Genomic DNA, 55,311 nt, shown 5'->3' on the forward strand with positions numbered 1-55,311 from the left:
TAGCTGTCGCCGAGGTTGCCGGTGAGCAGGCCGCCGATCCAGTGCCAGTAGCGCGTCCAGGCGGGCTGGTCGAGGCCGAGCTTGGTGGCCAGGGCGGCCACGGCCTCGGGCGAGGCGTCGGGGCCCATGAGCATCTGCGCGGCGTTGCCGGGCAGGATCTCCAGCACGAGGAAGACGATGACCGAGGCGCCGATCAGGGTGCCGATCAGCGTGGCGAAGCGCTTGACTAGAAACAGACTCATGGGGCGGGGCGCAGCATAACTGACTCCTGCAACAAGTGTGCCCCGAATGTGGCCTTTGTCATTCACCGACGGCTCGTCCGTTGGGAGCCGCGATAATCGGGGGTATGGCCCTCATGATCACCGACGAATGCATCAACTGCGATGTCTGCGAGCCCGAGTGCCCGAACGATGCGATCTACATGGGCGAGGCGTTCTACGAGATCGATCCGCACAAATGCACCGAGTGCGTAGGCCATTTCGATGAGCCGCAGTGCGTGCAGATCTGCCCGGTGGCCTGCATTCCCGTGAACCCCGAGCACGTGGAAAGCCGCGAGACGCTGATGCAGAAGTACCAGCGTCTCACGGCGATCAAGGTGACTGCCGCTGCGGCGGCATCTGCTTCGTCCGGCGCCTAGTCGGCCGACTTCCGCTTCTTTTTCTTGCGCTCCGGCGCGTCGCCGGCTGCCTTCGCGCTCTGGCCGCTGGTGAAACTCATGCTCGACTTGCGCGGCTCGCCGGCCTCCTTGCGTGCGCGGTCCCGCTCTTTCTGCTCGGCGATGGCGAGGCGCTTTTCCGCGAGCGCGGCGCTTCTCGCTTCCCGCGCGGCCCGCTGGTCGCGGTCATGGGCAGCCTTTTCCAGCGACAGGCGGTTGCGCTCCATGCGGTCGGCCTGGGTTTGCGCGTTGCGGGTGCCTGCATCGGCGGCGCGGCGGTCTTCGTTGCTGCGGCGATCGTCCACCTTCACCGTGCTGCCGCCCTCGCAGGGGCGGTCGGAATAGACGTTGCCGCATCGCCAGGTGCTCGCTCCCTGGGCGTAGGCGCCCGCGGAGCAAATGCCGAGTGCTATTGAAAACATAGCAGCTGCGGCCTTCGAAGCCGTCTTCCTGCTTTCCTCTTTCTCTTTCTTCTTTTCGCTCATCATTTTTTATTTCTCTCCCTCCCTGCACTTCAATGGCCGGCTAGGTGGCGGCAGGCGTTGTGCCCCCTTCGCCGGGCTCCCTCCGCGGCGGCTTGGGCCGGGGCGGTTTGCTCGTGTGAATGACCAGGGTCGCCTTCTCCATCTCGCCCGCCACCAGCGCGGGGATCGCGTGCAGGGTGCGGGTGATGGCGTCCTCGATCGCTTCGCGTTGTTCCTTGAGCGGCTTCTTGAGCACCCAGTTGACGACCTCCGACTTCACGCCGGGGTGCCCAATGCCGAGGCGCAGCCGCCAGTAGTCGCCGGTGCCCAGCTGGGCGTGGATGTCGCGCAGCCCGTTGTGGCCGGCATGGCTGCCGCCGAACTTGAGCTTGACCTGGCCCGGGACCACGTCGAGTTCGTCGTGCACCACGAGGATTTCCTCGGGCGCGATCTTGAAGAAGCGCGCCAAGGCGGCCACCGACTTGCCCGACAGGTTCATGAAGGTCTGCGGCTCCAGCAGCCAGATGCTCTGGCCGCCGATGCTCGTGCGCGCGGCGAGGCCGTGGTAGCTGCGCTCGGGCACGAGATTGAGCTTCCATTCGCGCGCGAGGGCGTCGATCCACCAGAAGCCGGCGTTGTGCCGCGTGGCTTCGTACTCGGGGCCCGGGTTTCCGAGGCCGACAAACAGCTTGATCATGGTCGTGGATTATCCGGTCGCCGGAAAAGCAGAAGGCCCGCACGAGGCGGGCCTTCGAGAAGCAACGAATGCGAAGAAGCGGATTACTTCTTGGCAGGTGCCTTGGCAGCGGGCGTCTTGGCCGCGGCCTTGCCACCCTTGCCGGCCGGAGCGGCGGCTGCGTCGGCAGCAGCTGCGCCTTCGGCGGGAGCTTCTTCTTCAGCAGCCGGCGTCACGGCCGAAGCCAGCACCGGGTTTGCCTTGCCGTGGCTGACCCACTTCACGCCGCGGGGCAGCTTGATGTCCTTCAGCGTGACGGTGCCGTTCTTCTTCAGACCCGACAGGTCGACTTCGATGAACTCGGGCAGGTCGGTCGGCAGGCAGTTCACTTCCAGTTCGGTCGTGACGTGGTTGACCAGGTTGTGGTCGAGCTTGACGGCTTCGGACTCTTCCTCGCCCTTGAAGTGCACGGGCACCTTCAGGGTCATGCGGGTCTTGGCGTCCACGCGCTGGAAGTCGATGTGCTGAACCAGCTGGCGGAAGGGGTGGTATTGCACGTCGCGCAGCAGAACCTTGCTGACGTTGCCGCCCAGTTCCATCTCGAGAACGCTCGAGTGGAAGGCTTCCTTCTTCAGGGCGTGCCACAGCGCGTTGTGATCGATCTCGATCAGTTGCGGCTGGGTGTCGCCACCGTAGACGATGCCGGGGGTCTTGCCCGAGATGCGGAGACGGCGGCTCGCACCCGTGCCCTGCTTTGCGCGCTCAAAAGCGACGAATTTCATAACTAGCTCCTGTGAGAGTCCACCGCGACCAGTGCGACTCCGGTTCAAAAAGGCCTCCAGCAAAGGAGGCCCGCTTCATGCCCCGGTCAGAACAGGTTGTCCTGATCCGAGAACAAACTCATCACCGACTCGCCCTTGGCAATGCGCTGGATCGTTTCGGCGATCAGCGGCGCCACGGAGAGCTGGCGGATCTTTCCGCAGGCGTTGGCGCCGTCGGAAAGGGGAATGGTGTTGGTCACGACCACTTCGTCGAGGGCCGAGCCCTGCGTGATGCGCTCGATGGCCGGGCCCGAGAAGATCGGGTGCGTGCAGTAGGCGTACACGCTCTTGGCGCCGCGTTCCTTCAGCACTTCGGCTGCTTTGACCAGCGTGCCGGCGGTGTCGATCATGTCGTCCATGATCACGCAGTTGCGGCCGTCGATCTCGCCGATCACGTTCATGACTTCGCTGACATTGGCCTTCGGGCGGCGCTTGTCGATGATGGCGAGGTCGCAGTTCAGCTGCTTGGCCAGCGCGCGGGCACGAACCACGCCGCCGACGTCGGGCGAGACCACGATCAGGTCTTCGTAGTTCTTGGCGCGCAGGTCGCCGAGCAGCACCGGCGAGGCGTAGATGTTGTCGACGGGAATGTCGAAGAAGCCCTGGATCTGGTCGGCGTGCAGGTCCATCGTGAGCACGCGCTCGACGCCGACGGTTTCCAGCAGGTTGGCCACGACCTTGGCCGAGATCGGCACGCGGCTGGAGCGCGGACGGCGGTCCTGGCGGGCGTAGCCGAAGTAGGGGATCACGGCGCTGATGCGTTCGGCCGATGCGCGCTTGAGCGCGTCGACCATGATCAGCAGTTCCATCAGGTTTTCGTTGGTCGGCGCGCAGGTCGACTGAACGACGAACACGTCGCGCGCTCGGACGTTCTGGTTGATCTCGACGGTGACTTCTCCGTCGGAGAAGCGACCGACGCGGGCAGCGCCCAGCGAAGTGCCGAGGTTGTGCGCGATTTCTGCGGCAAGGCCCGGATTGGCGTTGCCGGTGAAAACCATGAAATCAGGGTGATTAGCCTGCATGAGCGCGTCCCGGCAGTGCAAGTGGGCTTAGGAAGCCGCCAAAAGGTTCGTATGCGTGGCGGCCGGTGAGCCGCCGATTATTGCAGCGGGTGGGCTGCAAATGAAGACTGCGGCCATCGGGCCGCAGTCGTGAAGATTTGGCAGGGGAGAAAGGATTCGAACCTTTGCATGCTGGAATCAAAATCCAGTGCCTTAACCAGCTTGGCGACTCCCCTACACGGGTCGATGGTTTTCACCACCAACCGATATATGTCGCATCGAACCGAATGAACGATCCGATCTTCTTCAGGTTGCCCATCCCAAGAGCGGATGGACTTCCAAGTTGCTGCATCGGCGAACCTGCCAGCCTTCGGGGGCTTCGAGCAGTTCCGCTTCCTGCGGCGATTGCGGCAGCTTCGCGAACACCGAGCTTCCGGAGCCGGTCATCCGGGCCTTCAATCCCTGGGTGCCGAGCCATTCGATGGCTTCGGTGACCGCGGGGCAAAGTCGCTGGGCAACCGGCTGCAGGTCGTTGTGACCGAAGTCGAAAACCTGGTTTTCCAAGTTTGTCGCTTCAGACGATTCGCTGTCTGCAGCAAAGCCTGAGATTATAGCAACAGGCGTAGCGCGTTGGAGATCTGAAGCCGAAAAAATTAATCGGGTATCGAGTCCCTCGGGTGGTTTGACCACCGCGAAACGCGCGGGTGGGAGTGTAACCGGTGTGATTTGCTCCCCGATGCCTTCGACCCACGCATTGCGGCCACCGAGGAAGAAGGGCACGTCGGCGCCCAGCTTCAGGCCGATGTGGGCCAGCCGCGACAGCGGCAGGTTCAGCCCCCAAAGGCGGTTCAGCGCAAGCAGGCAGGTGGCGGCATCCGACGAGCCTCCGCCCATGCCCGCCTGTGCCGGCACATGCTTGGCGACGCCGATGTGCGCGCCCTGCCCGGGCGCCGCGAATGGCTGCAGGGCGCGTGCGGCGCGCAGGATCAGGTCGTCCGCGGGCAGTTCAGTCGTCAGGTCTTCGCGGCTCAGCTGGCCGTCGCGCCGCAGTTCGACGTGCAGCGTGTCGCACCAGTCGATCAGCATGAAGACCGACTGCAACAGGTGGTAGCCGTCGTCGCGCCGGCCGGTGATGTGAAGGAAGAGATTGAGCTTGGCCGGCGCGGGAAGGTCGTAGATCGCCTTCATGACCGCTCGAACACGATGCGCAGGTCGGCCCGCGGGCTCGGCGATTCGCGCACGGCATTCAGCCGCCCGGAGCCGAGTTGCGCAAGATCGGGCTTCCAGCCGGGCACGGGCTCGTTGCGGCCGGCCAGCCAGCCGAACAGGGCGCCGACCGGAATGGCCGCGCCGGTGGCCGCCTCGATCAGCTCGTCGACGGAGTCGAAGCGCCGGGTCTTGCTGCCGTCCTTCAAGAGAGCCTCGCCCGGCGCCCAGTGCAACTGGGCGAGGGTGCTGCCGATGGGCGTCGTGAGCGTGAGGTCGCCGGCCTCGGCAGACCCGCGCAGTTCGAACAGCGCGGCGAAGGTCTGGACCGGCTCGCTCTCGATGCGCAGCGACATGCGGCCGCTCCAGCTCTCCGAGGGCTTCGGCACGGCAGAGCCGCCGGACAGCTGTGCGCATCCGGCGGCCAGCAGTGCCGCCGCACCGCCCGCCGCCAGAAATGCGCGACGGCCATGGCGGCCGGCCTGCATCGGCGCGAGTGCTCCTGCCTGCGCCATGTCAGGGCTTCACTCGCAGGCGCTTCAGTGTTTCCTGCAGCGTTTCGTTCTCGGCGTCGCTCAGCAGGGCTTCCTTCCAGATCGTGACCGCGCGGTCCTTCTGGCCGGAGGTCCACAGGACTTCGCCGAAGTGCGCGCCGATCTCGGGATCGGGCCGGGTCTTGTAGGCCGCCTCGAGGATGCGGATGGCCTCGGCCGTGTTGCCGAGCCGGAACTCGACCCAGCCCAGGCTGTCGGCGATGAACGGATCTTCCGGCGCCAGCTGCACCGCCTTCTGGATCAGCGTGCGTGCCTCCTCGAGCCGGATCTTGCGATCGGCCAGCGAGTAGCCCAGCGCGTTGTATGCGTTCTGGTTGTCGGGCTTGAGCTCGATGAGGCGGCGCAGCAGGCGCTCCATGTCGTCGAGGCGATTGAGCTTCTCGGCGATCATGGCCTGGTCGTACACCAGGTCGCCATCGTCCGGCGACGCTGCCGAGGCCTGAGCGAGCATGTCGTAGGCCGCCTGGTACTGCTTCGCGTCGCGCAGCAGTTGCACTTCGGCAAGGAACTTCTGCTTCTTGTCGTCGGCCGTGCGCTCGGGCAGGCCGCGGATGATCTCGCGGGCCTGGGGCAGCTTGCCCTGGCGCGCCAGCAGGGTCGCGCGGCGGGTCTGCGCGGCCACCACCTCGTCGGCGCCGTCGACGCGCGAGAGCCAGCGTTCGGCCGCCGCATAGTCCTTGCGCCGCTCGGCCAGTTGCGACAGCGCGAAGTACGCCTGCGACACGCCGCGCTTGCGGTCGGCCGCATCGTCGGCATCCTTGCTGTTGCCGCTCTTCGAACCGGCCGACAGCTCGATGAAGCGCTTGATCGAAGCCTCGGCCGCGGCGTCCTGCCGGGCCTGCATCTGCAGGCTGCCCAGCAGCAGCCACGGTTCCGCGAGCTCGGGGCGCGAAGTGGTCAGCGCCTGGAGCTGCGCGGAGGCGTCGCTGTAGCGGCGGTTCTCGACCAGCACGCGCGCATAGGCGACCCGCAGGTCGGGCGAGGCCTTCGGGTTGTTGTTCAGGAAGCGCGTGACGATCGGTTCGGCCAGCGGCTGGCCGGGGTCGATCATCTCGAGTGCCAGAGCGGCGGGTGCGTCGGAGGCCGGGTCGATCTCCTGGCCCTTGCGCGCGGCTTCCAGCGCACCGGAAGCATCGCCCGCGTTGAGACGCAGCCTGCCGACGGTGGCCCAGGCCAGCCCGCCGGTGGTGGGGCTCTTCAGCTCGTCGACCAGCGCCTGTTCGACCACCGAGGCGGCCAGCTTCTTGTCGGATGCGCGCGAGTAGTTGCGCGCGATCACGGCCATCAGCAGCGGACGCTCGATCTGTGAGGTGGCCGCCACCTCGGCGCGCAGCGGCTCGACGGTTTCGCTGATGCGGTTCAGCGCGATCAGGATCTGCAGCTCGATGCGTCGCGCGTCGCGCGAATTCGGCAGGGTTTCCTGCCAGGCCCGTGCCGCGGCAAGCGCCGCGTCGCCGGAGCGCGACTGAAGCGCGATCTCGACCGCGCGCTGGAACAGCTTGCCGTCGCGCAGCCGCCGTGCGGCGTCGAGCACCAACGCATAGCCGGAGCCGGGATCGCCCGAACGGGCCGTCATCTCGCCCATCAGGATCTCGTAGAACAGGTCGGCCGTCAGCGCTGACTGCAGCGGCGCGGGTTCGGCGGCCGCCTTGGCCGGAGCCGGTCGAGGCCTGACCACGGGCTTCGACGGAGCCGGCCGTTCAATGACGGGAGCGGGGCTGGTGGGGGCTGCGGGATCGGGGGATTGCGCCTGGACGGCGCAGGCCAGCAAGGCGAGAGACGCGGCCGCCGCAAGGCGGTGTCGGCGGGGCGAAAGATTCATCTGACCATAATAATCCAGCCTTTTGTACGAGCATCGCGTGGGGCTTCGTTGCCGCTGGCGTTTGCCGAAGATTTACTTTTTCATGCCCGAGCTACCCGAAGTCGAAGTCACCCGCCGTGGGTTTGCCGACCGCATCGCAGGCGGGCGCATCGAAGCGGTGCGCATCGGCAAGCCCCTGCGCTGGGCACTGATGGTGCTGCCCGAGGCGCTGGTCGGACGGCAGGTGCGCGAGGTGCGCCGGCGCGGCAAGTACCTGCTGATCGATCTCGACCGCGGCATCCTTCTGCTGCACCTGGGCATGTCGGGCAGCCTGCGCTTCGATGCAACGCTGCCGCCGCCTGGCCCGCACGATCACTTCGATCTTGTTACCAACCGCGGCACCCTCAGGCTCAACGACCCGCGCCGCTTCGGTGCAGTTGTTTACGTGGAAGACGAGTCCGCGCCTTGGGCGATAAAGCTGCTGGGCGGCCTTGGCATGGAGCCGCTGGACGAGGGTTTCGACCTCGACGCCTTCCATGCCGGCCTCCGGAAGCGCAAGACCGCCGTCAAGCAGGTGCTGCTGGCGGGCGACGTGGTGGTGGGCGTGGGCAACATCTACGCGTCGGAAGCGTTGTTCCAGGCGGGTATCCGGCCGACGCTGTCGGCGGCGCGCATCAGCCGTCCACGAGCCGCCAAGCTTCATGCGGCGGTGCGCGAGATCCTGGCGCGGGCGGTGGAGAAGGGCGGCAGCACGCTGCGCGATTTCTCCAATGTGGACGGACAGAATGGCTATTTCCAGCTCGAAGCGACTGTCTACGGCCGGGCCGGCGAGCCCTGTCGGGTTTGCGCAACGCCGATCCGGCTGCTGCGCCAGGGGCAGCGCTCCACCTATTACTGCCCCAACTGCCAGAAGTAGGCGCAGGCTCGCAAGATGGAAACAGCAAAATAGAAACAATCTAGAAACGGTGGCGGCACGCCCGCCGATGTATATTTGTAAATTGTTTCTTACATATTCCCCTTGAGCCGCTCTTTCAACCAACAACTCGATCAGCACGGTGCGTGGCGAAGCAATTTCGCCCACCGGCTGCAGTGGCTGTCCCGCTGGCTGACCGAGAACGAGCTGCTCGACCAGGCAGTGGCTGAGCGCCTGCGCGGGCTCGAGACGCAGATCCGCACCAGCAAGGTCATGGTCGCCTTCGTGGCCGAGTTCTCGCGTGGCAAGTCGGAGCTGATCAACGCCATCTTCTTCGCCGGCTACGGGCGGCGCATCATGCCCGCGAGCGCCGGCCGCACCACGATGTGCCCGACCGAGCTGGGCTACGACGCCGCGCATGCGCCCAAGCTGCGGCTGCTGCCCATCGAGACCCGGCTGGAGCCTCATTCGCTGGCCCATTGGCGCGACAAGCCCACGCGCTGGACCGAGATCGCCATCGACGTCGGCAACGCCGAGCAGTTGGCGCAGGCGATGGGCAAGGTGGCCGAGGTGCGCTGGGTGAGCAAGGACGAGGCCCGCACGCTGGGCTTCTGGAACGACGACACGCCCGACGACAACCCGGTGCAGGACGCCGAAGGCCGCGTGGAAATTCCGCGCTGGCGCCACGCGGTGCTGAACATGCCGCACCCGCTGCTGGAGCAGGGGCTGGTGATCCTCGACACGCCGGGTCTGAACGCGATCGGCGCCGAACCCGAACTCACCGTGAGCCTGATCCCGCAGGCGCACGCGGTGGTCTTCATCCTGGGCGCCGAAACCGGCGTGACGCGCTCCGACCTCTCCATCTGGCGCGAGCACCTGATCACCGAGGACGAAGGCAACGACACGCGCTTCGTGGTGCTCAACAAGATCGACACCATGTGGGACACGCTCAGCACGCCCGCGCAGATCGAGCAGCAGATCGAGCGCCAGCGCGAAGGCGCGGCCCGCCTGCTCGAAGTGCCGCTGGCGCAGGTGCTGCCCGTGTCCGCGCAGAAGGGCCTGCAGGCCAAGATCCAGCACGACGGCCAGCTGCTGCAGGCCAGCCGCCTGCCGGCGCTCGAATCGCTGCTCGCCGAAGGCGTGCTCGGCAAGCGCGAGACCATGCTGCGGCTCGCGGTGGATGCGGGCATGACCGCGCTGCGCGCCGAGGCCGAGCGCATTCTGAAAGTGCGCCAGCGCGACCTGGCCGAGCAGGCGCTCGAGCTGCAGGGGCTGCGCGGCAAGAACGTCTCGGTGATCCGCCACATGCGCGCGCGCATCGACCAGGAGCATGCCGAGTTCGAGGGCAGCAACACGCGCATCCTGGCGCTGCGCTCGGTGCAGGGCAAGCTGCTGCGCGAGGTGTATGCCGTGCTCGGCCGCACCGCGCTGAAAGCCGACATGGTGAAGCTTTCGGCCGCGCTCAAGCGCCCCGGCGTCAAGTTCAACGTGCGCAAGGTGTACGCCGAGACATTCGACTCGCTGCGCAACAACCTGCGCGAGGTGCAGGCGACCACGGCAGAGATCCAGTCGATGCTGCATGCCACCTTCCGCCAGCTCAACGCCGAGCAGGGCTTCACTTTGCAGGCGCCGGCCGAGCCCGACCTCACGGGCTTCGAGCAGGAGCTGGCGCAGATCGAACGCAGTCACATCCACTACCTGGGCGTGGGCAACCTGCTGAAGCTCGCGCAGGCCGACTTCTGCGACAAGCTGGTCCGCGCGCTCGCCAGCCGGCTGCGGCTGGTCAACGAGGCCGCCATGACCGAGGTCGAGCGCTGGAGCAAGGGCGCGAGCGCGCAGATCGATGCGCAACTCAAGGAACGCCGTCGCAACTTCAGCAAGCGCATCGAGGCGATCGAGCGCATCCAGAGCGCGGCGGGCAACCTCGACGAGCGACTGGTCGAGCTCGCCGCGCAGGAAAGCAATCTCTCCGAGCTTCATGTGCAGCTGCGCGAGTTCACTTCGCTGATCGCGCAGCACGGAAGGCCGCAGCCCGCGGCCACCATCGGCGAACTGCGTGCGGCCTGAAGATTCCGCCTCCAAGGCGGCGACTGCAACCCTGTCATTGCCCCCGGATTTCGCAGCTCGGATCGTGAGCTGGCAGCGCAGCCACGGGCGCAGCCAGCTGCCGTGGCAGAACACGCGCGACCCGTATCGCGTGTGGCTGTCGGAAGTGATGCTGCAGCAGACGCAGGTGTCGACCGTGCTGGGCTACTTCGCGCGCTTTCTCGAACGCTTTCCCGACGTGAAGGCACTGGCCGCCGGCACCGAGGACGAGGTGTTCGGGCTCTGGAGCGGGCTGGGCTACTACAGCCGGGCGCGCAACATGCATCGCTGCGCGCAGGAAGTTGTCGCGCGATTCGGCGGCGAGTTTCCGCGTACCGCGGCTGAACTCGTCACCCTGCCGGGCATCGGTCGATCGACCTCGGCTGCCATCGCAGCCTTTTGCTTCGGCGAGCGCGTGGCGATCCTCGACGGCAACGTGAAGCGTGTGCTGACGCGCGTGCTCGGCTTCGCTGGCGACATGTCTTCCGCGGCGCAGGAGCGCGCGCTGTGGGACCTGGCGACGCAACTGCTTCCGCCCGCGAAGGAAAAGGAGGCCATCGCGTCCTACACACAGGGCGTGATGGACATGGGCGCCACGGTGTGCCTGCCGCGCAAGCCGAGCTGCATGATCTGCCCGGTGCAGAAGAGCTGCGCGGCCCTGCGTGAAGGCGCGCCGGAGCGCTACCCGGTCAAGACGCGCAAGCTCAAGCGCAGTGCGCAGTCGCTCTGGGTGCTGCTGGCGCGCGACGCACAAGGCCGCGTGTGGCTGGAGAAGCGGCCGTCGAAGGGCATCTGGGCCGGGCTCTACTGCCTGCCGGTGTTCGACAGCCGCGAGGAGCTTCTTGCGGCGCTGCCCTCGGCCGCGCGGCGCGGCGTTCATGAGCTGCCGGCCTTCGTGCACGTGCTGACCCACAAGGACCTGCACCTGCATCCGATACAGGTCGACGGCGGCCAGCCGCAGGGCGAGGGCGCGCGCTGGGTCGGAGCGGAAGAATGGAGCCGGCTGGGTCTGCCGGCGCCGATGCGCAAGCTGCTGGAGGGCGGCGAGGCCTAGCCAGCTCGCGCCCAGTCGATCAAATCGCGTCGAGTTCGCGGTGGCGCTTGAGCGCACCCCAGCGGGCGCCGAACGAGCGCGCCAGTTGCTCGACCAGGAACACCGAGCGGTGCTGTCCGCCCGTGCACCCGATGGCCACCGTCACGTAGCTGCGATGGTCGCGCGCCAGCGCGTCGAGCCAGTGCGTCAGGAACTGCTCGATGTCGTCGTACATGCGCGCCACGTCGTCGTGCTCGCGCAGCCATTCGATCACCGGCTCGTCGCGGCCCGTGAGCGGGCGCAGCGCGGGCACGTAGTGCGGGTTGGGCAGCATGCGCACGTCGAACACGTAGTCGGCGTCCAGCGGCACGCCGCGCTTGAAGGCGAAGGACTCGAACACCAGCGTCAGCGCGCTCTGCGGCGCCGAGATCAGCGACTTGATGTAGCTCTGCAGCTGCGCCGGGCGGATCAGGCTGGTGTCGATCACGTCGGCGCCGTCGCGCAGGTCGGCCAGCAGCTCGCGCTCGAGCTCGATGGCCTGGGTCAGCACGCGGTGCTGCTCGGGCGCGTCGGTGCGGCCTTCCTGGCGCGAGAGCGGATGGCGGCGGCGGGTTTCGGAGTAGCGGCGCAGCAAGGCGTCGGTGGTCGCGTCTAGGAACAGCGAGCGCAGCGAGATCCCGCCGTCACGGCGCAGCGCCTCGAGCTGCTGCGGAACGATGGGCAGCGAGACGCCGCTGCGCACGTCCATGGCAATGGCGACCCGCGTGGCCTGCTGCTCGTGCTGCAGCGCGATGAACGAGGTCAGCAGCTCGGGCGGCAGGTTGTCGACGCAGTAGTAGCCCGCGTCTTCCAGCGCATGCAAGGCCACCGACTTGCCGGAACCCGACATGCCCGTGATGAGCACGAGATCGAGGGTCATTGCAGGGCTGCCGAAGTCTTGTGGCCGAGCATTTCGCGCGCGTGGGCGAGCGAGGTCTGCGAGACCTTCTCGCCGCCAAGCATGCGAGCGATTTCCCTGGCGCGGCTGTCGTCGTCGAGGCGCGACACGCCGCTCTCGGTGCGCGGGCCGTCGCTGCCGGTTGCGGCTGTCTGGCGCTTGGCCACCACGAGGTGGTGGTCGGCACAGGCGGCCACCTGGGGCAGGTGGGTCACGGCGAGCACCTGGCGGTCGCGGCCGAGCTGCTTCATCAGGCGGCCGACGGTCTCCGCGACCGCCCCGCCAACGCCGGAGTCGACCTCGTCGAAGATCAGCGTCTGCGCTGCTCCGAGCTGGCTGGTAGTGACGGCGATGGCCAGTGCGATGCGCGACAGTTCGCCGCCCGAAGCCACCTTGCCGATGGCCCGGGGCGTGCTGCCGGTGTGCCCGGCCACGAGAAAGGCGACGTCCTCGAGGCCTGCGCGGCTGGGCTGTGCCAGCGGCTGAAGTTCGACTTCGAAGCGCCCGCCCTGCATGCCCAGGCCCTGCATCGCGTCGGTGACGGCCTGGCCGAGGCGCGGCGCGGCTTGCTTGCGGGCCTTGCCCAGCGCCTTGGCTTCCTTCATGTAGGCCTGCTGCGCGGCCTGCTCGGCGCGTTCCAGGCCTTCGAGATCGCTCTGTGCGTCGAGCGCCTGCAGCTCGGCCTGCCAGCCGGCCAGCAGTGCCGGCAGCTCGGCTGGCGGGCGCTTGTAGCGGCGCGCGAGCGACATCCACAGGCCCATGCGCTCGTCGAGTTCGGCGAGGCTTTGCGGGTCGGTGTCGGCATCGCGAAGGTAGCCGTGCAGCGTGTGCGCCGCGTCGGAGGCCTGCGCCACGCAGGAGGCGAGCACCTCGCCCAGTGCGCGGAACTCGGGCTCGATGTGCTCGCAGTTCTGCAGCAGCGTGGCCGCGCGCTGAAGCGCGGAGAGGGCGCCGTTGTCGTCGTCTTCGAGCGCCTGGCTGGCGCCCTGGGCCGCGTCGATCAGCGCCTGCGCGTTCGAGATGCGCGAGTGGTTGGTGGAGAGCTCCTCCCACTCGTCGGCACCCGGCGCGAGCTTGGCGACTTCGGAGATCTGCCATTGCAGCCGCTCGCGTTCGCGCTGCAGCGAGTCTTGCGCCGAGCGCGCGTGCTCGAGCGCGGAAAGCGCCTGCCGCCAGGCTTGCCATGCGGCGTCGAGCGCGTCGGTGCGCACGCCGGCGTAGGCATCGAGCAGGCCGCGCACCGCCTCGGGCCGCGTCAGGCTCTGCCAGGCGTGCTGGCCGTGAATGTCGAGCAGGCGGTCGCCGAGTTCGCGCAGCTGCGTGGCGGTGGCGGGGCTGCCGTTGATCCAGCCGCGGCTGCGGCCCTGCAGGTCGACGGTGCGGCGCAGCAGCAGCGCGTCACCGGCTTCAAAGCCGCCTTCGTCGAGCCAGCTGCCGAGGGTCGGATCGGCATCGAACTCGGCGCTCACGTCGAGCCGCTCGGCGCCTTCGCGCACCGCGCCGGCATCGGCGCGATTGCCCAGCGCCAGCTGCAGCGCGTCGATCAGGATGGATTTGCCCGCGCCGGTTTCGCCGGTCAAGACCGTGAAGCCGCCGGACAGGTCGAGTTCGAGTGATCGCACGATCACGAAGTCGCGCAGTGCGATGCGTCGCAGCGCCATTTCAGGAGCCCCCTTCGTTCCAGTGAAGTTTCTTGCGCAGCGTGTCGAAATAGCTCCAGCCGCGCGGATGCAGGAAGCGCACCCGGAAGTCGGAGCGGCGCACCACCACGCGGTCGCCAATCGCGAGCGAGGCCAGCGACTGCATGTCGAAATTGGCGCTGGCGTCGCGCCCGCCGACCAGCTCGATGACGATCTCGTCGGCGTCGGGCAGCAGCACGGGGCGGTTCGACAGCGTGTGTGGTGCGATGGGTACCAGCACCCAGCCCGGCACGGCAGGATGCAAGAGTGGCCCGCCGGCCGACAGCGCATAGGCGGTCGAGCCGGTGGGCGTGGCGATGATCAGGCCGTCGGCGCGCTGGTTGGCCACGAAATGGCGGCCCACCGACACGCGAAGCTCGACCATGCCGGAGGTGGCGCCGCGATTGACGACCACGTCGTTCATAGCGAAGGCGTCGAACACCGATACGCCGTCGCGCACGACCTGCGCCTGCATCAGGCTGCGGTGGTCTTCCTCGTATTCGCCGGCCAGCATCGGAATGAGCGTGGCCTGGTAGTTGTCGAGCGGGATGTCGGTGATGAAGCCGAGCCGGCCGCGGTTGATGCCGATCAGCGGAATGCCGTAGCTGGCGAGCTGCCGGCCGATGCCGAGCATGGTGCCGTCGCCGCCGACCACGAGGCCTAGGTCGCAGCGCTGGCCGATTTCCTCGACGGTGAGGGCCTGGTAGCGCGGATGGGCGGGGGCGCCGTCATCGGCTTCTTCGCACGTCGGGCGCTCTACGAACACCGTGCAGCCCTGGGATTCGAGGAAGGCGCCGATGCCCTCCATGACGCTGTCGCGCGCATCCGCCTGCGCCCGGGCGCCGGAAGCCTGGTATTTGCCGATCAGGGCTACGTGACGAAAGCGAGAGGTCATATCTCACAAATTACAACACTAAAATCTTGCAATGCTGGACGACCGTGCCAAGTTGCTGCTCAAGACGCTCGTCGAGCGCTACATCGCTGACGGGCAACCCGTGGGGTCGCGGACGCTTTCGCGTTCCTCGGGGCTCGATCTGTCTCCGGCAACCATCCGCAACGTCATGTCCGACCTCGAGGCGCTGGGGCTGATTGCCAGCCCGCACACCTCGGCTGGCCGCATTCCAACGCATCGCGGCTATCGCCTCTTCGTCGACACGATGCTGACCGCCCAGCGCGAGCAGATGACCGCGCCGAGCCTCGCGCCCGACCAGCCGCAGAAGGTGATCGCCAATGCGGCGCACCTGCTGTCGAACATGTCGCAGTTCGTCGGCGTGGTGATGGCGCCGCGGCGCGCATCGGTGTTCAAGCAGATCGAGTTCCTGCGGCTGTCGGAGCGCCGCCTGCTGGTGATCATCGTCTCGCCCGACGGCGACGTGCAGAACCGCGTGATCTTTCCGGAGGCCGACTATTCGCAGTCGCAACTGGTCGAGGCCTCGAACTACATCAACGCGAACTATGCGGGCCTGACCATCGAACAAGTGCGCGACCGGCTGCAGTCCGAGATCGAGATGCTGCGTGGCGAGATCGCGACGCTGATGCAGGCCGCTGTGCAGGTCAGCTCCGAAGTGCTGACCGAGGCGCAGGAAGACGACGTCGTGATCTCCGGCGAGCGCAACCTGCTGGCGGTGAGCGATTTCTCCAGCGACATGGGGCAGCTGCGCCGCGCCTTCGAGCTCTTCGAGCAGAAGGCTCAGCTGATGCGCCTGCTGGACGTGTCGAGCAAGGCCGAGGGCGTGCGCATCTTCATTGGCGGCGAGAGCCAGGTGGTGCCGTTCGAGGAGCTGTCCATCGTCAGCGCCAACTACGAGGTCGACGGGCAGGTCGTGGGCACGTTGGGCGTGATCGGGCCGACGCGCATGCCTTACGAGCGCATGATTCAGATCGTCGACATCACGTCGCGTCTGGTGAGCAATGCGCTGAGTCATCGCAAGTAGGTCGCGCGGCGCGAATAGAATCGTTCCGCGTGGGCCGTTAGCTCAGTTGGTTAGAGCAGCGGACTCATAATCCGTTGGTCGCTGGTTCAAGCCCAGCACGGCCTACCACCACTCCCTCGGCGATTCGATCTTTGCATCTTTTGTCGTGCTTTCGGGGAGCAGCCAAAAACAGGCTATAATCGAGAGCTTCGCGGCTGTAGCTCAGCTGGATAGAGTACTTGGCTACGAACCAAGGGGTCGTGGGTTCGATTCCTGCCAGCCGCACCATCTTGAAAATGCCCGGAAGATTCGTCTTCCGGGCATTTTTCTTTTTCGGGCTTTGCGCTACTTTCGTGACAGTTCGCCCGAGTAAATCCGAAAAGGACAATAAAGCGGGCTATAATCGCTAGCTGTGCGGCTGTAGCTCAGCTGGATAGAGTACTTGGCTACGAACCAAGGGGTCGTGGGTTCGATTCCTGCCAGCCGCACCACTATAAAGAAAGCCCGCAACGCGAGTTGCGGGCTTTTTTCTTTTCGGAGGTTTGGCGTGAACAAGGCATTCACCAAGGAAACGGATTCCGACGGAGACGACGACGGCGCCGATGGTGCCTCACCGCCGATCCCTGCGGGCGGCAAGAACTACATCACACCCGACGGCTACGCGCGCCTGCGCGACGAATTGCTGCAGCTGATGGACGAGGAGCGCCCGAAGATCGTCGAGACCGTGCACTGGGCCGCGAAGAACGGCGATCGCTCGGAGAACGGCGACTACCTCTACGGCAAGAAGCGCCTGCGCGAGATCGACCGCCGCATCCGCTTTCTCACCAAGCGCCTCGAGATCGCGGAGGTCACCGATCCATCGGTGCACCATGGCCGCGATCAGGTCTTCTTCGGCGCCACCGTCCTTTATGTCGACGAAACAGGTGCCGAGCGCAGCGTCACGATCCTCGGCATCGACGAGGCGGAGAGTGCGAAGTCGCAGGTTAGCTGGATATCGCCGATCGCGCGGGCGCTCTTGAAGTCGCGCGAAGGTGATGTGGTGAAGCTCGTCACGCCGGGTGGGGCGCACGATGTCGAGATCCTGTCCGTGAGCTATCCGGTGCCGGGCCCGGCTGCGGAATAAGGGCAGGTCAGGGCGCGGGAACCGTCCTGGAGGCGGTCAGCACTGAGGCCGTACGCCGCGCCGCCCTCAGCACCGCATCCAGATGCGCGCGGTCGCGCACTGCGATCACGAAGCGCAGGTCGGTCGAATCCTGCGGAGTTTCGTCGGCCATCTCCACATGCGTGATGTCGGCTTCGGCATCTGCCAGCGTGGCCGCGACACGCGCCAGCACGCCCTTGTCGTTGCGCACGGTGATCACCACCCCGGTCTCGAAGGCACGCGTCGGCTCGTCCGCCCACTCGACGGCGAAGAAGCGCTCGCTGTCCTTGTGGCGCAGCCGCTGGCCGACGCCGCAGTCTTCGGTGTGCACCACCAGGCCTTCGCCATGGCCGAGGTAGCCGACGATCGGGTCGCCGGGAATCGGCCGACAGCACAGCGCGAAGCGCACTGAAGAGTTCTCGCTGCCGTCCAGCGTGACAGCGCCTTGCGACACCGTTTCATGCGAAATGAAGCGCTCGCGGCTCAACAGCAGCGCGTCGGGCCGTTCGCCCAGTTCGGAAAGCATTGCCACCAGACGCTTCGCGACGATGCTCGCGATGCGTTTGCCCAGGCCGATGTCGGTCAGCAGTTCGGAGCGGGTGCGGTTGCCGGTGAAGCGCAGCAGCTTCTCCCACAGCGCCTGATGTTCCTCGTCGTCCTCGGGCAGCTTGCTCAGGCCTTCGGCGCGCAGCGCCTGCGCGAGCAGCTTCTCGCCCAGCCCTTCGGATTCGGCATGCGCCAGCGTCTTCAGGTAGTGGCGGATCTTGGAGCGCGCCCGGCCGGTTCGCACGAAGCCCAGCCAGGCAGGATTGGGCGTCGACACCGGTGCCGTGATCACCTCGACCACGTCGCCGTTCTTGAGTTCGGTGCGCAGCGGCACCTGGTCGCCGTTGATGCGCGCGGCCGAGGTGTGGTCGCCGATGTTGCTGTGAATGGCGTAGGCGAAGTCGACCACCGTGGCGCCGCGGGGCAGCGCCATGATCTGGCTCTTGGGCGTGAACACGTAGACCGCGTCGGGAAACAGGTCGACCTTGACGTGGTCCCAGAACTCGGCGGCGTCGCGCGTCTCGTCCTGGATGTCGAGCAGCGACTGCAGCCACTTGGTGCCCAGCCGGTCGTTGCTGGCGGCGTTGGGCTCGGCGGCCTTGTACAGCCAATGTGCGGCCACGCCCGATTCGGCCACCACGTGCATCGCCTCGGTCCGCAACTGGAACTCGACGCTCACGCCGGCCGGTCCCACGAGCGTGGTGTGCAGCGACTGGTAGCCGTTGAGCTTGGCGATCGCGATGTGATCCTTGAATTTGCCCGGCAGGGGCTTGTACATCTGGTGCAGGATGCCGAGCCCGGTGTAGCAGGCGATCACGTTCGGCACGATCAGGCGGAAACCGTAGATATCGGTCACCTGGGCGAAGCTCAGGTGTTTTTCCTCCATCTTGCGGTAGATGGAATAAAGCGTCTTCTCGCGGCCGGCGATCCGCAGCGTCATGCCGGCGGCCGAAAAGGCGGCTTCGACCTCTTTCTGCACCTTCTGGATCAGGTCGCGCCGGCGGCCGCGTGCCTTGGCGACGGCCTTCGACAGCGTGGCATAACGCCACGGTTTCAAATGCCGGAACGACAGCTCCTGCAGCTCGCGGTAGGTCTGGTTCAGCCCCAGGCGATGGGCGATGGGCGCATAGATGTCCAGCGTCTCGCGCGAGATCCGGCCCCACTTTTCACGCGGCGCGTCGGCCAGCGTGCGCATGTTGTGCGTGCGGTCCGCCAGCTTGACCAGGATGACGCGCACGTCGCGCGCCATCGCCAGCAGCATCTTGCGGAACGACTCGGCCTGGTTCTCTTCGCGGGTATTGAACTGAAGCTTGTCCAGCTTGGTAAGCCCGTCGACCAGCTCGGCAACCGGGGCTCCGAAGCGCTCGATGAGCTCGGGCTTCGTGACGCCGCAGTCCTCGATGGCGTCGTGGAGCAGGGCGGCCATCAGCGCCTGCGCGTCGAGCTTCCATTCGGCGCATTGCGCCGCCACGGCGATGGGGTGGGTGATGTACGGTTCGCCGCTGTTGCGCAGCTGGCCGAGGTGCGCCTCGTCCGCGAAACGGTAGGCGCGGCGGACCAGCTCGGTGTCTTCAGGGCTCAGGTAGTCCAGCCGCGCGGTCAGTGCGGCGAAGCTCGCGGCGGCCGCATTCAGCGCCGCCGGGCTCGGCTTCGGCGTGCCTTTGGGGGCATGGGACTGAGATTTGGCGACCGCGCTCATGCCTACCACTTTAGCGTGACCGATGTGTGGACGCGTCCGGACATAAAAAAAGCACCGCATTGCGGTGCCTTTTCGTTGCAGGGCTGCGTCAGATCAGCCCGGCACCTTCTTGAGCATTTCGAGGCCGATCTTGCCTTCGGCGATCTCGCGCAGGGCGGTCACGGCGGGCTTGTTCTTGCTCTCGATCTTGGGGGCGTGGCCCTGGCTCAGCATGCGCGCGCGGTAGGTGGCGGCCAGGACGAGCTGGAAGCGGTTCGGAATGTTGACGAGACAATCTTCGACGGTGATGCGGGCCATGATGAGGATCTTTCGGTCGGTCTGGGAGCGGGTGGGCTCGGAAATCAGGGGATGTTCAGTGCGGCGAAGGTGTCGGCACGCGCTCGGCGCTGCGCGGAATACCGGAGCCGCTGAGCGTGGACAATCGCCTTGAGATCGAAAAGTGCCCGCTCAAATAACTCGTTGATTATAACGAAGTCGAATTGTCCCGCCTGGGCCATCTCTTCGGCGGCGTTCTTCAGGCGCAGTTCGATGACCGAGGCGCTGTCTTCCCCACGCCGTTCGAGCCGGGAGCGCAGTTCTTCCCAGCTGGGCGGCAGGATGAAGATCATGACCGCGTTGGCAAAGGTCTTGCGGATCTGCAGCGCGCCCTGGAAGTCGATCTCGAGGATGACGTCGGCCCCCTGGGCGATGCGGTCTTCGACGGCCTTCTTGGAGGTGCCGTAGCGGTGGCCGTGCACATGGGCCCATTCCACGAAGCCGTCGGCCGCGATCATCGCGTCGAACTCCGTCGGCGAGGCGAAGAAGTACTCGCGGCCGTGCTTTTCCTGCCCGCGGGGCGACCGGGTGGTGTGGGAAACCGAGGGCTGGACCGCCGAATCGAGTTCCATCAGCGCCTTGACCAGGCTCGATTTGCCCGCGCCGCTGGGCGCCGCCACCACGAAGATATTGCCGGGGTAATCCATTCTTTCGCTCGTCTTCGTCGTCATTCGATGTTCTGGACCTGCTCGCGCATCTGCTCGATCAGGACCTTCATGTCCACGCCGATGCGCGTGAGCTCCAGTGCCGCCGACTTCGAGCCCAGGGTGTTGGCCTCGCGGTGAAGCTCCTGGATCAGGAAATCGAGGCGCTTGCCGATCTCGCCGCCCTTCTTGAGCAGCCGCTCGATCTCGTCCAGATGCGAGTTCAGCCGGGTGAGTTCCTCGGCCACGTCGATGCGGATCGCGAAGGCGGTGGCTTCGGTCAGCGCGCGGTCCTGGGCGGCTTCGGGCAGCGTGCCGCCCGTGCCGGAGGTCAGGCCCATGGCCTCCTGCCAGCGCTCCAGGAAGCGGGTGCGCTGCTGCTCGACCAGCTGGGGCACCAGCGGGCCGGCCTGCTGCACCAGGGTGCGCAACTGGGCGAGATGGTCTTCGAGCATCTTTGCCAGCCGCGCGCCTTCGCGCTGGCGGGCCGACACCAGGCCTTCGAGCGCCTTGCCCGTCACTTCGAGCAGGTCGGGGCCCCAGTCGCCTCGGGTGGCGCTGTCGCCGCCGGCCAGGCGCAGCACGTCGGCCACGCTGAGCTCCCGTGCGCTGGGCAGCCATGCCTTGATGCTGTCCTGCACGCCGTTGAGCCGCTGCAGCAGCTTGACGGAGGGCTCGACAACGCCTCCCTGGGCCGCACTTTCGATGGCGGCCCGAACTTCGACCTTTCCGCGCTTGAGCTTGCCCGTGAGCAGCTCGCGCAGCGCGGTTTCGTGCTGGCGGAGTTCCTCCGGCAGCTTGAAGGTGAGATCGAGGAAGCGGCTGTTGACCGAGCGGATTTCAACCCCGAGCCGGCCCGCGGCGGAAGGCCGTGCTTCGGCTTCGGAGTGGCTGCCTGCGGGGCCGTTCTGGCCGCTGGCGTAGCCGGTCATGCTGTAAACTGGCATTGCGCCTCACTGTGGTTTTGCTTGCATGCACCGAGGCGTCGGCACCGCGTTCGCTTGCCGCACCATCGCCTTCGGGCGAAACTCCCGGATTATGTCAAAGGTCAAGCCTACGCCCCTGCCGCCCGATACGGTCATTGGTGGTTACCGCGTTGTACGCCGGCTTTCCGCGGGCGGTTTCGGTGTCGTCTACCTCGCCATCGATTCCAGCGGACAGCAGGTTGCCATCAAGGAATATCTGCCGTCGTCGCTCGCCACCCGGGGGCCGGGCGAGCTTGCTCCGCAGGTGCCGCCCGAGAAGCTTTCGCTCTACCGGCTGGGCCTCAAGAGCTTCTTCGAGGAGGGGCGCTCCCTGGCGCAGATCTCGCACGCATCGGTGGTGAGCGTGCTCAACTTCTTCCGCGAGAACGAGACCGTCTACATGGTCATGAACTACCTGGAGGGCGCGACCCTGCAGGATTTCGTGGTCACGGCGCGCGACCTGAAGAAGCAGAAGGTGTTCCGCGAGTCGACCATCCGCTCGCTTTTCGACGAGATCCTGCGCGGCCTGCGCATCGTCCACCAGTACAAGATGCTGCACCTGGACATCAAGCCGGCCAACATCTTCGTTACCGACGACGACCGTGCCGTGCTGATCGACTTCGGCGCCGCGCGCGAAGTGCTCAGCAAGGAAGGCATCTTCATCCGCCCGATGTACACCCCTGGCTTCGCAGCCCCCGAGATGTACCGGCGCGATTCGTCCATGGGCCCCTGGACCGACATCTATGCCATCGGCGCCTGCATCTACGCCTGCATGCAGGGCTACCCGCCCAACGACGCGCCCCGGCGCATCGAGAAGGACCGCCTCAGCCTGTCGCTGTCGCGCCTTCGCGGCGTGTACTCCGACAACCTGATCGAGGTGGTCGAGTGGTGCATGTCGCTCGATCCGCTGTCGCGTCCGCAGTCGGTCTTCGCGCTGCAGAAGGAGCTCAGCCGCGAGGGCGAGCGCCGCTATACGAAGCTCACGGTGGGCGAGAAGGTGCGCCTGTCGATCGACAACATCCGTTCCTTCGACAAGAAGGGCCTGCCCAAGGCTGCCGCGCCCACCACGCGCCCTGCATGACATCATGAAATTCTCCGTCTTCCAGGTCAGCCGCAAGGGCGGGCGTCTCAAGAACGAAGACCGCATGGGCTATTGCTACACGCGGGAATCGGGGTTGTTCGTGCTCGCCGACGGTATGGGCGGCCACCCGGAAGGCGAAGTGGCGGCGCAGCTCGCGCTGCAGACCATCGCCGCGCTGTTCCAGCGCGAGGCGCGCCCCACGGTGAAGGACGTGAAGTCGTTCCTGGCCGAATCGGCCATGGCTGCGCACCAGCAGATCATGCGCTACGCGAGCCACAAGGCCATGCTCGACACCCCGCGCACCACCGTCGTCGCGGCGGTGCTCCAGGGCAACGCCGCCACATGGATGCACTGCGGCGACTCGCGCCTGTACGTCGTGCGCGACGGCCGCCTGCTGGTGCGCACGCGCGACCATTCGCACGCCGAGCGACCCAAGCCGCACGGCTCCGACATGCCCGTCAACCGCAACCTGCTGCTGACCTGCCTCGGCTCGCCGACCACGCCGCTCTTCGACGTCTCGGCGCCGCTGCAGCTGCAGCGCGGCGACCGCATCATGCTGTGCTCCGACGGCGTCTGGGGCGTGCTCGACGACGAGCTGATCGTGCACACGCTTTCCTCCGGCAAGCCCGTGTCCGACGCCGCCCCCGACCTCGCCGAGATGGCCCTGCGCAAGGGCGGCAGCCACAGCGACAACGTCACGCTCATCGCGCTCGAATGGGAAATGCCCGACAGCGCGGACGACCGCAGCGGCGTTTCCACCGAAACCATCGAGGACGGCGTGTTCGCCTCGACCATCCAGGCCGGCATGCCCGCGGACAACGAGATCGATGATCTCGACGAAGACGCCATCGAGCGTTCCATCGCCGAGATCAACGAAGCCATCCGCCGATCGGCCGCGCGCAAGAGCTAGCTGAACAGGCCGCGCGACAGCGGCCGCCCCTTTTTTTCTTTTTTGGATTCGACAATGACTGCTTTCACACGAAGCGGCGGCCGCGCCGCCGACCAGCTGCGCCCGGTGCGCATCACCCGCGGCTTCACCATCCATGCCGAGGGCTCGGTGCTCATCGAGTTCGGCCAGACCCGCGTGCTGTGCACCGCCTCCGTCGAGGAGAAGGTTCCGCCGCACAAGAAGGGCAGCGGCGAAGGCTGGGTCACGGCCGAATACGGCATGCTGCCGCGCGCCACGCACACCCGCAGCAGCCGGGAGGCAGCCAAGGGCAAGCAGACCGGTCGCACGCAGGAAATCCAGCGCCTCATCGGCCGCTCGATGCGCGCCGTGTTCGATCTCGCCGCGCTCGGCGAACGCACCATCCACCTCGACTGCGACGTGCTGCAGGCCGACGGCGGCACGCGCACCGCGGCCATCACCGGCGCCTTCGTCGCCGCGCAGGACGCCGTCGACAAGCTGATCGCCTCCGGCGCCCTGGCCGCCTCGCCCATCAAGGGCCACGTGGCCGCCATCTCGGTCGGCATCGTCGAAGGCACGCCGCTGCTCGACCTCGAATACACCGAGGACTCGGCCTGCGACACCGACATGAACGTCGTCATGACCGGCGCCGGTCACTTCGTCGAAGTGCAGGGCACCGCCGAAGGCGTGGCCTTCACGCGCGAGGAAATGAACATCCTGCTCGGCCTGGCCGAGAAGGGCATCGGCGAGCTCGTGACCCTGCAGAAGCAGGCATTGCTCGCGAGCTGATCCATGAAGCTGGTCCTGGCCTCCAACAACGCGGGCAAGCTCGCCGAGCTCCAGCAGCTCTTCGCGGAGCTGGCCGTCACCCTCGTTCCGCAATCGGCGCTGGGCGTGGGCGAGGCCGAGGAGCCCTTCCGTACCTTCGTCGAGAACGCGCTGACCAAGGCGCGCCATGCCAGCGCCGCCACCGGCCTGCCAGCCATGGCCGACGACGCGGGCCTGTGCGTTGATGCCTTCGGCGGCTTGCCGGGCGTCGACACCGCCTACTACGCCACGCAGTTCGGCTACGCCAAGGGCGATGCCAACAACGTGAAGGCGCTGCTCGAGCAGCTGGACGGCGTGGCGAATCGCCGTGCGGCACTGGTGAGCACGCTGGTCGCCCTGCGCAGCCATGACGACCCCGAGCCGCTCATCGCCGTCGGCCGCGTGGTCGGCGAGATCGCGCCCGCGCCCGTCGGCGACAACGGCTTCGGCTTCGACCCCGTCATGTATCTGCCGGCCTTCGGCAAGACCTTCGCGCAGCTGCCGCCCGAAGTGAAGAACGCGAACAGCCACCGCGGCCGCGCGGCGCAAGCCATGCTGGCGCTGATGCGTGAGCGCTGGCTGCAGTCCTGATGGCCACCACCTTCCCGATCCAGCCGGCGCACTCCGTCGGCGCGCCGCAGGCCAACGACGTGCTGCACTGGATGCGGCCCGGTCCGCTGCAGCTCAGCGCGCTGCCGCCGCTGTCGCTGTACATCCACCTGCCGTGGTGCCTGCGCAAGTGCCCGTACTGCGACTTCAACTCGCACGAATGGCGCGCGACCAGCGAGGCGGACATCGACGGCATTCCCGAAGCGGCGTACATCGACGCGCTCGTGGCAGACCTCGACGCCGCGCTGCCGCTCATCTGGGGTCGCACCGTCCACACCATCTTCATCGGTGGCGGCACGCCCAGCCTGTTCTCCCCGCAGGCCATCGACCGCCTGCTGGGCGACATGCGCGCGCGCCTGAAGCTCGCGCCCGACTGCGAGATCACGCTCGAGGCCAACCCCGGCACCTTCGAACGCAACCGCTTCCGCGCCTACCGTTCCGCCGGCGTCACGCGCCTGTCGGTGGGCGTGCAGAGCTTCAACGACGAACACCTGAAGGCCCTCGGCCGCGTGCACGACCGCGCGCAGGCCGTTGCAGCGCTCGAAGAGGCCGCCGCCACCTTCGACACCTTCAACCTCGACCTGATGTACGCCCTGCCGGGCCAGACCCTGGAAGGCCTCGACGCCGACCTGTCGCAGGCGCTGGCGCTCGCGCCGCCGCACCTCTCGGTGTACCACCTGACCATCGAGCCCAACACCTGGTTCGCCAAGTTCCCGCCCACGCTGCCCGAGGACGACATCGCCTACGCCATGCTCGACCGCATCACCGAGCGCACCGGCGCCAAGGGCATGTCGCGCTACGAGGTGTCGGCCTATGCGCGCGAGGGGCATCAGTGCGCGCACAACCTCAATTACTGGCAGTTCGGCGACTACCTCGGCATCGGCGCGGGCGCGCACAGCAAGCTGAGCTTTGCGCACCGCATCGTGCGCCAGGTGCGCTTTCGCGAGCCGCGCCTGTACATGGACAACGCCCGCGCTGGCGCGGCGGTGTCGCAGAGCGACGAAGTGGCGCTGGCAGACCTGCCGTTCGAGTTCATGCTCAATGCGCTGCGATTGAGGCAGGGCTTCACGCTGCCGCAGTTCAGCGAGCGCACCGGGCTGGCGATGACCTCGATCCAGCGCGGCCTCGAGGAGGCGGAGCGCAAGGGACTCGTGGCGCGCGACCTGTTCCGCGTATGGCCGACAGAGCGCGGACTGGACTTCCTGAGCGACCTGCAGGCGATGTTTCTGCCCGACGAGGAGTAGGGCCGCGCGGTCGGCTTAAAATTGCAGGCTTCGGAGAGTTGGGTGAGTGGTTTAAACCAGCAGTCTTGAAAACTGCCGACGTGAAAGCGTCCGTGAGTTCGAATCTCACACTCTCCGCTAGCAGGGCGTCCCGAAGCGGACCGCTCCGTCTCTGAAATTCACGCTCCCCTTTGGAACAGCCCAGAACATCCGTTCTAGGTTGTTCTTTCGTCTCGTATGACTCCCTAGTTTTTGGTGGCAAGGGCACTGGAGAGGACGATACGCCCAAGAAAGCGGCAGAACTCGACGCCCTCCAAATCAACTGGCTGACGAAGCGAAGGAAGCATGCGGTTGGCGACGTGGCCGGTCTCAAGCTGAAGGTGGGCGATTCCGGGGGGCATGCGCGAGGGCTGCGAACAACTGTCGCCCTCAAGACCCGAGCATGAGGCTCGGAGGCTTTCCCGATGTGACCCTTGTGCAAGCCCGGAAACTGGCCTGGGGCAACTGCTGGGAAACGACTTAGTCGAACTCGTAGGAGGTGACCAGACCACTTAGGTCAATGTGCGGACGTATGGGCAACATTGCGCGCAGTTTGAGGCACAGGTATTCCCGCTCGAAAGCCTCCCTTGTTCGAAGCGAGGCCGATACTTTCCAAGCGAGGAGCTGACTCTTTTCACTAGCAACTTGCACTCGATTGAGCGCGCGAACCTTATCTCGCAGGCGCTAGGTCGCACGGAGCGCGGTGCTGAGGGTGGCCTCACCGCGCTCTACGTCGCCTTCGCTGCTGGCGGCTTGAAACGCGACCTGATTCTCACGTTTCAAACCGATCAACTTAAGGGCGGAAGTCAGACTTGTACGGCTGCGACAAGTAGCCGCCAACGTACAGGGCTGTTGTTTTGGTGCTGATGGTGGTTTTGGGGCGGCAACGTGTGATCTTTTGCAATCCCGATCTCGTCGCCGCAACCTGTACAGCGGTATATCCCCGCGTCAGGTGCAGCGGTACCTGGTGCTCTATCAGTATCAAAATTTACGTGCTGAGATTGCGTCAGGTGATTGCCGTACTTGTACAAGGCCATGATGTCTCCTCTGCGCAAAATCGCGCGAGAAGATCGTCGACTCGGCAAGCGGGCGTCTGAAGAGGGCGTACCCTCTCGCTCGTTTTTGGTATGGACAAGATGCCTAAGGCCTGCTCCACGCGAAGCGCTTGAGGGGCTCTGAATCCTCCAGCGTTAGGCATACCGGTTCGATTCCGGCCCCGGGAATTGTCAGATCGCGCGTAGGGTCGGCTTGGAGTCGGCCATGTAGTTGATGATCACCGGGCGATACTGCAATAGCAATGCGGCATGCTCTTCTGCGATATACCGCGCGAGCGCAGCCATGCTGTCGATGGTGTAGATATAGTCGGGGCTTTCATAGGGCAGCACAGACGTACATGCGTAGTGCCATCCCCATTGAGTACCCGGCTCCCGCCAGCAGGCATAGGCCCATTCTTGAAGGCTCTCGACGCTCAGCCAGTGCGGCCATCTCTCAGGCTTGAGAGCCCTGCGACTCTCGAAGCGAGAGAAGAGCGATGCAGAAATCAAGACAGCAGCGACTTTGTCCGGGGCGTCTTTGACAGTCCACAGATGAGTAAGTGTGTCTAGCTCGCCCCGCCGCATGTTTTGCTGCGGATGAACTGGTCCGACCGTGCCCGGGTAGTGTTCAAAGTGTTGGTGAATGCGTGCGCGCAGCTCATCAAAGCCCTTGGCCGGCCACCACGAGAGCGCGGATTCTCGATGACTCGAATTTGCAGGATCCCGCACGATCACCTCGCGAAAAATTGGTGTGGCATCAACACCAAAGTCGCTCAGTCGTTCACGCCAATCGCTCAAGAAGCGGCTCCACGTCCATCCGTCTGAGAAATCGCGCGCCTCACGTAGCAATCGCTCGCGCGGCGTTTCGGGCCTTGGCGTTTTCATGATCACCTGTATCAACGAACTGACGATCCTAAAGCGAAAGATGAGCTTGAAAGGTACGTAATTGCTAGCGAAGTGGTGGGTGGAGAAGGAAAAGCAGCCTCTTAGTGCCAACCGCCGGCGTGCTGGGCTATGGCGAGGCAGAGGGAGGTGCGGCTTGTGCTTGGGGGGAGCCGGCGCCAGCCGCGGCCTTGTTCGCAGCAAGAGCGTTTATTTTGGCAATGCGCTCCAAGCGATCTGCTCGGGCTACATACCACTCGCGATCAAGCAAATGAATTAGTTCGAGGAGCGTCTCCGCCTCGCCAAGTTCGACATCAACGATCAGACTGATGTCCTGCTCCGGATGCGCGCCGATGTTTCCGACGCTCTTGACCGCCATCATGGCATCGTAAAGGGCGGGGTCACATCTGTCCTTGATCGCCTCTAGCTCGGCGTGGAGAGTGCGCTTTCCGACAACTTGAAAGAAGTCCCGGACCATGCCCTGCAACGCTCGGCGTGCAAGCGTGGCCGAGGCCTTCGGGCTCAGACGCGCAATCAAGTACGCCTCGTTGTAGTCGTTCACAACGCCGGCAGGAACATGTGCGGACAAAGGCTGGGCGGTGGCAGGCGCAAAGGTGAAGTGTCCGATACCCACACGTCGCTTCTCATCTGGGGCGACGCTTCTGTATCCACTGGTAGCCTTGGTTCCGTAATACACATCTACAGTGAATTGTGGCGAACCGCACTTTTTATTGGGGCATTCGATCAGGCTGTAGAAGAGTCGGATACCTCTTTGCTTGGGGGTAGCTTCAGCGTAGATCGACATGGAGCCCGAATCTGCGTTCGGATCAGTGATAGTTGTATGCGCACCGCACGTCGGGCATGTCCAGTTAAACGATTCGGCCACTCTTTCTCCTCATTTGTTGCAAGAGATGGTAGCGAAACTTCGTTTTCCGCCGGTGCTGCATCTGAGGAACGAGGCGGCTCGATAGTGAGAAGGGGGCGGGGGATAGGGATGAAAATTCCGCAAAGCCCGCATAAAGCCTAAGTAAATTGCGGCCACACTCTTCGCCAGAATCAATCTCTGCAAATTTTTGAAAATCCCGCGCAGTCTCTGCGATGGGACTTTTTCATTGCTGAAGCACTCGCTAGTTGCTCGGTGAAAGCAGGGAGCAAAAGGGCGAATGCCGCCCCCATCACCACGGCCGAGGCAGCACCGGCGGCGGAATACGCGGCAACTGTCCTCCAACAGCCGCCACCGCATTGCTGCGCCCCCGCCCGATCTGCACCGCCGGGTTGGAAGAAGACACCAGCGTCGGCTGCGAAATCTCCAGCGCGTCGTAGTTACCCAGCGCCAGCGCATAGGCGACCAGATTGGCCAGCTGCGTCGCGCCGCCCTCGCCGGGCAGCAGCGGCTTGAGCACCGGCCGGCTGCCTGCCTGGTAAGGCTTGCCCTTGGGGCCCATCCCCATCAATGCCTGCCGCGCATCCGCGCGGGCCGTGTGATACGCGTTGAACACCACGTCCTTGGCGATGTCGACCATGCGCTCGGAGATCTGGTCGGTGTCCGAGTGCATCAGCTCCGCGATGCGCTCGGAGCGCTTCTGCATGTCTTCCACGAAGGCGTTGATCCTGATGAGCTGCTGGCGCAGGTCGGACGCGGCCATGCGCACCTTGGCCGCCACGCCAGGGTAGAGCACTGCGTCGTTCAGGCCGGTGATCTGGTCCGGCATCGAATTGATCAGGTTGGCGATGTGCTTGTACTGGGCCATGGCCGCCTCCGCCGCTGCCATTGCATCGCGGTCGTCGCGAAAGAGCGGCGCGGTGTCCTTGTTGCCGCGCGCGGAAATCACGGCGTCGGCCTCGCGGATGCTCTTGCCGTGCAGGTAGGTGTCGATGCCGCCTTCGGCCTGGCCCACGAGCAGCGTTCCTATCTTGACGCCGCCGGTCACCACCTGCTTGAGGTATTTGGCACCGGGCACCGGGATGGCGCCCAGTCCCGCCTTGGCCACCGCGGCAACGCCCTTGAGCACCAGCTTCTGCATGTCGGCGGTGTTGCCGCAGTACTCGCCCAGCAGCATGGTCAGCTTCTTCTTGAACGGAACGCTGAAGCTGTCGTTGGACTTTGCGCGAAAGGCGTCCCAGCTCCGCTCGACGAAGTCGGTCTTCTGGACGACGGCCGCGCTCACTACGCCCCAGTCCTTGGTGCGCATGCGGTCCAGGAGCATGCGCACGCCCGCTGCCATTTCCTTCTCGTAGTACTGGGCGAGGCTCTTGCCCAGCGCATCGAATGCTGTTTGTGGAATGTCGAGCATGAAGAGAAGACCCTCTGGTGCGGTGGTGGAGGAGCGATCGGTCTTCCATGCTATGCAGGGCCGGCGTGCGGCGCATTGGACTTTGGTCCAATGCGCACCCGAAGCTGCTCTCCTAGGATCACCGTTCGTTCAGGTATTCCGCTCCAAGGTTCATGTCACGGCAGACTCCCGCTCACATCCCCGTCGATCACGCGGGGCAACTCGCGAACCATGCGGCCATCGGGCTGTCGGCGCTGGAAAGCCTGCCCCAGGCCATCGCGGTGCTCGATCCGCATTGCCGCGTGAAGTACGTCAACCGTCTTGCACACAGTCTCTGCGCATCTCCGGGCCCGTGTCGCATGCTGTGCGGATACTGGCAATTCCTGGAGGAGGACGCGCAGGCCCGGCTGGAGGAGCTCGTGCGAAACGTGTGCGTTCCGGGGCGGAGCTCGACCATCGGCGGCGGGTTCCGCATGCGGTCCGGGGAAGGACCGCCGTTGCAGGTCTCGGTTCTTCCCTTGAAGGCCAGCCATCCTCTCGCATCGCCTCGCTCGGTCCCGCTGGCACTGGTCTTCATCGTGGCCTCGCAGTCCGCGTCCTTCGCGGCGTCGCACGTGATCGCCGACCAACTGGGGCTGACGGCGACGGAAGCCAGGCTCGCGGCAAGCCTCGCCGCCGGGAAGACGGTGTTCGATTTCGCGGCTCTGCAGCGTTGCACGATGCACACCGCGCGCAGCCATCTCAAGAACCTGATGCGCAAGACCGGCTGTCGTCGGCAGTTCGACGTGGTGCGCCTCGTGCAGTCTCTTCAAGCGGGTTGAAGCGCCAGGTCTCGGGCGCAACGCACTCACCCGGTTGCCCTGTTCCCGTTTTTTCTGGCGCGTGATTGCACGGCCCGAGTAGTGCGAGGCGCAAGCGAATCCACGCGGCTGCCGCGCCAGGCCTCCGGCGAACAACCGAACTGCGCACCGAACCATCGCGTGAATGCGCTGTGCGTGCTGTAGCCCAGCAGCGCGGCCACCTCGCCCAGGCTGTAGCGGCTGTTGGCCACATAGCGGCGGGCGAGTTCCTGCCGGACGTCGTTGAGCAGCTGCTTGAAGGTCAGCTTGCGCTCATCGAGTTCGCGCTGCAGCGTGCGCATGCTCATTCCCAGGCCCAGCGCCACCGACTTGCAGGTGGCGCGTCCCGCCGGGAGCATGAGGTAGATGGCCTTGCGCACTTCCTGGTCGATCGAGCGCTGGCGATCGTCGGGGAGCGTCGCGATCAGCTTGCGCGCGTAGGCGGCGAGCACGGGGTCGGCCCCCGGGTTGGGCACGTCCAGGTCCGCCGCGCGGCACACCAGCCCGTTGAAGCCGCCGTCGAACTCGATGCGGCATCTGAAGAAGCGGCGGTGAAAGGCGGGGTCGGCGGGCGGCTCGTGCGCGAAGCTCACGCTGGCCGGCTGCCACCTGTCCCCGAGCAGCGCCTCGCACATCCGGTAGAGCACGCCGATCGCCAGTTCGATGGACTGCCGCGCGGGCTCCGACAAGGCCAGCTCCTCGCGCAGCACGACCATGCTGCCGACGTCCTCGACCTGGATGGCCAGCCTCTCGTTGAGCAGGTGAAGGTGCTCGATCAGCGTGAGCAGCACCTGCCGCAGCGTCGGCTGGTGCATGAGCAGCAGGCTGACCATGCCGAAGTTCGACAGCTGGCGCCGCGCCGCGATGCGCAGCCCGAAAGATTCGCAGCCCGTCTGGCTCGCCGCGTCCTCCAGCAGGCGCGCCACGCGATCGGCCTCGACGAGCTGGTCGGGCTCCCTGACGAGCTGCGCGCGAAGCCCGGCCCTGCGCAATGCCACGCCCGGGTCGTAGCCGAGTTCCTGCGCCACCTCCGGGAAGTTCGTCAGTGCCGCCGCGCGCACCAGAGCCGTCATGCCGGGCCTTTCACAAGTGCTCAAGTGCGGGGAATTCTGGCATCAAATGCAAAGCGAATGGCACGAAATGCAAAGCGCCGCGGCACTTGCACTCCTACAGTTCCCTTCATGCACTGACCCTGGAGCAAGGGCAGGCAAGAAAAAAGAAACGCACGACGACAAGACTTTCCGCGGACCAGGCCGTGGATTGCCGCCGGCCCACATGGAGACAAGACATGCGGATCGAACCACTGACCTGCGCCATCGGCGCCCAACTCGTCGGAGTCAGCCTCGCCGATGCGGCACGGGATGACGACCTGTTCGCGGAGATCAAGGCGCTGCTGCTGCGGCACAAGGTGCTGTTCCTGCGCGACCAGAAGATCAGCCGGGCGCAGCACGTGGCCTTCGCGCGGCGCTTCGGCGAGCTCGAAGACCATCCCGTCGCCGGCAGCGATCCGGAGCATCCGGGCCTGGTGCGCATCTACAAGACGCCCGACGCGCCCAACGACCGCTACGAGAACAGCTGGCACACCGATGCCACCTGGCGCGAGGCGCCCCCGATGGGTTGCGTGCTGCGCTGCGTCGAATGCCCGCCCGTGGGCGGCGACACCATGTGGGCCAACATGGCGATGGCCTACGAACGGCTGCCCGGGCATGTGAAGGAGCTGATCGAGCCGCTGCGCGCCCGGCACAGCATCGAATGCACCTTCGGCGCGGCGATGCCGATCGAGAAGCGCCTGGCGCTCAAGGCCCAGTACCCGGATGCGGAGCACCCCGTGGTTCGCACTCATCCCGAGACCGGCGAGCGGGTGCTGTTCGTCAACGGATTCACCACGCACTTCACCAACTTCCATACGCCGGCCAACGTGCGATACGGCCAGGACTTCACGCAGGGCGCCTCGTCGCTGCTGCAGTACCTCATCAGCCAGGCCGCGATCCCCGAGTACCAGGTGCGCTGGCGCTGGCAGCCCGACAGCGTGGCGATCTGGGACAACCGCGCCACGCAGCACTACGCGGTGATGGACTACCCGCCGTGCCACCGAAAGATGGAGCGCGCCGGCATCGTCGGCACGCCGACCTTCTGATCCTCGCGCTTCTTCTTTTTCTTCTTCCACATTTCCCACGGAGCTCCCGATGAACTTCCTCGACGGTCACCTGTTCCCCGAAAACCAGCAACCGCTGATCATCACCGCCGCCCCCTACGCGCCCTCATGGCTGCCCTCGGACTTTCCCGGCGAGATCGCCGTGACGATGGAAGAGCAGATCCAGAAGGCGGTGGACTGCTACAACGCCGGCGCCACCGTGCTGCACCTGCATGTGCGCGAGCTCGACGGCAAGGGCAGCAAGCGGCTGTCGAAGTTCAACGAGCTGATCGCCGGCGTGCGTGCGCGCGTGCCCGAGATGATCATCCAGGTGGGCGGCTCCATCAGCTTCGCGCCGGAGACCGAAGGCGCGGCTGCCAAGTGGCTCTCGGACGACACGCGCCACATGCTGGCCGAACTCGATCCGAAGCCCGACCAGGTCACGGTGACCATCAACACCTCGCAGATGAACATCCTCGAGCAGTTCGATGCACGGGACATCCGCGGCACCTCGATGGAAGACCCGGCGGTCTTCAACGCATACAAGGAAATGACGGTGCCGGCGCAGCCGGGGTGGGCCGAGGAGCATATCCGCCGTCTCACGGCCGCGGGCATCCAGAGCGCCTTCCAGTGCTACAACATCAACAGCTTCGAGTCGGTCGAGCGGCTCATGCGCCGGGGCATCTACAAGGGCCCGCTGGTGATGAACTGGGTGGCCATCGGCGGCGGCATGGACGCGCCGAACATCTACAGCCTCGCCAATTTCGTGCGCGCCGTGCCCGACGGCGCGGTGCTCACGGTGGAGAGCTCGGTGCTCAACGTGCTGCCCGTGAACATGATGGGCATCGCCATGGGCCTGCACGTGCGCTGCGGCACCGAGGACAACCTGTGGAACCAGTCGCGCACGGCCAAGATCGGCACGGCGGCGCAGGTCGAGCAGCTGGTGCGCATCTCGCGCGAGTTCGGCCGCCCGATCGCCACGGCGCAGCAGGCGCGCGAGATCTCGAAGATCGGCGTGTTCTACGACTCCGTGGAAGAGACGCTGCTGGCCAACGGCTTCGCGCCCAACCGCAACGGCGGCCAGCAGGGCTTCCTGCGCAAGGCGGCCTGAATCCCCGGAACCCCCGGATTCCCCGATTTCACCGATCACCGGAGCAGCCATGCCGCGTCTTTCTCTTCTTGCTGCCATGCTCGTCGCCGCCACTACCGCGCTGGGCTCGCCGTGGGCATCCGCATACACCGACAAGCCGGTGAAGATGATCGTTCCCGCGCCGCCGGGCGGGACCATCGACGTGCTCGCGCGCATCGTGAGCGACCAGCTCTCGCGCGACATCGGCCAGCCGGTGGTGGTCGAGAACAAGCCGGGCGCCGGCGGGGCCATTGCCGTCAAGTACCTGCTGTCGCAGCCGGCCGACGGCCAGACGCTGATGATGACCGCCAGCAACGTGCTCACCGAGGTGCCGCACGTGCTCAAGGGTGGCTTCGATCCGCTGAAGGACGTGAAGCCCGTCGCGCTGATCGCGCGCTCGTCGATGCTCTTCATCGCTTCGACGCAGTTTCCCGCGAAGGACGCGAAAGAGGCCATCGCCTACGCGAAGGCCCATCCGGGCCAGCTGTCCTATGCCTCCTACAGCGCGGGCACGGCGTCGCAGTACGCCGGTGCCATCCTGAACAAGGCGGCGGGGCTGGACATGCAGCACGTTCCGTATCCGGGCTCCGCTCCGGCGCTGGCCCAGGTGATGGGCGGGCAGGTGCCGCTGATGTTCGACGGTGCGGTCACCTCCAGGCCGCTGATCGCCGCGGGCAAGGTGCGGCTGCTGGCTGTCGCGAGCAAGGCCCGCCTGCCGGAGTTTCCCGGCGTGCCCACCTTCGCGGAGCTGGGCTATCCGGCGCTGGACTTCGGCAACTGGACCGGCGTGATCGCCTCCTCGCAGATGCCGGCACCGCTGGTCGAGAAGATCCATGCGGTGCTGCAGAAGGTCGCGGCCAACCCGGCGGTGCGCGCGAGCGCCTCCAACGCCGGCTTCGAACCGATGGCGGAGCGCACGCCCGCGCAGGCGCAGGTCGAGCTGCAGGAAGAGTTCACCCGCAACGCCGGGATCGTCAAGAGCTACGACATCAGGCTGAACTGAGCAGGGGCTCAGTGCCGACAAACAGCAAAACGAGGAGAGATCACATGGTCAAGGCCATCCGCTTCCACGAGACGGGCGGGCCCGAAGTGCTGAAGCTCGAGGACGTCGAGGTCGCGGACCCCGGGCCCGGCGAGGCACGCGTGCGCCACAGCTTCATCGCGGTCAACTTCATCGACATCTACTTCCGCACCGGCCGCTATCCGCTGGCGCTGCCCAACGGGCTGGGGTCCGACGCGGTCGGCGTGGTGGAGGCTGTCGGGCCGGGCGTGACGGAGGTCAGGCCCGGCGATCGCGTCGGCTATCTCCTCGGCCCGCAGGGCGCCTATTCGCAGGCCCGCGTGATGCCGGCCGACGTGCTGATACCGCTGCCGGATGGCATCTCCGACCGCACCGCCGCCACGCTGATGATGAAGGGCATGACGGCGCAGTACCTGTTCCGCCAGGTCTATCCGCTCGAGGGCGGCGAGACCATCCTGTACCACGCGGCCGCCGGCGGCGTGGGCCTGATCGCCTGCCAGTGGGCGCGCGCGCTGGGCGTGACGATGATCGGCACCGTCAGCAGCGACGAGAAGGCGGCGCTCGCCCGGGCCAACGGTTGCGCGCACACCATCGTGACCTCGCGCGAGAACATCGTCCAGCGCGTGCGCGAGATCACCGAGGGCCGTGGCGTGCCGGTGGTCTACGACTCGGTGGGAAAGGACACGCTGATGGATTCGCTCGACTGCCTGCAGCCGCGCGGCACGCTGGTGAGCAACGGCACTTCGTCGGGCTCCGTGGTGGTCGACTCGCAGCTGCTCGCGGCCAAGGGCTCCATCTGGATGACGCGGCCGGCGATGGTGCACTACATCCACCCGCGCGCCCACATGCTCGACATGGCTCGCGAGCTGTTCGACCATGTGCTGGCCGGGCGCATCGTCAGCGAACCGCAGCAGAGCTTCGCGCTCGCCGACGCTGCGCAGGCGCATCGCGCGCTCGAGTCCCGCAGGACGACCGGATCGACCGTCCTGATTCCCTGATCCGCTCAAGCCCCTGATACCGAAGTCCCCCGATGCCCTGGTGCTCTCGAAGCACCGGGGCGCTTCATCGCGCCTGTCGCGATCCACCTGGTCCACGTGAGGAGAACATGTCCATGAAAAGAACAATGCTGCTGCTGTCCGTGCTTGCTGTCTCCGGCGGCGCCGCGGCGCAATCGTCGCTCACCGTGTTCGGCGTGATGGACGCCGGCGTCAGCCACTACAGCACGAAGAGCCGGTCCTGGGGCGGCACACCGGCCCGGCAGGTGACGCAGAGCCAGACGGTGCTGTCGCCTTCGGGCTATGCGTCGAGCCGGCTGGGCTTTCGCGGCACCGAGGACCTGGGCGGCGGCCTCGCGGCGGGCTTCTGGCTGGAAGCGCCGCTGGCCAACGACACGGGCGGCGGCATCGCGAACTTCGGTCGCCGCTCCACGCTCAGCCTGTCGGGGCCCTTCGGCGAGTTGCGGCTGGGCCGCGACTACACGGCATCGTTCTGGAACGACGCCGTGTTCGATCCCTTCTCCGTCAACGGCGTGGGCACCAACCTGGTCGCGGTGGTCAACAGCAACATCGCCGCCTCGCGGGCGCTGGCCACCGGCGGCCTGCTCAACGGCGGGCTTTCCGCCGGCACCGACAGCTACCTGCGCACCAGCAATGCCGTCAGCTACTTCCTGCCGCCGGGGCTCGGCGGCTTCTACGGCCAGGTGCAGTACGCCTTCCACGAGAACGTGAAGACGAGCGGCACGACCGACAGCCCCTCCGGGCGCGGGCGCTATGCCGGCGCGCGCGTAGGGTGGGCCAGCGGCCCGGCCGACGTGGCGCTGGCCTACGGCGAGAGCACGCTCGTGAGCGCCGCACCTGCCGGCGAGAAGATCAAGAGCCTGAACCTCGGCGGCTCCTACGACTTCGGCGCGGTGAAGGTCTTCGGCGAATGGTCGAGCGTGCGCGACGCGCGCGACAACGCCGGGCTCTTAGGCACGCGCTCCACCGACCGTTACGACGGCTTCGTCGCCGGCGTGAACATGCCGGTGGGGCCGGGCGTCATCCGCGCTTCGTTCGCGCGCGTGAACTTCAAGAACGGCAACGGCCTACCGAACAGCGACGCCTCGGTCGACAAGCTGGCGCTGGGCTACGTGCACAACCTGTCCAGGCGCACCGCGCTGTATGCGACGGTGGCGCGCATCGGCATCCGAAACGGGCACAACAACCCGACGGTGATGGGCGTCACGCCGCTGGTGGTGAGCCTGCCGGCGATATTTCCGCAGGCTGCGTACGTCACCACCGGTGGCATGGAGCCGCGCAGCGCGATCGGCTACGACTTCGGCATACGCCACGCCTTCTGATCGGCGGGAGTCGTCCGGTTGCGCTTTCGCAGCTCAGGCGTTGCGTGAAGTCTTCGTGGGCCTTGCCTCGCTTGCCAGGGAGGACAACTTCATCTCCGACAGCACGCGCCTCGCATTGGCGGCGCAGCTCATGTCGTCGGGCTTCGCCTCGATCTGCGCCATCAGCTCGACCAGTTGGGCCTTGCTCTTCGCGAGCTGCGCCTGCAGCGTCTCGATGTCTTCCACCTTGCGGCGCAGCGTGTCGAGCAAGGTGCCGCGTTCCCACTTCGAGAGATCGCCGGGCAGCAGCGCGCGCAATTCGTCGAGGCTGAAGCCCGCTCGCTGCGCGGTGGCGATCAACTGGAGCATCAGTACCGCGTCGGCGGGATAGCTGCGGTAGCCGTTGGCCTGGCGCTCGGCGGCCTTGAGCAGGCCGATGCGTTCGTAGAAGCGGATGCGGGAAGCCGCAAGGCCTGTCTGCTGGGCGAGTTCTCCGATCTTCATGTGGGCCGTGCTCCGTGCGAAGCTGCAGTTTGACATTGAACCTTGCTTCAAGGTTACTCTCGCGCCGATACGCACGAGGTGCGGCACAGGCAGCAGATGCAGCGCGATGCGGCGCTGCGATTCGAGGAAACGGCATGCAGACGATATTGGGTGCGAACGGCCAGATCGCGGTGGAACTGGCACGTGAACTGCACCGCGGATACACGCGCGAACTGAGGCTCGTGAGCCGCAATCCACGCAAGGTGAATGACACAGACGTGCTGGTGCAGGCCGACCTTCTCGATGCGCGCCGCACCGCCGAAGCGGTCGAGGGCAGCAGCATCGTCTACTTCACCGCCGGGCTGCCGCCCGACTCCCGGCTGTGGGAAGAGCAGTTTTCGGCGATGCTGAAGAACGCCCTCGAGGCGAGCAGGGCGGCGGGCGCGAAGTTCGCCTACTTCGACAACACCTACATGTACCCGCAGGACGACCGGCTGCAGACGGAGCAGACGCCCTTCGCGCCAGTGGGGCGCAAGGGCCGCGTGCGCGCGGCGATGGCGTCCATGGTGCTCGAGGAGATGGCGCGAGGCGACATCCCGGTGCTCATCGGAAGGGCTCCGGAGTTCTATGGACCCGGCAAGACGCAGAGCTTCACCAACGCGCTGGTCATCGACAACCTGAAGGCCGCTAAGAAGCCTCGCGTGCCGGTGCGCGACGACACGCTGCGCACGCTCATCTGGACGCCCGACGCGAGCCGCGCGCTGGCCACGCTCGGCAACACGCCGGATGCATTCGGTCAGACCTGGCACCTGCCCTGCTGCGATGACCGGCAGACCTACAGGAGCCTCGTCGCCATGGCCGCCGAGGTCTTCGGCCGCGATGCCGCCTTCTCGGTCATCGGCAAGCGGACCTTGCTTGCCGCCGGCCTCTTCTCCAGGCGGGTGCGCGAGATCGCCGAACTGCTGCCGCGCTACGAGCAGGACAACCTCTTCGATTCCACGAAGTTCAAGCGCCGGTTCCCCGACTTCGATGTGACCACGTATCGCGAGGGCCTCGCGCTGATCCAGCAGGAATGGCGCCAGGAGCCGGCGAAAAGCTAAATTGCTCCCCGCAGCGCCGGGGCGGTGATCCCGGCGCCTCCCATGTTGATGGGAGCAGTAGCGATGTCTTTCGTGCCAGCTGCTGACAAATGTGAACTGGCACACATCCGCGATCCGAAAGCGAATGCCAAGACCTACTGCAATCCGTAGTATTCATTTTGTTTCAAAAACGTCCTACGGAGCTTGCACGTGATGACCTGCATACCCTCGTTCTTCCGAACGTACGAGCCGCTCGATGCGGTTCGTGGGCATGCCGCACGAGCGCGTGGCCCCGTCACATCGAAGGCCACGATCATGAAGCCCGACTCCTAGTGCTCTCCTTGCAGTGATGCGCATCGCGGCGATCCGCCGCGAACCGTGCGACTGCCTTCAGCGACCCGACAGCTGCTTGCCGATGGCCCTTGCGAGGGCTCGTGCATGGCGGCTTGCGTTCGTCCGCTGACTTTCGGATTTCGATTTTTATCTCGCGCCGCTGCGCGAGATGGAGAACCGTTGCCGCGACAGAAGCGGCCGGTCCTCCCTTACAGGGTTCGAGAAGATTTTTGGATCGAGGATGCAATGGCTGCTATCTCAGCACTGACCGCCTGGCCCTCAGGTGCGCACCGGCCCGCCGTGCGGGCCCCGCGCGCTTCGACGGGGGTGTGTCTGCACGACTCGCGCACCGAGCCTGCCGCGAGCGTCGCGCATGCTTTCGCGGCGCCCGTGGGCCGTGCGGCGACGCGCAGGGCCTGCGCCTTCGTGTTCGTCGCGAACCTTCCGCTCCTCGCGGAAGCGTACGGACAGGATTTCGCATCGGCCGCAAGCCTGGAGATCCAGCGCCGGCTCTGCGCCAACTTCGTCGTGTCTGCGTCGTCCGACATGGCCAGGCTGCGGGACGATTGCTTCCTGCTCTGGCACAACGAAGCCTTCGAATGCGCGATCTTCGAAGGTCGCGCGCCGGGCGAGTTTCCCCGCACGATGCGGCGCGCGAGCCGTCCCATCGAGGCCTTGCTCGCGGTGCTCGGCGCGGAGCCCGTGCGCGCCGGCGGCATCGCCGCGCTGGTGCAGCTGCACGCGGACTGGATCGACGTATGCCCGCCCGAGCAACTCGGTGCCTCCGAGATCGAACTGGCACTGTGGACCGCGCAGCCCTTTCCCGAGGCGCACGAGACCCGCGCCGACGGCTGGCGCCAGCTCTACCGGGCCGACATGGACATGGCCGTGCGCCTGAGCGAGGCCACGCGCGGCGAGGAGCTGACGTTCTCGTGGCGGCCGGTCGTGCAACCGGGCAGCGCCGCGACCGTGCTCTACCGCGAGAGCCGCACGCGCGTCGCATCGGGCCGGGGCGAACAGGGCCTGCTGGAGCCCGACGTGTTCATGCCCTGCCTGCAGCGGCTGGGCCTCACGCGCGCGTTCGACCGCACGGTCATGCGGCATGCCGTCGCCGCGTTGCGGATGCAGCCTTCCGCGCACATCGGCGTGAGCATCTCGGCGCAGGGCGTTCGCGTCGATCACTGGTGGGCCTCGCTGCTCGCGGTGCTCGACAAGGAGCCCGCGCTGGCTTCGCGGCTGGTGATAGAGATCGTCGACAGCGCGGCGCTGCCCGACTTCGAGGCCGCACGGGACTTCTGCGTGCAGCTGCAGCTGCGCGGCTGCCGCATCGCCATCCGCGATTTCGGCAGCGGTGCCGACAACCTCGCGGCCGTCCAGGCCTGCAGGCCGGACATCGTCAAGCTCGATGCCGCCCTGCTGCGCCGCGCGCGTGAGGGCGCGTTCGGCCGCGAGTGCCTGCGCGACATGCTGTCGCTGTGTTCGCATCTCGCGCCGCACGTGGTCGTCGACGGCATCGAGCGCGACGACGACCTGCACATCGCGTCGCAGGCCGGCGCGCAGTGGATGCAGGGCTTCGGCGTGCGAGGCGCGGAGCGGCATGCGCGCATCGGCTCGCCCGCTGGCGGCGACGCCGGCGGCAGCACGGAGGTCGACTGACCATGAGCCTCCTGAACACCGACATCCAGCTGCGTCTCGCGCGCCTGAGCACCGACCTTCTGCTGCTGCAGCGTGCCGTCCAGGAGCTGATGCTCGAGTGCACTCCGCAGCCTCCCGGCATGAGCGAGAGCGACCTGATCGCCGCGGCGCAGTACCGCGCGCTGGAGGCCGCGCTGCACGCGCCCGACAGACCGGCTGCGCCGGCCACCCAGGAGGGCGCCGGGCTGCTCGTGTGGCCGGGCTTCACCGAGCCGGTTCCCATGCGAAGGGCGGCGATGCGCGCCTGACCGCTTCGCGCATCGGCCTCGACCTTCTCCCATTTCGTTTCGTAGGACTTTCATGCTTACTCAAATCACCAGGGTTTCCAGGACCACGCGCGCCGCGCTGTTCGGCCTGCTGGCCGCCACCGGCGCATGCGCGCTGGCCAACAACGTCGGAGAGAACGCCGCGTGGCAGTTCCAGACCTCCGCCGACAAGGCCAACCAGGCGGCGGTGCAGGACATGATCCAGCGCAAGAAGGCCGGCTCGTACGGCGCAGCCAACTACACCACCAACAATTACATCGGCAAGCAATACAACTGCGACGTCACCTCGACCGCGCAGGGCAACCAAGGCACCAACAGCACCAACGCCAACTCTCCCGGCACCAGCGGCGCGTCGGCCAACTCCACCGGCAACTCGAGCACCGGCGTCGGCGGCACGGGCACGGTGAGCACCGGCCAGGCCAACAGCGGCACGGTCGGCTCGGCGGTGATCGGCTCCACCACCAGCAACGTGCAGGGCTGGTCGAGCCAGGCCCTGAACTCCAACCAGACCAACACCGGCAGCCAGAGCGCAAGCATCAGCGGCAGCTCGGCCTGCGCCTTCGGCGCGCTCAACTGACCCCCAAAGCAGACAGGGAAGCAAGAGGAATGATCACATTCAAGTCGATCCGCGCGTTGCCGCGCGGACAAGCCGCATCGCGCGGACTGGCCGCGGCGGCCGCCGTCATGAGTCTGGCCGGCTGCGTCACCGCGCCGCAGCAGCAGATGGCGCCGAAGGAAGCGCCCGTGGTGCTCGGCCCCGCCGTGCGCCAGAACGTCACGCCCATGGAGGCGGTGCTCGCCTGCTTCGGCGACCACGTGGCCGCCACCCAGCGCCCGCCCTTCGTCATCACCGTGGGCGACGTGAAGGACTACACCGGCAAGTACAGCATCAACGAAGGCAACGCCATCACGCAGGGCGGCGCGCTGATGGTGTACTCGGCGCTCGGCAAGCTCGGCGGCGCGGTGCAGGTGGCCGAGCGCTTCGACCCGGTCATCGCGGAACGTGAACTGGGCTATGCCGATCGCCGCCAGCTCGGCGACGGCCGTACGCACCAGCTCGGCGGACCCAGCGGCGGCCAGGCCGTGCCGTGGCTGCCGTACTTCGGCGGCACCATCAACAAGTCCGACTACTTCATCGTGGGCGGCATCACCGAGCTCAACTACAACATCAACTCGGGCGGCGCCGAGATCGGCGTGAACCAGGTGGGCATCAAGGCACGCACCTTCACCCAGTCGGTGGGCGTCGACCTGCGCATCGTCGACACCAAGACGCTGATGATCGTGAAGACCGTGAGCCTCACGAAGCAGTTCAACGGCTACGAAGTCGGCTTCAACGTCTTCCGCTTCTTCGGCAGCAAGCTCTACGACATCGACGTCGGCGCCAAGGGCCAGGAGCCCGTGCAGATGGGCGTGCGCGCCGCGCTGGAAGAGGGCGTGGTGCGCCTGGTGGCCGCGGTCGCCAAGGTCGACCCCAACCCCTGCCTGGGCATGCGCCTGACCGAGGACCTGCGCGTCGCGCCCGCCGAGGAGCTGCGCAAGGTGGCCAACCCGCTCGTCGATTCGGCCGGCGCGGTGGTGCAGCAGGGCGAGGCCGTCAACGCGGCCAGCCAGACCGGCGCGAGCCTGACGGGCTCGAGCGTGCAGATCCCCTTCGAGTTCGGCGCGGCCGCGCTCACGGGCGGCACGCTGAATCTTCTCGACCAGATCGCGGCGGCCGCCGCCAAGGCGCCCACCGAGGTCGTGCTGGTCGCGCGCGACACCGAGAACTGGGACGCCGGCAAGCGCGACCTGCTGACCGACCAGCGCATCGGCGTGGTCACGACGGCACTCGCGTCGCGCGGCCTGGCGCCCGGCGGCATCAGCGTCACATGGCGCCCGGACAAGGCGGATACGTCGATTCATCGCGACGGCCCCGGCCTGCAGGAGATCGCAAAGCTCCGTGTCCAGGGCGCGGTGAGGGGTGGACCGGCCCGTCCGGTCCGTGAGGGGAACGCAACCGAAGGGAAGTAACCGGGACACACAAGGCCTTCATCGCAGCAAACAACGGCAATCCGCCGATCAGCAATCCATCCAGTCAGTCCTTCTTTCAGATCCATCAAAGGAACGTCATGCAGAAGAATCGCAAGCACTCGGGCCGCCGCGTCAACGGCGCGCCGCTCAACAGCATCGGCATGGCCGTGCTGGCCACGCTCGTGGCCAGCGGCGCGCAGGCCGCCGAAACGGTCGTCACGCCCGTGGCCGCCAACACCACTGCCTACCAGAGCGTGCAGTCGGTGCAGGACAAGACGCTGCCGGTGAGCGCCACGGCCGCCGGCACCACCATCGACATCACCACCGCCGGCCCGCAGGCCGGCAACAGCAACACGGTCACGCAGAACGCGGTGAAGGCCAGCGCCACGGGCAATGCCTTCGTCAACGCGGTCGACCTCTCGCTGACCGGCGGCACGGGCGCGACGCCCGCCGAAGGCGCGGCCTCGCTCGGCGTGCAGACCAACAGCGGCGTCGTCTCCAGCCTCGCCACCGGCAACACGGTGAAGGTCGATCTCGACGGCTTCTCGAGCGGCGGTGCCGCCAACACCAGCAACACGATCGCGGCGAGCACCACGCTCAACAGCGGCTCGTCGACCATCTCGGGCGCGGTGCCCGTCGACTACGCCTCGACCAATCCGGGCTCGGTCTCGCTGGCCTACACGCCCGCCGGCGGCAGCGTGACGGCCCAGGGCAGCCTGGTCGTCAACTCCGTGCAGCAGGCCACCGGCGCGGCTTCGTCCGCATCGGCCAGCGGCAACAACCTGACGCTCACGCTGACGGCACCCGGCACCAACGCGGTCGACGCCGCACCGGCGCTCGACGGCAACACGGTCTCCGCGACGCTCAAGGGCAACGCGGCCAACAGCACGGCCAGCATCCAGGCCGGCGGCGCGCCGGCCTTCACCGGCTCGGCCGTCGTCGCGAACCAGCAGCTGAACCAGTCGGCCACCCCGGTGACGCACACGGCCTCGGCCAGCGGCAACGCCATCATCGCTTCCATCGGCAGCGACACCGCCGGCAGCACCAACACGCTGCAAGGCGCACTGTCCGTGCAGGGCAACACCATCTCCAGCAGCGCCACCGGCAACGAAGCCCTCGGCGCCACCACCGGCACGGCCGGCAATCGCATCGTGCTGGCCGACGGCGTCTCGGTCGCCGGTTCGGGCGGCGCCACCTCCAACACCGGCGCCTACAACGCGGGCAGCCTGTCGAGCACGGTCGCGGCCGATCTGGTCGTGTCGAACAGCCAGGGCAACGTGGGCGTCTCGCTCAGCGCGGCCACGCAGGGCGCGGGCATCGTCGCGGGCGTGCAGTCGGTCGACGGCGGTACCGTCACCGTCGCGAACAACGCGACCACCGCATCGGCGACCGGCAATGCCGCGTCGAGCGCGATCCTCAGCGGCAAGGACGCCGCCTCGTTCACCGCCACCGCGGCACTGGCGAACCAGCAGAGCAACTACAACGGCGGCGTGAACGCCGCCGCGGGCCTGAGCGCGATCGCCGCGATCACCGGCGGCGAGGACGGCACCAACAACGCCAGCGCAGTCTCGGTGACGGGCAACCGCACCGCCGCGACGGCCTACGGCAGCAGCGCGAGCCAGAGCCTCGCGCTCCAGGCGAACGCACTGCCGCTGTCCGGCGCCAATGCCACGCTCGCCGGTGGCAGCCTGCCCGACGGGAACGTCACGGCCGCGGGCGCGGCCACGGTGACGAACCTGCAGGGCAACTACTCCGCCCCCGTCAGCGCCCAGACCCTGGGCTCCGTCATCGGCCTGATGGCCGATTCGCGCGGCACCGGCGGCGACACCATCCACGGCAGCACCTTCACCGTGGGCGGCAACACGCAGGAAGCCGTGGCCGTGAGCAACGGCGCCAACAACGCGCTGTCGCTGACCGGCACCACCGTCGGCGCGGGCGCCGGCGTGGCGAGCGTCCAGGTCGTGGACCAGGGCTCGCCGGTCAGCGCGGAGCTGACGAGCTCGGTGGCCGGCGTCTATCTCGGCACGCACACCACCGACAGCTCTGTCGCGCTGACGAACAACCTGCAGCGCGCGGTGGCGTACGGCAACTCGGGCGCGAACAGCCTGAACGTGTCGGCCAACAGCGCGAGCGTGCCGCTGTCGGAGACACCTGCCTCGGTGGCGACGCCCGCGGCCGGCACGGCCAGCGTCAATGCCGCCTACGGCGTGCTGAGCAACCAGTCGGTGTCCGGTGACGTCTCGGCAGTGGCGGACGGCCGCGGTGTCGGGCCGGTCGGCTCGCAGACCGTGCTGATCGAAGGCAACGTCACCCGCAGCACCGTCTCGAACCAGGGCAACGCCTTGGTCGGCGCCGCCTACGGCAACGATGTCTCCAACGCCGCCAAGCTGGCGCTGGGCACCGGCGCCACGGTGGCCGGCGCGGCATCGGTGGGCAATGTCACCAGCGTGCAGAACGTGAACGGCGCGGCCATCACCGCATCGGTCCCGGGCGGCAACGTCGTCTCCACTACGATCGAGGACAACGTCGTGGCATCGACGGTCGCCACCTCCGGCAACCAGCTGCAGGCCCTGGCCTACGGCAACCGCGCGAGCGGCAACACCCTCGATGTGTCCGGCAACACGCTGGCCACCGTCACGGAACAGCCGCGCGCCGTGAGCGTCGGCGCCACCGCGACGACCGATGCGGCCTTCAGCGTGCAGAGCGTGCAGAACGGTTCGGGCAGCCTGAGCGCATCGCTGCGCGACGGCGTCCTGGGCACGGACGCTTCGCAGATCCGCACGCAGGTCGGCGGCAACGTCACCGGCTCCAGCGTGGTGTCGAACGGCAACAGCGCCAGCGCCGCCGCCACGAGCAACAGCGCCGTCAACGGCCTGACGCTCGCGGGCAACAGCCTGTCGACCTCCAGCGCGGTGCAGAACGTGCAGACGACCAGTGCGGCCATCGAGGCACTGGCGGGCCAGGTAGGAACGCCGGGAACGCCCGCGTCGCCATCGGCGCCCTTCAGCTACAGCGCGCACGTGATCGACACCGACGTGCTCGGCGGCAACACCGTCGGCAACACCACGACGATCACCAGCGGCGTGCTGGGCGTGCAGATCGCCAGCCTCACGCAGGCCCAGATCAACTACCTGACCGCCAACGGCTGGAGCGTCGGCAGCGGCAACACGGCCGGCATGCTGACCGCGCCCGCGTCCATCCTGGGCCCGGTCTCGGTCGCGACCTACAGCCAGCTGCAGACCGGCTCCGCCGTGCCGTTCGATGCCACCATCCCGGGCACTCCGGCCGTGGCCGCGGTTCCGAACCGTGGCGGCGTGACGGTGGCCGTCGCAGGCAACGTTACCGGCTCGCAGCTCGCCGTGACCGGCAACAGCAGCAGCGCCGCCGTCACCGGCAACAGCGCCACCAACAGCGCTTCGGTCACCGGCAACACGATCGCCTCGGGCGGCGCGACCACGGCCAGCGCGAGCGGCCTGGTCGGCGGAACGACCGGTGCGCAGGCCGACCACACGGTGTCGAACGTGCAGCAGGTCACGGGCGTGCCCGCGCTGTCGACCAGCGTCTACGGCACCTTCGCCGTCGACACTGCCGCGGGCGCGGCCATCTCGGGTTCGGCGCTGAGCGTCTCCGACAACAGCCAGCGCGGCACCGCCGTGGCGAACACCGCGGCCAACAGCCTGAGCCTGAGCGGCACCAACGTCGCGAGCACCTCGGCGCTGTCGTCGGCGCAGTCGGGCGCCGCGGCCGTCTCGGCGGCTTCGGACCTCGAGCTGTACGCACCGGGCGCTGTCTCGGCATCGTCGGTGGACCTGTCGCGCAACAAGAACACGTCGCTGGGCGTGATCAACGACGTGACCAACACCCTGAGCGTGAAGGCCTCCAACGTGACGCCGGCCGGCGCCGCGGGCAACGCGGTGCTGGTGCAAGGCACGGCCACCGGCGACCACGTGCTGAACAATGCCCAGCTGGCGACGACCTCGGTGAGCAGCACCGCGACCACGCGCCTGTACAACCAGGACCAGACGGCCTCGGCCACGACGGGCCTGGTCAACAGCACCGCGACCATCAGCGGCAACAGCACGACCGCCGAAGCCTCGGCCAACCGTGCCGACAACAGCGTGGCGCTCAACGGCACCGCGGTGCAGGGCGCGAGCGCGGGCCTGAACAACCTGCAGCTCAGCAGCGCGGCAGTGACGGCAAGCGCCTCGACCTCGGCCACGTTCAAGCTCGAAGGCACCAGCCCGGCCACGCCGGCGGCGCTGAACAGCGGCATCACGATCGACGGCAACAGCACCACGGCGCTGGCACGCGGCAACGCAGCCACCAACGCGCTGAACCTGTCGGCGGGCAGCGGCTATGCCGCCGCCGCGGCGGTCGCGGGCAGCACCGCGGGCGGCACCACGCAGGCCACGGCGGCATTGCTCAACACGCAGGGCAACAGCGGCAACGTGACGGCCAGCGCCACGGGCACGTACCAGGTCGCGCTCAACGGCGTGAGCGCGGGCACGGCTCCCGGCCTGACGAACGGCACCGCCGCGCTGACGGACAACACCGTCGCGGCGCAGGCCTACGGCAACACGGCGACCAACGCCGTGACCGTCGCGGCCACGGTGGCGAACCGTCCGACGGTGGCGGTGGCGAACTACCAGACCAACAGCGGTGCCATCGTCGCGACTGCGAGCGGCGTGAACTACGGCACGGGCATCACCGGCGCCACCACCGGCAGCACGCTGCGCGCGGCCGGCAACCAGGTGACGGCGACCGCGGTGGGCAACTCCGCCGTGTCGACCATCGCTTCGGCGCGCTGACCGGCGCGCCATCCATGCCCCGGCGAGCGCTCGTGCGCCCGCCGGGGCTTTTTCCGCCAGCGCGGCGTGCACGGCTGCATGGCCGGGTGTTCCACAAGCCATGTACCTGCATCCCCTCATTGCCAATGTGCCTCCGGCAGAGCGCGAGGCGCTCGTCCAGAGCTGCGAGCTGCGTTCCTTCAGGCGCAACGAGACGGTGCTCGCCGCCGATACCTGGACCGACCGGATCTATTGCGTGGCCAGCGGCCTGCTGCGCGTCGTCGTCCACGGCAAGGGCAGCGCGCAAGGCACCGACGTCACCACCGACTTCATCCGGCAGGACGATTTCTTCATGGGGCCGTCCCTTGCGCAGGACGGCTACCAGGCCACGCAGACGCTCATCGCGGCGCTGCCTTCGGCCGTCTACCTGGTGCCGGTGGCCGCCATGCGGCGGTTGTGCGCCGCGCATCCCGAAGTGGCCATCGGCCTGCTCGGGCTCGCGATGAAGCGCATGGCCGTGGTCAGGGGCCAGCTGCGCCGCATCTCGGCACTGTCGGCCGAAGACCTGGTGAGCCGCGTGCTGCATCAGCTCACGCTGCTCGCGCCGGCGAGCACCGGCGGATACGACAAGCGCATCACCCAGTCGGTGATCGCCTCCTACTCGGGCCTTTCGCGCGAGGTGGTCAACAAGACCATGCGCGCGATGGAGAACCGCGGCCTGGTTCGCAGGGACGAAGACGGCGTGCACGTGTCGCCCGACTTCGCCGCCACCGACTTCGGCGAGCTGCGGCCGGCCGAACCCGGTCTTTCCGGCGCTGCGGTGCAGCAGCCGGATGGCCCGATGCTGCCGCCGCAGTTGTTCGATTCGCTGCGCACGCGCGGGGAGCGCGACTCCGGAAACGACTGAGCCCCCCATGTTTATGTGTTTCGCCGACGGGCTCTGGTGCGCATCATGCAGGCATGTATCTGCACCCCCTGATGGCGGGACTTCCGCCGGCGGAACGAGAGGCGCTCGCCGAATGCAGCAGGCCTCGTTCCTACAAGCGAAACGAAGTCCTGCTGGCGGCAGGCGATACGACCGACCAGATCTATTGCGTGGCCAGCGGCCTGCTGCGCGTGGTCACGCCGGGCCACGCCGAAGGCTCCGAGATGACGACGGAGCTCATCGGTCCGAACGACTTCTTCTTCGATCTCTCGATCCGGGAAGACCGCTACCGGACGAAGCAGACGCTGATCGCCACCTTGCCTTCGTCGGTGTTCCTGGTGCCCATCGCGAAGATGCGCGGCCTCTGCGTGCGCCGCCCCGAAGTGGCGCTGGGCCTGCTCGGGCTCACGATGAAGCGCATGAACGTGCTGCGCGACCAGTTCCGCCGCATCTCCGTGCTTCCCGCCGAAGACCTGGTGCTGCGCGTGCTGCATGAACTCACTCGCCTCGCACCGATCGGCCCGGGCGGATACGACAAGCGCATCACGCAGTCGGTGATCGCCTCGTACTCCGGGCTCTCGCGGGAGATGGTCAACAAGATCATGCGCGCCATGGAAATCCGCGGGCTGGTGCGTCGCGACGAAGACGGCGTGCATGTGGCCGAGGATTTCGTCGCTACCGACTTTGCGTAGCCTTCGCCCCCGGGCCCGGTGTTTCGAACGGGCCGCAGGTGCGGCAGCCGCGAATCAGCCGTGGCGTTCTTCCGCCAGCGTCTCGGAAGGCCGCTCCCCGAAGCGCGCACGGTACTGCGCCGCGAAATGCCCCAGGTGAAGAAAGCCGTACTTCTGCGCCACCTCGCGTACGCCGGCTCCGTTGGCTCCGGCTGACGCCTGCAGTTCGGCCCGCACCCTCTCGAGCCGGGTCTCGCGCAGGAACTCCATCGGACCCTGTCCCGCATGCTGGCGGAAGGCCAGCTGCAGGGCCCTCGCGCTGCACCCGACCTCGCGGCAGACATCGGCCAGCGACAGAGGCTGGTCGGCATGCGCCTCCATGTACTCCTGGGCCCTGCGGACCACGCGCGGCAGCAAGCTGCGCCGCTGGGCGTCGCCGGCGAGGGCGCGGGAGTGGTTGTGTCCGGCCGACATCAGCAGGCTGGCCATCAGGTACGCCTCTGCGTGCTCGGCCAGCGGGCTGCCGGCCTGCAGCGCATTGCCGGCGTCGAGCGTGAGTCGCAGGTAGTCGATGAAGTGCACCAGCGGCGCGAGCGCGGGGTTGTCCAGCGGCACGCCGAGGTCGAACACCAGGTGCTGCCGGACGGGCGCCTGCAGCAGCGATTCGAGCCGCGAGAGCAGGGCGGGGCGAGCCAGCCGCACGATCAGGTGCGGGCTGTCGTCGGCCCAGCGCATCGACAGCAGCTCGGTGGGCGAGGGCAGCGACGCGAGGCGGGGCGTGGCGTCCACCTGCTGCGCGCCGCAGCGGATCTCGGCCGCGCCGCGCAGCGGAATCTGCAGCAGGAAGAAGTCCTGCAGGTAGCCGGGGTCGATCTGCACGCCGGGGCCGTACTGCACGTAGTTGAGGCTCACGTCCCGGTGCAGCCGGGCGCTGTGGTGGCAGGCGTCGAGGCCGGCGCGGGGGCGCAGGGTGACCAGGCCGTGCGGGCAGAACACGCGTGCCACGCTTTCGCGGGCTTCGTCCACGTCGTGGCTCTCGAAGAGCCGGTAGCGCTGCAGCGGCAGCTGTGGGGTCGCGGCGGTTTCCATGGGGCGAGGGCACCGTAGCAAAAACCGCTCCTGCCCACAATTCGGGCAGTCCCTCGGCACCCCTGCACACCGCCCGGGCCAGAAAACTGCGCGCCAGGGACACGGCCTGCGTTTGCGGGATCCGCCGCGGGCACTCCTCCCCATAACGTTCGCTCCACAGGCCGCCCGGCCTGTTGTCCGATGTTCGATCAACCGAGGAGAGCAAGCGTCATGTTCAAGGGACTCGAAGGCAGGAGCGCCATCGTCACCGGCGGTTCCACGCTGATAGGCGCCGGCGTGGTGCGCGCGCTGCACGCGGCCGGCGTGAAGGTCGTCATCGCCGACATCGATGCCGGCAACGGCCAGCCGCTGGCCGATTCGCTGGGCGCCGGCGCGCGCTTCGTGCGCACCGACATCACCGACGATGCACAGGTGAAGGCCTGCGTGGCGGAGGCGGCCGAGCGCCACGGCGGCGTGCATTTCCTTATCAACCTGGCCTGCTCGTACGTGGACGACGGCTTCAAGTCGCCGCGCGCCGACTGGCTCACCTCGTTCAACGTGAACGTGGCAAGCGCGGTGGCGATGCTGCAGGCCGTGCATCCGCACATGGTGGCGGCCGGCGGCGGGGCGGTGGTCAATTTCACGAGCATCTCGTCGAGCGTGGCGCAGACGGGCCGTTGGCTCTATCCGGTGAGCAAGGCCGCGATGGCGCAGCTCACCCGCAACATGGCGATGGATCTTGCGCCCGACCGCATCCGCGTGAACAGCGTGTCCCCGGGCTGGACATGGTCGGCCGTGATGAACCAGCTCACCAACGGCGACCGCGCCAAGACCGACCGCGTGGCCGCGCCCTTCCACCTGCTGGGGCGCGTCGGCGACCCCGACGAGGTGGCGCAGGTGGTTCTGTTCCTGTGCTCCGACCACGCGAGCTTCGTGACCGGTGCCGACTATGCGGTGGACGGCGGCTACTCCGCCATGGGCCCTGAGCAGGCCGTGCCCGCCATTCCCAAGCTGATGGACTGACCCGCTCCACGCGGAGCATCGAAGGAGCATGAAATGAAGCGAATCGCCATCGTCGGCGCGGGCCAGTCGGGCCTGCAACTGGGTCTCGGACTGCTCGCCGCGGGCTACGAGGTCACGATGTTCAGCAACCGCACGGGCGAGGACATCCGCCAGGGCAAGGTCATGTCCAGCCAGTGCATGTTCCACACCTCGCTGCAGATCGAGCGCGACCTGGGCCTGGACCACTGGGCGAGCGTGTGTCCCACGGTGGACGGCATTGGCCTGGCCGTGCCGCATCCCGAGCAGAAGGGCGCCAAGGTCATCGACTGGGTGGCGCGGCTCAATTCGAGCGCGCAGTCGGTCGACCAGCGAGTGAAGATCCCGGCCTGGATGGACGAATTCAGGAAGAAGGGCGGTGAGCTGGTCTTCAAGGACGCGGGCATCGACGAGCTCGAGACCTGCACGCAGAGCCACGATCTCACGCTGGTGGCCAGCGGCAAGGGCGAAATCTCCAGGCTCTTCGAGCGCGACGCGCACAAGTCCACCTACGACAAGCCGCAGCGCGCGCTGGCGCTGACCTACGTGAAGGGCATGAAGCCGCGCGAGCCGCACTCGGCCGTGTGCTTCAACCTGATTCCAGGCGTGGGCGAATACTTCGTCTTCCCGGCGCTGACGACGACGGGCCCCTGCGAGATCATGGTGTTCGAGGGCGTGCCAGGCGGCCCGATGGACTGCTGGGCCGACGTGAAGACGCCGCAGGAGCATCTGGCGCGCAGCAAGTGGATCCTCGACACCTTCACGCCGTGGGAGGCCGAGCGCTGCAGGGACATCGAGCTGACCGACGACAACGGCATCCTCGCGGGCCGCTTCGCGCCGACGGTGCGCAAGCCGGTGGCAACGCTGCCCTCGGGCCGCAAGGTGCTGGGCCTGGCCGACGTGGTGGTGCTCAACGACCCGATCACGGGGCAGGGTTCGAACAACGCGGCCAAGTGCGCCGACACCTATCTCAAGAGCATCGTCGCGCGCGGCGACGGCCCGGCCGACGCCGCATGGATGCAGCAGACCTTCGACCGTTACTGGTTCGGCTACGCGCAATGGGTCACGCAGTGGACCAACATGCTGCTGGCCCCGCCGCCGCCCCACGTGCTCAACCTGCTCGGCGCCGCCGGCGCGATGCCGCCGCTGGCCAGTGCGTTCGCCAACGGCTTCGACGATCCGCGCACCTACTTCCCGTGGTTCGCCGATCCGGACGAGGCCGGGCGCTACATCGAGACCTGCGCGTCGGTCGCCTGACCGACGCCGGAGCGAAGGCATGAAGCGACGCGTGGCCATCGTCGGCGCGGGGCAATCGGGCATGCAGCTGGCGTTGGGGCTGCAGCGTGCCGGGCATGAGGTGACGGTCTTCTCGAATCGCGCCCAGCGCGAGATCTTCGAGGGGCCGGTGATGTCCAGCCAGTGCATGTTCGAGACCGCGCTGCAGACCGAGCGCGAACTGGAGCTGGACTGGTGGGCCGACGAATGCCCGCCGGTGCAGGGCATCGGCATGGCGGTGCGCAATCCGGAAGGGGGCAAGGCCATCGAATGGAGCGCGATGCTGGACGGCCCCGCCCGGTCGGTGGACCAGCGGCTCAAGATACCCGCCTGGATGGCCGAGTTCGAGAAGCGCGGCGGCACCCTGGTGCTGCAGGACGTGGGGATCGACGAGCTGGAAGCCTGTGCGCGCTCGCACGAGCTCGTGGTCGTCGCGAGCGGCAAGGGCGAGATCTCGAGGCTCTTCGAGCGCGACGAGGCGCGGTCTCCTTACGACAAGCCGCAGCGCGCGCTGGCGCTGACCTATGTGAAGGGCATGAAGCCGCGCGAGCCTCATTCGGCCGTGTGCTTCAACCTGATCCCCGGCGTGGGCGAATACTTCGTGTTCCCCGCGCTGACCACCACGGGCCCCTGCGAGATCATGGTGTTCGAAGGCGTGCCCGGCGGCCCGATGGATTGCTGGGAGGACGTGAAGACGCCGCGGGAGCATCTGGCGCGCAGCAAGCGGATCCTCGAAACCTTCCTGCCTTGGGAAGCCGAGCGCTGCAGGGATATCGAGCTCACCGACGACAACGGCATCCTCTCGGGCCGTTTCACGCCGGTGGTGCGCAAGCCGGTGGCGACGTTGCCCTCGGGGCGAAAGGTGCTGGGCCTGGCCGATGCGATCGTGCTCAACGACCCGATCACGGGGCAAGGCTCCAACAACGCCGCCAAGTGCGCCGACATCTACCTGAAGCGCATCCTCGAGAACGTCGACGCGCCCTTCGACGCCGAATGGATGCAGCAGACCTTCGACCGCTACTGGGAAGGCTACGCCCGCTGGGCCACGGACTGGACCAACAGCCTGCTCGCCCCGCCCCGGCCCCACCTGCAGAAGCTGCTGCAGAGCGCCACCCACATGCCCGCGGTGGCGAGCACCATCGTGAACGGCTTCGACGACCCGCGCGCGTTCGCGCCCTGGTGGTTCGATGCCGCGCAGGCCGACCGCTTCCTGGAGGACCGGGCGCGCGAGGCGGCCGTCGACCGCTTCGACCGGCGCGACTTCCGCAGGGCGCTCGGGCAGTTCAGCACCGGCGTCACCGTCATCACGACGCGGGCCATCGACGGCCGTCGCGTGGGCATGACCGCCAACTCGTTCTCCTCGGTCTCGCTCGATCCGCCGCTGGTGCTGTGGAGCCTGGCGCGGCAGGCGCCGAGCGTGGCCGACTTCACCGGCGCCAGCCACTTCGCGATCAACGTGCTGGCGGCGAACCAGCATCACCTGTCGCGGCAGTTCTCCACGCCGCAGCCGGACAAGTTCGGTGGGGTCGACTGCTGCGAGGGCACGGCCGGCGTGCCGCTGCTCAACGGCGTCATCGCCCGCTTCGTCTGCCGCAACGTGAGGCAATACGACGGCGGCGACCACCTCATCTTCATCGGCGAGGTCGAGCGCTACGAGCGCTTCGACGGCGAGCCGCTGGTCTTTCACTCGGGCTACTACCAGGTGACTACGCGGCACCCGGAGTGCGTGCAATGAGCGCCGCACAGACCACCGAAAAGACCGCATCACTCATTCAATGAACGGAGCAATTCACATGCAGCAAAAAGCCACCGACACCACGCGGCAGGTCCGCATCCAGGCCACCGATGGAAGCGGCAGCTTCAGCGGCTATCTCGCCGTGCCGAGCTCGGGCACCGGCCCGGGGCTGGTGCTGGCGCAGGAGATCTTCGGCGTGAACGCCACGATGCGCGAGGTGGCCGACTACTACGCCGAAGAGGGCTACGTGGTGCTCGTGCCCGACCTGTTCTGGCGCCAGGAGCCCGGCGTGCAGCTCGGCTACTCGCCGGAAGGCTGGCAGCGCGCCTTCGCCCTCTACCAGGGCTTCGACGAAGCCAAGGGCATGGAGGACATGCAGGCCTCCATCACCGCCTTGCGCCAGCGGCCCGAAGTGCAGGACGCCAAGGTCGGCGTGCTCGGCTTCTGCCTGGGCGGCAAGCTCGCCTACCTGAGCGCCTGTCGCACCGACGCGGACGTCGCCGTCGGCTACTACGGCGTGGGCATCGACGCCGCCCTCGACGAAGCCGACAACATCCAGCGCCCCCTCACCCTGCACATCGCCGAGCTCGACAAGTTCTGCCC

49 protein-coding genes, 5 tRNA genes and 2 pseudogenes are annotated in these 55,311 nt (G+C 67.1%); 34 read left to right on the plus strand and 22 right to left on the minus strand.

The genetic code is table 11. The features are described 5' to 3' along the window. Positions 1-242, minus strand: a pseudogene (locus tag BMY35_RS35940) (ABC transporter permease); the annotation flags it as partial. 104 nt (positions 243-346) lie between these two features. On the opposite strand from BMY35_RS35940, the gene BMY35_RS35945 reads away from it, so the two are divergent. Further along, positions 347-637, plus strand: coding sequence for a YfhL family 4Fe-4S dicluster ferredoxin (locus tag BMY35_RS35945; RefSeq protein ID WP_093209695.1), 291 nt, complete (start codon positions 347-349; stop codon positions 635-637). Here the strand turns inward: BMY35_RS35945 and BMY35_RS35950 are convergent. The 8 genes from BMY35_RS35950 to BMY35_RS35985 form a co-directional block, all read right to left on the minus strand. Continuing rightward, positions 634-1,140 (minus strand): hypothetical protein, encoded by a 507-nt coding sequence (locus BMY35_RS35950; protein WP_093209761.1) that lies wholly within the window; start codon positions 1,138-1,140, stop codon positions 634-636. The two genes, BMY35_RS35945 and BMY35_RS35950, sit on opposite strands and share 4 nt — an antisense overlap. Positions 1,141-1,180: 40 nt before the next feature. After that, the gene (gene pth / locus BMY35_RS35955) at positions 1,181-1,816 is read right to left on the minus strand and encodes an aminoacyl-tRNA hydrolase (RefSeq protein WP_093209697.1); all 636 of its coding nucleotides are present in this window, start codon (positions 1,814-1,816) and stop codon (positions 1,181-1,183) included. Positions 1,817-1,899: 83 nt separating this feature from the next. Further along, positions 1,900-2,577 (minus strand): 50S ribosomal protein L25/general stress protein Ctc, encoded by a 678-nt coding sequence (locus BMY35_RS35960; protein WP_093209698.1) that lies wholly within the window; start codon positions 2,575-2,577, stop codon positions 1,900-1,902. 86 nt (positions 2,578-2,663) lie between these two features. Then, positions 2,664-3,638 (minus strand): ribose-phosphate pyrophosphokinase, encoded by a 975-nt coding sequence (locus BMY35_RS35965; RefSeq protein ID WP_081269883.1) that lies wholly within the window; start codon positions 3,636-3,638, stop codon positions 2,664-2,666. Between the two features lie 138 nt (positions 3,639-3,776). Continuing rightward, positions 3,777-3,853: transfer RNA gene (locus tag BMY35_RS35970), tRNA-Gln, on the minus strand. Positions 3,854-3,923: 70 nt separating this feature from the next. Then, positions 3,924-4,805 (minus strand): 4-(cytidine 5'-diphospho)-2-C-methyl-D-erythritol kinase, encoded by an 882-nt coding sequence (gene ispE, locus BMY35_RS35975; RefSeq protein WP_093209700.1) that lies wholly within the window; start codon positions 4,803-4,805, stop codon positions 3,924-3,926. Beyond that, positions 4,802-5,338 (minus strand): lipoprotein insertase outer membrane protein LolB, encoded by a 537-nt coding sequence (locus BMY35_RS35980; protein WP_093209702.1) that lies wholly within the window; start codon positions 5,336-5,338, stop codon positions 4,802-4,804. The genes ispE and BMY35_RS35980 overlap by 4 nt, the downstream gene beginning before the upstream one ends. Before the next feature lies 1 nt (position 5,339). Further along, on the minus strand, positions 5,340-7,199 hold the full coding sequence (locus BMY35_RS35985; protein ID WP_093209703.1) for a tetratricopeptide repeat protein: 1,860 nt from the start codon (positions 7,197-7,199) through the stop codon (positions 5,340-5,342). Between the two features lie 82 nt (positions 7,200-7,281). On the opposite strand from BMY35_RS35985, the gene mutM reads away from it, so the two are divergent. The 3 genes from mutM (at position 7,282) to mutY (ending at position 11,230) form a co-directional block, all read left to right on the plus strand. Then, complete coding sequence (gene mutM / locus BMY35_RS35990) at positions 7,282-8,094, plus strand: bifunctional DNA-formamidopyrimidine glycosylase/DNA-(apurinic or apyrimidinic site) lyase (RefSeq protein ID WP_093209762.1); 813 nt, start codon at positions 7,282-7,284, stop codon at positions 8,092-8,094. 102 nt (positions 8,095-8,196) lie between these two features. Further along, positions 8,197-10,158, plus strand: a complete 1,962-nt coding sequence (locus BMY35_RS35995; RefSeq protein ID WP_093209705.1) for a dynamin family protein — start codon at positions 8,197-8,199, stop codon at positions 10,156-10,158. Positions 10,159-10,195: 37 nt separating this feature from the next. Further along, positions 10,196-11,230 (plus strand): A/G-specific adenine glycosylase, encoded by a 1,035-nt coding sequence (gene mutY, locus BMY35_RS36000; RefSeq protein ID WP_093209706.1) that lies wholly within the window; start codon positions 10,196-10,198, stop codon positions 11,228-11,230. A gap of 19 nt (positions 11,231-11,249) precedes the next feature. Here mutY and rapZ read toward each other — a convergent pair whose 3' ends face one another. The 3 genes from rapZ to BMY35_RS36015 are packed head-to-tail and all read right to left on the minus strand — an operon-like array spanning position 11,250 to position 14,720. Next, positions 11,250-12,128 carry an RNase adapter RapZ gene (gene rapZ, locus BMY35_RS36005; RefSeq protein WP_093209708.1) on the minus strand — a complete coding sequence of 293 codons (879 nt, stop codon included), beginning with the start codon at positions 12,126-12,128 and terminating at the stop codon, positions 11,250-11,252. Then, complete coding sequence (gene recN, locus BMY35_RS36010; protein ID WP_093209709.1) at positions 12,125-13,807, minus strand: DNA repair protein RecN; 1,683 nt, start codon at positions 13,805-13,807, stop codon at positions 12,125-12,127. Before recN ends, rapZ begins: the two co-directional genes overlap by 4 nt. A gap of 1 nt (position 13,808) precedes the next feature. Continuing rightward, entirely contained in the window at positions 13,809-14,720 is a 912-nt protein-coding gene (locus BMY35_RS36015) for an NAD kinase (RefSeq protein ID WP_093209711.1), read from the minus strand. Between the two features lie 31 nt (positions 14,721-14,751). Between BMY35_RS36015 and hrcA the strand changes: the two genes are divergently transcribed. The 5 genes from hrcA to greB all read left to right on the plus strand — a co-directional run bounded on the left by hrcA (position 14,752) and on the right by greB (position 16,861). After that, a complete protein-coding gene (gene hrcA, locus BMY35_RS36020; protein ID WP_093209713.1) occupies positions 14,752-15,759 on the plus strand; it encodes a heat-inducible transcriptional repressor HrcA in 1,008 nt (335 codons plus the stop codon). 31 nt (positions 15,760-15,790) lie between these two features. Further along, positions 15,791-15,867 (plus strand) — tRNA-Ile (locus BMY35_RS36025). 82 nt (positions 15,868-15,949) lie between these two features. Beyond that, a tRNA-Arg gene (locus BMY35_RS36030) sits at positions 15,950-16,026 on the plus strand. A 126-nt stretch (positions 16,027-16,152) separates the two neighbouring features. After that, positions 16,153-16,229, plus strand: a tRNA-Arg gene (locus BMY35_RS36035). Positions 16,230-16,285: 56 nt separating this feature from the next. Then, positions 16,286-16,861, plus strand: coding sequence for a transcription elongation factor GreB (greB, locus tag BMY35_RS36040; RefSeq protein WP_093209714.1), 576 nt, complete (start codon positions 16,286-16,288; stop codon positions 16,859-16,861). Between the two features lie 7 nt (positions 16,862-16,868). Here the strand turns inward: greB and BMY35_RS36045 are convergent, their stop codons facing one another. The 4 genes from BMY35_RS36045 to BMY35_RS36060 all read right to left on the minus strand — a co-directional run bounded on the left by BMY35_RS36045 (position 16,869) and on the right by BMY35_RS36060 (position 21,030). After that, a complete protein-coding gene (locus BMY35_RS36045) occupies positions 16,869-19,124 on the minus strand; it encodes a RelA/SpoT family protein (RefSeq protein ID WP_093209716.1) in 2,256 nt (751 codons plus the stop codon). A 93-nt stretch (positions 19,125-19,217) separates the two neighbouring features. Continuing rightward, the gene (rpoZ, locus tag BMY35_RS36050; RefSeq protein ID WP_007835875.1) at positions 19,218-19,421 is read right to left on the minus strand and encodes a DNA-directed RNA polymerase subunit omega; all 204 of its coding nucleotides are present in this window, start codon (positions 19,419-19,421) and stop codon (positions 19,218-19,220) included. A gap of 44 nt (positions 19,422-19,465) precedes the next feature. Continuing rightward, a complete protein-coding gene (gmk, locus tag BMY35_RS36055) occupies positions 19,466-20,086 on the minus strand; it encodes a guanylate kinase (protein ID WP_093209718.1) in 621 nt (206 codons plus the stop codon). Positions 20,087-20,106: 20 nt separating this feature from the next. Further along, positions 20,107-21,030, minus strand: coding sequence for a YicC/YloC family endoribonuclease (locus BMY35_RS36060; protein WP_093209719.1), 924 nt, complete (start codon positions 21,028-21,030; stop codon positions 20,107-20,109). Positions 21,031-21,121: 91 nt separating this feature from the next. Here BMY35_RS36060 and BMY35_RS36065 point away from each other — a divergent pair, with 91 nt between their 5' ends. The 6 genes from BMY35_RS36065 (at position 21,122) to BMY35_RS36090 (ending at position 25,813) form a co-directional block, all read left to right on the plus strand. Then, positions 21,122-22,129 carry a serine/threonine protein kinase gene (locus BMY35_RS36065; protein ID WP_019656438.1) on the plus strand — a complete coding sequence of 336 codons (1,008 nt, stop codon included), beginning with the start codon at positions 21,122-21,124 and terminating at the stop codon, positions 22,127-22,129. 4 nt (positions 22,130-22,133) lie between these two features. Beyond that, positions 22,134-23,039 (plus strand): PP2C family protein-serine/threonine phosphatase, encoded by a 906-nt coding sequence (locus BMY35_RS36070; RefSeq protein ID WP_093209721.1) that lies wholly within the window; start codon positions 22,134-22,136, stop codon positions 23,037-23,039. Positions 23,040-23,093: 54 nt separating this feature from the next. Continuing rightward, positions 23,094-23,825 (plus strand): ribonuclease PH, encoded by a 732-nt coding sequence (gene rph, locus BMY35_RS36075; protein WP_093209723.1) that lies wholly within the window; start codon positions 23,094-23,096, stop codon positions 23,823-23,825. Between the two features lie 3 nt (positions 23,826-23,828). Next, the gene (locus tag BMY35_RS36080) at positions 23,829-24,434 is read left to right on the plus strand and encodes a non-canonical purine NTP pyrophosphatase (protein WP_093209724.1); all 606 of its coding nucleotides are present in this window, start codon (positions 23,829-23,831) and stop codon (positions 24,432-24,434) included. After that, positions 24,434-25,696: a radical SAM family heme chaperone HemW gene (hemW, locus tag BMY35_RS36085; protein ID WP_093209726.1), complete on the plus strand. Its 1,263-nt coding sequence runs from the start codon at positions 24,434-24,436 to the stop codon at positions 25,694-25,696. The genes BMY35_RS36080 and hemW overlap by 1 nt, the downstream gene beginning before the upstream one ends. A 32-nt stretch (positions 25,697-25,728) precedes the next feature. Beyond that, positions 25,729-25,813: transfer RNA gene (locus tag BMY35_RS36090), tRNA-Ser, on the plus strand. Between the two features lie 1,127 nt (positions 25,814-26,940). On the opposite strand, the gene BMY35_RS38145 is transcribed toward BMY35_RS36090, so the two are convergent. The 3 genes from BMY35_RS38145 to BMY35_RS36105 all read right to left on the minus strand — a co-directional run bounded on the left by BMY35_RS38145 (position 26,941) and on the right by BMY35_RS36105 (position 29,924). Next, positions 26,941-27,633 (minus strand): hypothetical protein, encoded by a 693-nt coding sequence (locus tag BMY35_RS38145; RefSeq protein WP_143080823.1) that lies wholly within the window; start codon positions 27,631-27,633, stop codon positions 26,941-26,943. A 127-nt stretch (positions 27,634-27,760) separates the two neighbouring features. Continuing rightward, positions 27,761-28,435, minus strand: coding sequence for a DUF4145 domain-containing protein (locus tag BMY35_RS36100; protein ID WP_093209729.1), 675 nt, complete (start codon positions 28,433-28,435; stop codon positions 27,761-27,763). Between the two features lie 370 nt (positions 28,436-28,805). Beyond that, on the minus strand, positions 28,806-29,924 hold the full coding sequence (locus BMY35_RS36105; RefSeq protein WP_093209730.1) for a hypothetical protein: 1,119 nt from the start codon (positions 29,922-29,924) through the stop codon (positions 28,806-28,808). A gap of 152 nt (positions 29,925-30,076) precedes the next feature. Between BMY35_RS36105 and BMY35_RS36110 the strand changes: the two genes are divergently transcribed. Further along, complete coding sequence (locus BMY35_RS36110; protein ID WP_143080824.1) at positions 30,077-30,724, plus strand: PAS domain-containing protein; 648 nt, start codon at positions 30,077-30,079, stop codon at positions 30,722-30,724. Between the two features lie 26 nt (positions 30,725-30,750). Here BMY35_RS36110 and BMY35_RS36115 read toward each other — a convergent pair whose 3' ends face one another. Then, a complete protein-coding gene (locus BMY35_RS36115; protein ID WP_093209733.1) occupies positions 30,751-31,815 on the minus strand; it encodes an AraC family transcriptional regulator in 1,065 nt (354 codons plus the stop codon). Positions 31,816-32,030: 215 nt separating this feature from the next. On the opposite strand from BMY35_RS36115, the gene BMY35_RS36120 reads away from it, so the two are divergent. From BMY35_RS36120 to BMY35_RS36140, 5 genes are all read left to right on the plus strand, one after another. After that, a complete protein-coding gene (locus BMY35_RS36120; RefSeq protein WP_093209735.1) occupies positions 32,031-32,879 on the plus strand; it encodes a TauD/TfdA dioxygenase family protein in 849 nt (282 codons plus the stop codon). 49 nt (positions 32,880-32,928) lie between these two features. After that, positions 32,929-33,987, plus strand: a complete 1,059-nt coding sequence (locus tag BMY35_RS36125) for a beta-keto acid cleavage family enzyme (protein WP_093209736.1) — start codon at positions 32,929-32,931, stop codon at positions 33,985-33,987. A gap of 49 nt (positions 33,988-34,036) precedes the next feature. Beyond that, on the plus strand, positions 34,037-35,008 hold the full coding sequence (locus BMY35_RS36130; RefSeq protein WP_093209738.1) for a Bug family tripartite tricarboxylate transporter substrate binding protein: 972 nt from the start codon (positions 34,037-34,039) through the stop codon (positions 35,006-35,008). A 44-nt stretch (positions 35,009-35,052) separates the two neighbouring features. Then, positions 35,053-36,024: a quinone oxidoreductase family protein gene (locus BMY35_RS36135; RefSeq protein WP_093209739.1), complete on the plus strand. Its 972-nt coding sequence runs from the start codon at positions 35,053-35,055 to the stop codon at positions 36,022-36,024. Positions 36,025-36,137: 113 nt separating this feature from the next. Beyond that, the gene (locus BMY35_RS36140; protein WP_093209741.1) at positions 36,138-37,364 is read left to right on the plus strand and encodes a porin; all 1,227 of its coding nucleotides are present in this window, start codon (positions 36,138-36,140) and stop codon (positions 37,362-37,364) included. A gap of 33 nt (positions 37,365-37,397) precedes the next feature. Here BMY35_RS36140 and BMY35_RS36145 read toward each other — a convergent pair whose 3' ends face one another. Further along, positions 37,398-37,847 carry a MerR family transcriptional regulator gene (locus tag BMY35_RS36145; RefSeq protein ID WP_093209742.1) on the minus strand — a complete coding sequence of 150 codons (450 nt, stop codon included), beginning with the start codon at positions 37,845-37,847 and terminating at the stop codon, positions 37,398-37,400. Between the two features lie 134 nt (positions 37,848-37,981). Between BMY35_RS36145 and BMY35_RS36150 the strand changes: the two genes are divergently transcribed. From BMY35_RS36150 to BMY35_RS36185, 8 genes are all read left to right on the plus strand, one after another. Beyond that, a complete protein-coding gene (locus BMY35_RS36150) occupies positions 37,982-38,926 on the plus strand; it encodes an NAD-dependent epimerase/dehydratase family protein (protein WP_093209745.1) in 945 nt (314 codons plus the stop codon). 558 nt (positions 38,927-39,484) lie between these two features. After that, positions 39,485-40,894 carry an EAL domain-containing protein gene (locus BMY35_RS36155; protein WP_256230598.1) on the plus strand — a complete coding sequence of 470 codons (1,410 nt, stop codon included), beginning with the start codon at positions 39,485-39,487 and terminating at the stop codon, positions 40,892-40,894. Between the two features lie 2 nt (positions 40,895-40,896). Continuing rightward, positions 40,897-41,181 (plus strand): hypothetical protein, encoded by a 285-nt coding sequence (locus BMY35_RS36160; protein WP_093209747.1) that lies wholly within the window; start codon positions 40,897-40,899, stop codon positions 41,179-41,181. A gap of 52 nt (positions 41,182-41,233) precedes the next feature. Continuing rightward, the gene (locus BMY35_RS36165) at positions 41,234-41,776 is read left to right on the plus strand and encodes a hypothetical protein (RefSeq protein WP_256230601.1); all 543 of its coding nucleotides are present in this window, start codon (positions 41,234-41,236) and stop codon (positions 41,774-41,776) included. Positions 41,777-41,805: 29 nt separating this feature from the next. Next, entirely contained in the window at positions 41,806-43,209 is a 1,404-nt protein-coding gene (locus BMY35_RS36170; RefSeq protein WP_093209748.1) for a CsgG/HfaB family protein, read from the plus strand. Between the two features lie 98 nt (positions 43,210-43,307). Continuing rightward, positions 43,308-48,017 (plus strand): beta strand repeat-containing protein, encoded by a 4,710-nt coding sequence (locus BMY35_RS36175; RefSeq protein WP_093209750.1) that lies wholly within the window; start codon positions 43,308-43,310, stop codon positions 48,015-48,017. Between the two features lie 100 nt (positions 48,018-48,117). Next, positions 48,118-48,903, plus strand: coding sequence for a Crp/Fnr family transcriptional regulator (locus BMY35_RS36180; RefSeq protein WP_093209752.1), 786 nt, complete (start codon positions 48,118-48,120; stop codon positions 48,901-48,903). A 53-nt stretch (positions 48,904-48,956) separates the two neighbouring features. Beyond that, on the plus strand, positions 48,957-49,613 hold the full coding sequence (locus BMY35_RS36185; protein ID WP_093209753.1) for a Crp/Fnr family transcriptional regulator: 657 nt from the start codon (positions 48,957-48,959) through the stop codon (positions 49,611-49,613). 54 nt (positions 49,614-49,667) lie between these two features. Here BMY35_RS36185 and BMY35_RS36190 read toward each other — a convergent pair whose 3' ends face one another. Then, positions 49,668-50,681, minus strand: a complete 1,014-nt coding sequence (locus BMY35_RS36190) for an AraC family transcriptional regulator (RefSeq protein ID WP_093209755.1) — start codon at positions 50,679-50,681, stop codon at positions 49,668-49,670. Positions 50,682-50,891: 210 nt separating this feature from the next. Between BMY35_RS36190 and BMY35_RS36195 the strand changes: the two genes are divergently transcribed. The 5 genes and pseudogenes from BMY35_RS36195 to BMY35_RS36210 form a co-directional block, all read left to right on the plus strand. Continuing rightward, on the plus strand, positions 50,892-51,683 hold the full coding sequence (locus BMY35_RS36195) for an SDR family oxidoreductase (protein WP_093209756.1): 792 nt from the start codon (positions 50,892-50,894) through the stop codon (positions 51,681-51,683). 33 nt (positions 51,684-51,716) lie between these two features. Beyond that, positions 51,717-52,955, plus strand: a complete 1,239-nt coding sequence (locus BMY35_RS36200) for a styrene monooxygenase/indole monooxygenase family protein (RefSeq protein WP_093209758.1) — start codon at positions 51,717-51,719, stop codon at positions 52,953-52,955. A gap of 352 nt (positions 52,956-53,307) precedes the next feature. Continuing rightward, positions 53,308-53,724 (plus strand): annotated as a pseudogene (locus BMY35_RS38990) (styrene monooxygenase/indole monooxygenase family protein); the annotation flags it as partial. A gap of 459 nt (positions 53,725-54,183) precedes the next feature. Continuing rightward, on the plus strand, positions 54,184-54,708 hold the full coding sequence (locus BMY35_RS38995; RefSeq protein WP_240652178.1) for a flavin reductase family protein: 525 nt from the start codon (positions 54,184-54,186) through the stop codon (positions 54,706-54,708). Positions 54,709-54,766: 58 nt separating this feature from the next. Next, positions 54,767-55,311: dienelactone hydrolase family protein (locus tag BMY35_RS36210; protein ID WP_143080825.1), on the plus strand; the 545-nt coding region annotated here is incomplete at its 3' end.

The organism is Variovorax sp. YR750, assembly GCF_900109805.1.
Lineage (GTDB): Bacteria > Pseudomonadota > Gammaproteobacteria > Burkholderiales > Burkholderiaceae_C > Variovorax > Variovorax gossypii.

Excerpts from the sequence above, each read along its gene's own strand:
- rpoZ (WP_007835875.1), bottom strand. The coding sequence starts at position 19,421 with ATGGCCCGCATCACCGTCGAAGATTGTCTCGTCAACATTCCGAACCGC.
- BMY35_RS36165 (WP_256230601.1), top strand. The coding sequence starts at position 41,234 with ATGCTTACTCAAATCACCAGGGTTTCCAGGACCACGCGCGCCGCGCTG.
- BMY35_RS36080 (WP_093209724.1), top strand. The coding sequence starts at position 23,829 with ATGAAGCTGGTCCTGGCCTCCAACAACGCGGGCAAGCTCGCCGAGCTC.
- BMY35_RS36105 (WP_093209730.1), bottom strand. The coding sequence starts at position 29,924 with ATGCTCGACATTCCACAAACAGCATTCGATGCGCTGGGCAAGAGCCTC.
- BMY35_RS36070 (WP_093209721.1), top strand. The coding sequence starts at position 22,134 with ATGAAATTCTCCGTCTTCCAGGTCAGCCGCAAGGGCGGGCGTCTCAAG.
- BMY35_RS36115 (WP_093209733.1), bottom strand. The coding sequence starts at position 31,815 with ATGACGGCTCTGGTGCGCGCGGCGGCACTGACGAACTTCCCGGAGGTG.
- BMY35_RS36185 (WP_093209753.1), top strand. The coding sequence starts at position 48,957 with ATGTATCTGCACCCCCTGATGGCGGGACTTCCGCCGGCGGAACGAGAG.
- BMY35_RS36175 (WP_093209750.1), top strand. The coding sequence starts at position 43,308 with ATGCAGAAGAATCGCAAGCACTCGGGCCGCCGCGTCAACGGCGCGCCG.
- BMY35_RS36100 (WP_093209729.1), bottom strand. The coding sequence starts at position 28,435 with ATGTCGATCTACGCTGAAGCTACCCCCAAGCAAAGAGGTATCCGACTC.
- BMY35_RS36140 (WP_093209741.1), top strand. The coding sequence starts at position 36,138 with ATGAAAAGAACAATGCTGCTGCTGTCCGTGCTTGCTGTCTCCGGCGGC.
- BMY35_RS36150 (WP_093209745.1), top strand. The coding sequence starts at position 37,982 with ATGCAGACGATATTGGGTGCGAACGGCCAGATCGCGGTGGAACTGGCA.
- BMY35_RS36170 (WP_093209748.1), top strand. The coding sequence starts at position 41,806 with ATGATCACATTCAAGTCGATCCGCGCGTTGCCGCGCGGACAAGCCGCA.
- pth (WP_093209697.1), bottom strand. The coding sequence starts at position 1,816 with ATGATCAAGCTGTTTGTCGGCCTCGGAAACCCGGGCCCCGAGTACGAA.
- BMY35_RS35960 (WP_093209698.1), bottom strand. The coding sequence starts at position 2,577 with ATGAAATTCGTCGCTTTTGAGCGCGCAAAGCAGGGCACGGGTGCGAGC.
- BMY35_RS36060 (WP_093209719.1), bottom strand. The coding sequence starts at position 21,030 with ATGCCAGTTTACAGCATGACCGGCTACGCCAGCGGCCAGAACGGCCCC.
- BMY35_RS35950 (WP_093209761.1), bottom strand. The coding sequence starts at position 1,140 with ATGAGCGAAAAGAAGAAAGAGAAAGAGGAAAGCAGGAAGACGGCTTCG.
- BMY35_RS35945 (WP_093209695.1), top strand. The coding sequence starts at position 347 with ATGGCCCTCATGATCACCGACGAATGCATCAACTGCGATGTCTGCGAG.
- BMY35_RS36195 (WP_093209756.1), top strand. The coding sequence starts at position 50,892 with ATGTTCAAGGGACTCGAAGGCAGGAGCGCCATCGTCACCGGCGGTTCC.
- BMY35_RS36045 (WP_093209716.1), bottom strand. The coding sequence starts at position 19,124 with ATGAGCGCGGTCGCCAAATCTCAGTCCCATGCCCCCAAAGGCACGCCG.
- BMY35_RS36135 (WP_093209739.1), top strand. The coding sequence starts at position 35,053 with ATGGTCAAGGCCATCCGCTTCCACGAGACGGGCGGGCCCGAAGTGCTG.
- BMY35_RS36145 (WP_093209742.1), bottom strand. The coding sequence starts at position 37,847 with ATGAAGATCGGAGAACTCGCCCAGCAGACAGGCCTTGCGGCTTCCCGC.
- mutM (WP_093209762.1), top strand. The coding sequence starts at position 7,282 with ATGCCCGAGCTACCCGAAGTCGAAGTCACCCGCCGTGGGTTTGCCGAC.
- BMY35_RS36120 (WP_093209735.1), top strand. The coding sequence starts at position 32,031 with ATGCGGATCGAACCACTGACCTGCGCCATCGGCGCCCAACTCGTCGGA.
- BMY35_RS36065 (WP_019656438.1), top strand. The coding sequence starts at position 21,122 with ATGTCAAAGGTCAAGCCTACGCCCCTGCCGCCCGATACGGTCATTGGT.
- BMY35_RS36160 (WP_093209747.1), top strand. The coding sequence starts at position 40,897 with ATGAGCCTCCTGAACACCGACATCCAGCTGCGTCTCGCGCGCCTGAGC.
- rapZ (WP_093209708.1), bottom strand. The coding sequence starts at position 12,128 with ATGACCCTCGATCTCGTGCTCATCACGGGCATGTCGGGTTCCGGCAAG.
- BMY35_RS36110 (WP_143080824.1), top strand. The coding sequence starts at position 30,077 with ATGTCACGGCAGACTCCCGCTCACATCCCCGTCGATCACGCGGGGCAA.
- BMY35_RS35980 (WP_093209702.1), bottom strand. The coding sequence starts at position 5,338 with ATGGCGCAGGCAGGAGCACTCGCGCCGATGCAGGCCGGCCGCCATGGC.
- BMY35_RS36180 (WP_093209752.1), top strand. The coding sequence starts at position 48,118 with ATGTACCTGCATCCCCTCATTGCCAATGTGCCTCCGGCAGAGCGCGAG.
- gmk (WP_093209718.1), bottom strand. The coding sequence starts at position 20,086 with ATGGATTACCCCGGCAATATCTTCGTGGTGGCGGCGCCCAGCGGCGCG.
- BMY35_RS38145 (WP_143080823.1), bottom strand. The coding sequence starts at position 27,633 with ATGAAAACGCCAAGGCCCGAAACGCCGCGCGAGCGATTGCTACGTGAG.
- ispE (WP_093209700.1), bottom strand. The coding sequence starts at position 4,805 with ATGAAGGCGATCTACGACCTTCCCGCGCCGGCCAAGCTCAATCTCTTC.
- BMY35_RS36125 (WP_093209736.1), top strand. The coding sequence starts at position 32,929 with ATGAACTTCCTCGACGGTCACCTGTTCCCCGAAAACCAGCAACCGCTG.
- hemW (WP_093209726.1), top strand. The coding sequence starts at position 24,434 with ATGGCCACCACCTTCCCGATCCAGCCGGCGCACTCCGTCGGCGCGCCG.
- BMY35_RS36200 (WP_093209758.1), top strand. The coding sequence starts at position 51,717 with ATGAAGCGAATCGCCATCGTCGGCGCGGGCCAGTCGGGCCTGCAACTG.
- recN (WP_093209709.1), bottom strand. The coding sequence starts at position 13,807 with ATGGCGCTGCGACGCATCGCACTGCGCGACTTCGTGATCGTGCGATCA.
- BMY35_RS36130 (WP_093209738.1), top strand. The coding sequence starts at position 34,037 with ATGCCGCGTCTTTCTCTTCTTGCTGCCATGCTCGTCGCCGCCACTACC.
- BMY35_RS35965 (WP_081269883.1), bottom strand. The coding sequence starts at position 3,638 with ATGCAGGCTAATCACCCTGATTTCATGGTTTTCACCGGCAACGCCAAT.
- hrcA (WP_093209713.1), top strand. The coding sequence starts at position 14,752 with ATGCTGGACGACCGTGCCAAGTTGCTGCTCAAGACGCTCGTCGAGCGC.
- BMY35_RS36190 (WP_093209755.1), bottom strand. The coding sequence starts at position 50,681 with ATGGAAACCGCCGCGACCCCACAGCTGCCGCTGCAGCGCTACCGGCTC.
- rph (WP_093209723.1), top strand. The coding sequence starts at position 23,094 with ATGACTGCTTTCACACGAAGCGGCGGCCGCGCCGCCGACCAGCTGCGC.
- BMY35_RS36155 (WP_256230598.1), top strand. The coding sequence starts at position 39,485 with ATGGCTGCTATCTCAGCACTGACCGCCTGGCCCTCAGGTGCGCACCGG.
- BMY35_RS36015 (WP_093209711.1), bottom strand. The coding sequence starts at position 14,720 with ATGACCTCTCGCTTTCGTCACGTAGCCCTGATCGGCAAATACCAGGCT.
- BMY35_RS35985 (WP_093209703.1), bottom strand. The coding sequence starts at position 7,199 with ATGAATCTTTCGCCCCGCCGACACCGCCTTGCGGCGGCCGCGTCTCTC.